Source organism: Streptomyces sp. NPDC045678, assembly GCF_056432085.1.
Window position 1 is genome coordinate 106,200 of the sequence record NZ_JBWKJS010000013.1, and the last position, 53,210, is coordinate 159,409.

At 69.3% G+C, this 53,210-nt stretch carries 69 protein-coding genes and 1 pseudogene (1 of these 70 only partly in view); 26 read left to right on the plus strand and 44 right to left on the minus strand.

Annotated features, from left to right (window positions below; all coding sequences use genetic code 11):
• The 38 genes from AC07DO_RS36380 to AC07DO_RS36565 form a co-directional block, all read right to left on the minus strand.
• Positions 1-262, minus strand: the 5' end (the start) of a protein-coding gene (locus AC07DO_RS36380; protein ID WP_479066170.1) for a hypothetical protein. Its footprint begins 1,568 nt before the window's first position; the window shows 262 of its 1,830 coding nt (coding positions 1-262); the start codon lies at positions 260-262; its stop codon lies beyond the left edge, outside the window.
• 2 nt (positions 263-264) lie between these two features.
• Entirely contained in the window at positions 265-1,362 is a 1,098-nt protein-coding gene (locus AC07DO_RS36385; protein ID WP_479066172.1) for a hypothetical protein, read from the minus strand.
• Complete coding sequence (locus tag AC07DO_RS36390; RefSeq protein ID WP_479066173.1) at positions 1,363-2,313, minus strand: hypothetical protein; 951 nt, start codon at positions 2,311-2,313, stop codon at positions 1,363-1,365. It abuts the gene before it with no gap.
• 9 nt (positions 2,314-2,322) lie between these two features.
• Positions 2,323-3,219 (minus strand): phage distal tail protein, encoded by an 897-nt coding sequence (locus AC07DO_RS36395; RefSeq protein WP_479066175.1) that lies wholly within the window; start codon positions 3,217-3,219, stop codon positions 2,323-2,325.
• Entirely contained in the window at positions 3,216-7,487 is a 4,272-nt protein-coding gene (locus tag AC07DO_RS36400; RefSeq protein WP_479066177.1) for a hypothetical protein, read from the minus strand. Before AC07DO_RS36400 ends, AC07DO_RS36395 begins: the two co-directional genes overlap by 4 nt.
• A gap of 19 nt (positions 7,488-7,506) precedes the next feature.
• Positions 7,507-7,821, minus strand: a complete 315-nt coding sequence (locus tag AC07DO_RS36405; protein WP_471516228.1) for a hypothetical protein — start codon at positions 7,819-7,821, stop codon at positions 7,507-7,509.
• 50 nt (positions 7,822-7,871) lie between these two features.
• Positions 7,872-8,408 (minus strand): hypothetical protein, encoded by a 537-nt coding sequence (locus tag AC07DO_RS36410; RefSeq protein WP_479066178.1) that lies wholly within the window; start codon positions 8,406-8,408, stop codon positions 7,872-7,874.
• 93 nt (positions 8,409-8,501) lie between these two features.
• A complete protein-coding gene (locus AC07DO_RS36415; protein ID WP_479066180.1) occupies positions 8,502-8,972 on the minus strand; it encodes a phage tail tube protein in 471 nt (156 codons plus the stop codon).
• Positions 8,973-9,099: 127 nt separating this feature from the next.
• A complete protein-coding gene (locus AC07DO_RS36420; RefSeq protein WP_479066182.1) occupies positions 9,100-9,573 on the minus strand; it encodes a hypothetical protein in 474 nt (157 codons plus the stop codon).
• Positions 9,570-9,965, minus strand: coding sequence for an HK97 gp10 family phage protein (locus AC07DO_RS36425; RefSeq protein WP_479066184.1), 396 nt, complete (start codon positions 9,963-9,965; stop codon positions 9,570-9,572). Before AC07DO_RS36425 ends, AC07DO_RS36420 begins: the two co-directional genes overlap by 4 nt.
• Positions 9,965-10,435, minus strand: a complete 471-nt coding sequence (locus AC07DO_RS36430; RefSeq protein ID WP_479066186.1) for a DUF6093 family protein — start codon at positions 10,433-10,435, stop codon at positions 9,965-9,967. Before AC07DO_RS36430 ends, AC07DO_RS36425 begins: the two co-directional genes overlap by 1 nt.
• Positions 10,405-10,797: a hypothetical protein gene (locus AC07DO_RS36435; protein WP_479066188.1), complete on the minus strand. Its 393-nt coding sequence runs from the start codon at positions 10,795-10,797 to the stop codon at positions 10,405-10,407. The genes AC07DO_RS36430 and AC07DO_RS36435 overlap by 31 nt, the downstream gene beginning before the upstream one ends.
• A complete protein-coding gene (locus AC07DO_RS36440; protein WP_479066189.1) occupies positions 10,790-11,029 on the minus strand; it encodes a hypothetical protein in 240 nt (79 codons plus the stop codon). Before AC07DO_RS36440 ends, AC07DO_RS36435 begins: the two co-directional genes overlap by 8 nt.
• Entirely contained in the window at positions 11,026-11,856 is an 831-nt protein-coding gene (locus AC07DO_RS36445) for a hypothetical protein (protein WP_479066191.1), read from the minus strand. Before AC07DO_RS36445 ends, AC07DO_RS36440 begins: the two co-directional genes overlap by 4 nt.
• Positions 11,853-12,194, minus strand: coding sequence for a hypothetical protein (locus tag AC07DO_RS36450; RefSeq protein WP_479066193.1), 342 nt, complete (start codon positions 12,192-12,194; stop codon positions 11,853-11,855). The genes AC07DO_RS36445 and AC07DO_RS36450 overlap by 4 nt, the downstream gene beginning before the upstream one ends.
• Positions 12,195-12,272: 78 nt before the next feature.
• Positions 12,273-12,572, minus strand: a complete 300-nt coding sequence (locus AC07DO_RS36455) for a hypothetical protein (RefSeq protein WP_479066195.1) — start codon at positions 12,570-12,572, stop codon at positions 12,273-12,275.
• A gap of 5 nt (positions 12,573-12,577) precedes the next feature.
• Positions 12,578-13,651 carry a major capsid protein gene (locus tag AC07DO_RS36460; RefSeq protein ID WP_479066197.1) on the minus strand — a complete coding sequence of 358 codons (1,074 nt, stop codon included), beginning with the start codon at positions 13,649-13,651 and terminating at the stop codon, positions 12,578-12,580.
• A gap of 15 nt (positions 13,652-13,666) precedes the next feature.
• Positions 13,667-14,413 (minus strand): hypothetical protein, encoded by a 747-nt coding sequence (locus tag AC07DO_RS36465; RefSeq protein WP_479066199.1) that lies wholly within the window; start codon positions 14,411-14,413, stop codon positions 13,667-13,669.
• A 96-nt stretch (positions 14,414-14,509) separates the two neighbouring features.
• A complete protein-coding gene (locus AC07DO_RS36470) occupies positions 14,510-15,265 on the minus strand; it encodes a hypothetical protein (protein WP_479066201.1) in 756 nt (251 codons plus the stop codon).
• Between the two features lie 71 nt (positions 15,266-15,336).
• Positions 15,337-17,232: a hypothetical protein gene (locus AC07DO_RS36475; RefSeq protein WP_479066202.1), complete on the minus strand. Its 1,896-nt coding sequence runs from the start codon at positions 17,230-17,232 to the stop codon at positions 15,337-15,339.
• Positions 17,233-17,342: 110 nt separating this feature from the next.
• Positions 17,343-18,905: a terminase large subunit domain-containing protein gene (locus AC07DO_RS36480; protein ID WP_479066204.1), complete on the minus strand. Its 1,563-nt coding sequence runs from the start codon at positions 18,903-18,905 to the stop codon at positions 17,343-17,345.
• Positions 18,898-19,458, minus strand: coding sequence for a hypothetical protein (locus AC07DO_RS36485; RefSeq protein WP_479066206.1), 561 nt, complete (start codon positions 19,456-19,458; stop codon positions 18,898-18,900). Before AC07DO_RS36485 ends, AC07DO_RS36480 begins: the two co-directional genes overlap by 8 nt.
• A 303-nt stretch (positions 19,459-19,761) precedes the next feature.
• Entirely contained in the window at positions 19,762-20,442 is a 681-nt protein-coding gene (locus AC07DO_RS36490; RefSeq protein ID WP_479066208.1) for a restriction endonuclease, read from the minus strand.
• 15 nt (positions 20,443-20,457) lie between these two features.
• Complete coding sequence (locus tag AC07DO_RS36495; protein ID WP_479066210.1) at positions 20,458-21,006, minus strand: hypothetical protein; 549 nt, start codon at positions 21,004-21,006, stop codon at positions 20,458-20,460.
• A 23-nt stretch (positions 21,007-21,029) separates the two neighbouring features.
• Entirely contained in the window at positions 21,030-23,285 is a 2,256-nt protein-coding gene (locus AC07DO_RS36500; protein WP_479066212.1) for a hypothetical protein, read from the minus strand.
• 36 nt (positions 23,286-23,321) lie between these two features.
• Positions 23,322-23,798 carry a conjugal transfer protein TraB gene (locus AC07DO_RS36505; protein ID WP_479066214.1) on the minus strand — a complete coding sequence of 159 codons (477 nt, stop codon included), beginning with the start codon at positions 23,796-23,798 and terminating at the stop codon, positions 23,322-23,324.
• 14 nt (positions 23,799-23,812) lie between these two features.
• A complete protein-coding gene (locus AC07DO_RS36510) occupies positions 23,813-26,236 on the minus strand; it encodes a hypothetical protein (RefSeq protein WP_479066216.1) in 2,424 nt (807 codons plus the stop codon).
• A gap of 85 nt (positions 26,237-26,321) precedes the next feature.
• Positions 26,322-26,570 (minus strand): hypothetical protein, encoded by a 249-nt coding sequence (locus AC07DO_RS36515; RefSeq protein WP_479066218.1) that lies wholly within the window; start codon positions 26,568-26,570, stop codon positions 26,322-26,324.
• Positions 26,567-27,133 (minus strand): hypothetical protein, encoded by a 567-nt coding sequence (locus AC07DO_RS36520; RefSeq protein ID WP_479066220.1) that lies wholly within the window; start codon positions 27,131-27,133, stop codon positions 26,567-26,569. The genes AC07DO_RS36515 and AC07DO_RS36520 overlap by 4 nt, the downstream gene beginning before the upstream one ends.
• 45 nt (positions 27,134-27,178) lie before the next feature.
• Positions 27,179-27,367, minus strand: a complete 189-nt coding sequence (locus AC07DO_RS36525) for a hypothetical protein (RefSeq protein ID WP_479066222.1) — start codon at positions 27,365-27,367, stop codon at positions 27,179-27,181.
• Positions 27,368-27,409: 42 nt separating this feature from the next.
• Positions 27,410-28,606: a hypothetical protein gene (locus AC07DO_RS36530; protein WP_479066224.1), complete on the minus strand. Its 1,197-nt coding sequence runs from the start codon at positions 28,604-28,606 to the stop codon at positions 27,410-27,412.
• Between the two features lie 37 nt (positions 28,607-28,643).
• A complete protein-coding gene (locus AC07DO_RS36535; protein ID WP_479066226.1) occupies positions 28,644-28,886 on the minus strand; it encodes a hypothetical protein in 243 nt (80 codons plus the stop codon).
• Positions 28,887-28,939: 53 nt separating this feature from the next.
• Positions 28,940-29,413 (minus strand): NUDIX domain-containing protein, encoded by a 474-nt coding sequence (locus AC07DO_RS36540; protein WP_479066425.1) that lies wholly within the window; start codon positions 29,411-29,413, stop codon positions 28,940-28,942.
• A 226-nt stretch (positions 29,414-29,639) separates the two neighbouring features.
• Complete coding sequence (locus AC07DO_RS36545) at positions 29,640-29,834, minus strand: hypothetical protein (protein WP_479066228.1); 195 nt, start codon at positions 29,832-29,834, stop codon at positions 29,640-29,642.
• Positions 29,835-30,047: 213 nt separating this feature from the next.
• On the minus strand, positions 30,048-30,311 hold the full coding sequence (locus AC07DO_RS36550) for a hypothetical protein (protein WP_479066230.1): 264 nt from the start codon (positions 30,309-30,311) through the stop codon (positions 30,048-30,050).
• 19 nt (positions 30,312-30,330) lie between these two features.
• Positions 30,331-30,717, minus strand: coding sequence for a hypothetical protein (locus AC07DO_RS36555; RefSeq protein ID WP_479066231.1), 387 nt, complete (start codon positions 30,715-30,717; stop codon positions 30,331-30,333).
• Entirely contained in the window at positions 30,717-31,052 is a 336-nt protein-coding gene (locus tag AC07DO_RS36560; RefSeq protein WP_479066233.1) for a hypothetical protein, read from the minus strand. Before AC07DO_RS36560 ends, AC07DO_RS36555 begins: the two co-directional genes overlap by 1 nt.
• Positions 31,052-31,372 (minus strand): hypothetical protein, encoded by a 321-nt coding sequence (locus AC07DO_RS36565; RefSeq protein WP_479066235.1) that lies wholly within the window; start codon positions 31,370-31,372, stop codon positions 31,052-31,054. Before AC07DO_RS36565 ends, AC07DO_RS36560 begins: the two co-directional genes overlap by 1 nt.
• Before the next feature lie 152 nt (positions 31,373-31,524).
• On the opposite strand from AC07DO_RS36565, the gene AC07DO_RS36570 reads away from it, so the two are divergent.
• From AC07DO_RS36570 to AC07DO_RS36600, 7 genes are all read left to right on the plus strand, one after another.
• Positions 31,525-31,788, plus strand: coding sequence for a hypothetical protein (locus AC07DO_RS36570; RefSeq protein ID WP_479066236.1), 264 nt, complete (start codon positions 31,525-31,527; stop codon positions 31,786-31,788).
• 204 nt (positions 31,789-31,992) lie between these two features.
• Entirely contained in the window at positions 31,993-32,256 is a 264-nt protein-coding gene (locus AC07DO_RS36575) for a hypothetical protein (protein WP_479066237.1), read from the plus strand.
• Positions 32,257-32,466: 210 nt separating this feature from the next.
• Positions 32,467-33,441, plus strand: a complete 975-nt coding sequence (locus AC07DO_RS36580; RefSeq protein ID WP_479066238.1) for a hypothetical protein — start codon at positions 32,467-32,469, stop codon at positions 33,439-33,441.
• Between the two features lie 318 nt (positions 33,442-33,759).
• On the plus strand, positions 33,760-34,989 hold the full coding sequence (locus AC07DO_RS36585; RefSeq protein WP_479066239.1) for a helix-turn-helix domain-containing protein: 1,230 nt from the start codon (positions 33,760-33,762) through the stop codon (positions 34,987-34,989).
• Between the two features lie 277 nt (positions 34,990-35,266).
• Positions 35,267-35,440 (plus strand): hypothetical protein, encoded by a 174-nt coding sequence (locus AC07DO_RS36590; protein ID WP_479066241.1) that lies wholly within the window; start codon positions 35,267-35,269, stop codon positions 35,438-35,440.
• 114 nt (positions 35,441-35,554) lie between these two features.
• The gene (locus AC07DO_RS36595) at positions 35,555-35,722 is read left to right on the plus strand and encodes a hypothetical protein (RefSeq protein ID WP_479066243.1); all 168 of its coding nucleotides are present in this window, start codon (positions 35,555-35,557) and stop codon (positions 35,720-35,722) included.
• A gap of 23 nt (positions 35,723-35,745) precedes the next feature.
• Positions 35,746-36,039 (plus strand): hypothetical protein, encoded by a 294-nt coding sequence (locus tag AC07DO_RS36600; protein ID WP_479066245.1) that lies wholly within the window; start codon positions 35,746-35,748, stop codon positions 36,037-36,039.
• Between the two features lie 97 nt (positions 36,040-36,136).
• On the opposite strand, the gene AC07DO_RS36605 is transcribed toward AC07DO_RS36600, so the two are convergent.
• Entirely contained in the window at positions 36,137-36,373 is a 237-nt protein-coding gene (locus AC07DO_RS36605) for a hypothetical protein (RefSeq protein WP_479066247.1), read from the minus strand.
• Between the two features lie 250 nt (positions 36,374-36,623).
• Between AC07DO_RS36605 and AC07DO_RS36610 the strand changes: the two genes are divergently transcribed.
• From AC07DO_RS36610 to AC07DO_RS36625, 4 genes are all read left to right on the plus strand, one after another.
• Complete coding sequence (locus AC07DO_RS36610; protein WP_479066249.1) at positions 36,624-36,824, plus strand: hypothetical protein; 201 nt, start codon at positions 36,624-36,626, stop codon at positions 36,822-36,824.
• A 9-nt stretch (positions 36,825-36,833) separates the two neighbouring features.
• Positions 36,834-37,103: a hypothetical protein gene (locus tag AC07DO_RS36615; RefSeq protein ID WP_479066251.1), complete on the plus strand. Its 270-nt coding sequence runs from the start codon at positions 36,834-36,836 to the stop codon at positions 37,101-37,103.
• 313 nt (positions 37,104-37,416) lie between these two features.
• On the plus strand, positions 37,417-38,223 hold the full coding sequence (locus tag AC07DO_RS36620) for a hypothetical protein (RefSeq protein WP_479066253.1): 807 nt from the start codon (positions 37,417-37,419) through the stop codon (positions 38,221-38,223).
• Between the two features lie 117 nt (positions 38,224-38,340).
• Positions 38,341-38,763, plus strand: coding sequence for a hypothetical protein (locus tag AC07DO_RS36625; protein ID WP_479066254.1), 423 nt, complete (start codon positions 38,341-38,343; stop codon positions 38,761-38,763).
• A gap of 34 nt (positions 38,764-38,797) precedes the next feature.
• Here AC07DO_RS36625 and AC07DO_RS36630 read toward each other — a convergent pair whose 3' ends face one another.
• The gene (locus AC07DO_RS36630) at positions 38,798-39,832 is read right to left on the minus strand and encodes a hypothetical protein (RefSeq protein ID WP_479066256.1); all 1,035 of its coding nucleotides are present in this window, start codon (positions 39,830-39,832) and stop codon (positions 38,798-38,800) included.
• 197 nt (positions 39,833-40,029) lie between these two features.
• Complete coding sequence (locus tag AC07DO_RS36635) at positions 40,030-40,242, minus strand: DUF6207 family protein (RefSeq protein ID WP_479066258.1); 213 nt, start codon at positions 40,240-40,242, stop codon at positions 40,030-40,032.
• Positions 40,243-40,417: 175 nt separating this feature from the next.
• On the opposite strand from AC07DO_RS36635, the gene AC07DO_RS36640 reads away from it, so the two are divergent.
• Both AC07DO_RS36640 and AC07DO_RS36645 read left to right on the plus strand, forming a co-directional pair.
• Positions 40,418-40,957, plus strand: a complete 540-nt coding sequence (locus tag AC07DO_RS36640; RefSeq protein ID WP_479066260.1) for a hypothetical protein — start codon at positions 40,418-40,420, stop codon at positions 40,955-40,957.
• 103 nt (positions 40,958-41,060) lie between these two features.
• Positions 41,061-41,267 carry a hypothetical protein gene (locus tag AC07DO_RS36645; RefSeq protein WP_479066261.1) on the plus strand — a complete coding sequence of 69 codons (207 nt, stop codon included), beginning with the start codon at positions 41,061-41,063 and terminating at the stop codon, positions 41,265-41,267.
• Positions 41,268-41,307: 40 nt separating this feature from the next.
• Here the strand turns inward: AC07DO_RS36645 and AC07DO_RS36650 are convergent, their stop codons facing one another.
• On the minus strand, positions 41,308-42,534 hold the full coding sequence (locus tag AC07DO_RS36650; protein ID WP_479066263.1) for an IS110 family RNA-guided transposase: 1,227 nt from the start codon (positions 42,532-42,534) through the stop codon (positions 41,308-41,310).
• Positions 42,535-44,982: 2,448 nt separating this feature from the next.
• On the opposite strand from AC07DO_RS36650, the gene AC07DO_RS36655 reads away from it, so the two are divergent.
• From AC07DO_RS36655 to AC07DO_RS36685, 7 genes and pseudogenes are all read left to right on the plus strand, one after another.
• Positions 44,983-45,405: a hypothetical protein gene (locus tag AC07DO_RS36655; protein WP_479066265.1), complete on the plus strand. Its 423-nt coding sequence runs from the start codon at positions 44,983-44,985 to the stop codon at positions 45,403-45,405.
• Positions 45,406-45,591: 186 nt separating this feature from the next.
• The gene (locus AC07DO_RS36660; RefSeq protein ID WP_479066267.1) at positions 45,592-45,957 is read left to right on the plus strand and encodes a hypothetical protein; all 366 of its coding nucleotides are present in this window, start codon (positions 45,592-45,594) and stop codon (positions 45,955-45,957) included.
• A gap of 9 nt (positions 45,958-45,966) precedes the next feature.
• A complete protein-coding gene (locus AC07DO_RS36665; protein WP_479066269.1) occupies positions 45,967-46,686 on the plus strand; it encodes a hypothetical protein in 720 nt (239 codons plus the stop codon).
• Between the two features lie 94 nt (positions 46,687-46,780).
• A pseudogene (locus AC07DO_RS36670) lies at positions 46,781-46,960 on the plus strand (DUF7426 family protein); the annotation flags it as partial.
• Between the two features lie 140 nt (positions 46,961-47,100).
• Positions 47,101-47,253: a hypothetical protein gene (locus tag AC07DO_RS36675; RefSeq protein ID WP_479066437.1), complete on the plus strand. Its 153-nt coding sequence runs from the start codon at positions 47,101-47,103 to the stop codon at positions 47,251-47,253.
• Positions 47,254-48,018: 765 nt separating this feature from the next.
• A complete protein-coding gene (locus tag AC07DO_RS36680) occupies positions 48,019-48,300 on the plus strand; it encodes a hypothetical protein (RefSeq protein WP_479066270.1) in 282 nt (93 codons plus the stop codon).
• Between the two features lie 532 nt (positions 48,301-48,832).
• Entirely contained in the window at positions 48,833-49,252 is a 420-nt protein-coding gene (locus tag AC07DO_RS36685) for a hypothetical protein (RefSeq protein WP_479066272.1), read from the plus strand.
• 7 nt (positions 49,253-49,259) lie between these two features.
• Here AC07DO_RS36685 and AC07DO_RS36690 read toward each other — a convergent pair whose 3' ends face one another.
• Complete coding sequence (locus tag AC07DO_RS36690) at positions 49,260-49,463, minus strand: hypothetical protein (RefSeq protein WP_479066274.1); 204 nt, start codon at positions 49,461-49,463, stop codon at positions 49,260-49,262.
• A 92-nt stretch (positions 49,464-49,555) separates the two neighbouring features.
• Here AC07DO_RS36690 and AC07DO_RS36695 point away from each other — a divergent pair, with 92 nt between their 5' ends.
• From AC07DO_RS36695 to AC07DO_RS36710, 4 genes are all read left to right on the plus strand, one after another.
• Positions 49,556-49,861 carry a hypothetical protein gene (locus AC07DO_RS36695; protein ID WP_479066276.1) on the plus strand — a complete coding sequence of 102 codons (306 nt, stop codon included), beginning with the start codon at positions 49,556-49,558 and terminating at the stop codon, positions 49,859-49,861.
• On the plus strand, positions 49,858-50,118 hold the full coding sequence (locus AC07DO_RS36700) for a hypothetical protein (RefSeq protein WP_479066278.1): 261 nt from the start codon (positions 49,858-49,860) through the stop codon (positions 50,116-50,118). Before AC07DO_RS36695 ends, AC07DO_RS36700 begins: the two co-directional genes overlap by 4 nt.
• A 387-nt stretch (positions 50,119-50,505) precedes the next feature.
• Positions 50,506-50,688 (plus strand): hypothetical protein, encoded by a 183-nt coding sequence (locus AC07DO_RS36705; RefSeq protein WP_479066280.1) that lies wholly within the window; start codon positions 50,506-50,508, stop codon positions 50,686-50,688.
• Positions 50,689-50,734: 46 nt separating this feature from the next.
• The gene (locus tag AC07DO_RS36710; RefSeq protein ID WP_479066282.1) at positions 50,735-50,920 is read left to right on the plus strand and encodes a hypothetical protein; all 186 of its coding nucleotides are present in this window, start codon (positions 50,735-50,737) and stop codon (positions 50,918-50,920) included.
• 91 nt (positions 50,921-51,011) lie between these two features.
• Here the strand turns inward: AC07DO_RS36710 and AC07DO_RS36715 are convergent, their stop codons facing one another.
• Positions 51,012-51,239, minus strand: coding sequence for a hypothetical protein (locus AC07DO_RS36715; protein WP_479066284.1), 228 nt, complete (start codon positions 51,237-51,239; stop codon positions 51,012-51,014).
• A 187-nt stretch (positions 51,240-51,426) separates the two neighbouring features.
• Here AC07DO_RS36715 and AC07DO_RS36720 point away from each other — a divergent pair, with 187 nt between their 5' ends.
• Positions 51,427-52,275, plus strand: coding sequence for a hypothetical protein (locus AC07DO_RS36720; protein ID WP_479066286.1), 849 nt, complete (start codon positions 51,427-51,429; stop codon positions 52,273-52,275).
• Between the two features lie 459 nt (positions 52,276-52,734).
• Positions 52,735-53,022: a hypothetical protein gene (locus tag AC07DO_RS36725; protein ID WP_479066288.1), complete on the plus strand. Its 288-nt coding sequence runs from the start codon at positions 52,735-52,737 to the stop codon at positions 53,020-53,022.
• Positions 53,023-53,210 lie beyond the last annotated feature (188 nt).

Below are 53,210 nucleotides of genomic sequence, written 5' to 3' on the forward strand. Positions count from 1 at the left end.
CGTCCCACGACGCGGCGACCCCGCCGATGACGGACGCGAGGATCGCGGTGGACGGCGCAGGCGGCGGCGGCCCGTTGACGGCGGCCACGCCGACCGTTCCGTCCCCCAGCGGGCCCAGCACGATGCGCACCGACCCGACGTCATCGTTGACCTCCAGGGTGGCGTCCTCCAGGGACGCGCCGTGCGAGATGCGCTGCCCCTTCTTGATGTCCTTGATCTGCTTCTCGAGGGCCGCGACCTTACGAGGGAGGGAGCCGGTCATCGTCAGGCCTCCGGGCTGCCGTAGTGGAAGGAGTCCGCGCGGGCCAGGGTGAGGGTGGCCTGGTCGGGGCTGTCGGACGGCTTGTAGGAGTCCGCGGTGATCCGGCACCAGCCGGTCCACGAGGTCCACGCGTTGTGCACGGCGACGCGCACGTCGTCACCGATCTGCCAGGCGGCGAGCGGCGCGGAGGGGTGGTCGCGGACGGTGATCTGCGTGACCTCGCCCATGATCTGGCGGCGCCGCCGTTCGGCGGCCGCGCGCCGTCCGAGGACGTCGGTGCCGTTGACGGTGGGCAGCGCCAGGTGATGCTCCATGCGCAGCCGCCCGTCGCGCACCGGGTCGACGGCGCGGCGGGTGGCGGTGCCTTCACCGGAGCCGGTGGCGATGACAACATTGGCGTACTCGTCGCCGGAGAGATTGACGGGCGGCGCGGAGACGATGTTCACGCCGGACGTGAAGGAGATGTCGGTGCGACGCGCACCGAGGCGGGGGTAAGCGAGCACGAGGCGGCGACGGATGGTGCCGTTGGCCTGGTAGGAGCAGGCGTTGGTGTACTCGGGGCTGCCGGTCTCGGACACCAGGTCGTCCATCAGGTCGCCGAGCAGCGGCGTCTCGTACCAGTAGGAGTGCCACGGCTCGGCGAGGGTGCCCGCCTTCGCGCTGGAGGTGGTGGGGTCGACGACGACATCGAGGTCCCCGTCGGGCTGCTCCTGCGCGTACGCCCAGATGTCCCGGATGATCACGCACGGGTCCTGGAAGGTGTAGGGGCCGCGCCCGTTCAGCTCACCGTGGTTGTCGTGGCGCTTCGTCAGGTACGAGGACCATCCGGCGGCCTCGATGCGGACCTTGTCGTCCTCGGGACTGACGTCCCAGATGAGGCCGCCCCAGCGCAGGAAGCCGTCGGCCTCCGCATAGATGAGCGCGCGGCCGGGCTCCAGCACGTCGGTGTTCGCCTTCGCCCAGCGCGGCGTCAGTGTCGCGGAGAAGCTCCCGGGGCCGTTACGTTCGCTGCCGAACTCCACCTCGCTCAAGGGCAGCGCCGGGTGCAGGACGGCGCCGCTCAGGGCGTCCTGGGTGAAGTACCGCCAGCGGCTGCCCATCTACAGCGCGCCCTCGAGGAACTCGATGTCTACCTTGAAGGTCGTGGTCGCGTCGACGCCGATCTTCCCGGCGTTGCTGCTGCGGGTCCGCATGCGGGACTTGAAAGGCTGGTTGGTGCCGCGCATCGCCGCACCGGCCGTCGTGGTCAGGTCGATCGTCTCGACCATCTCGACGTAGGCGCGACGGGCGGGGGTGCCCTGGTTGTCGTCGATGGACACCCACTGAGCGGCTTCCTCGGTGCCGAGCATGAACCGGAAGCCGCCCCAGATGTTGCCGTCCGCGAGGCGCAGGTTCGACACGGAGAACACGACCTTCGCAGTAGCCGCCCATGCAGGGATGGCGATGGTCGCCATCGTCAGGTTCGGGTGCGTTTTCCACGTCTCGGACGTGCCGCTGATTTCCACCAGCGGGTCGGCGGCGTAGTACGGGTACAGGATCCGCTCGCGGCGCGGGTTGGCGACCTTCCGCAGATCTTTGATCATCGCGTTGGTGATGGTCGCGGTGGAGGCGGGGATGTCGATGCGGGCCAGCGGGATCGCCGAGTATCCGGACGGCACAGTCGTCGCGGAGCTGCCGACGTTGGGGACGACCTCCCAGTACACGATCGGATCGGCCTCCGGGTCGAGGGTGCCCTCGAAGTCGGGGTCCTCCACCCGCATCACAATCATGTCGGAGCGGGGTGAGCCGCCGGTCGCAGCGATGGACACCGTGTCGGTGCCGATGTTGTAGGCGGAGTAGGAGCCCTGGACCGCCGACATCTTCCCGGCGATGACGGCGGACCCGTCGGAGATCTGCACCCCGGCGCCCGGCGTGGACAGCGCCGACACCTTCAGGTCCAGGCCGGTGGTGACGCCTTCGTTATCCCGCGCCAAATCTTTGATCATCATCCTGAACTGCTGCGCGGTGTGTTCCCCGCCGGTCGTGGCGATCGGGATCGGGACGAGTGCCATCGCGGCCTCCTACAGGGCCTTGTAGGCGGGCCACCAGGTGACGGCCAGCGTGGAAGTGAGGGTGTTGTCCGTCGCGGCCCACCGGATCTCGTTGAGGCCGGGGTTGAGGACGAACAAGTCGATGCGGGAGGCCGGAGCCAGGGGGGCGGCGCCGCCGTTCTCGCGCAGCACGGTCCGCCAGCCCGGCCGGGTGTCGATCTCCACCCATTCCCCCGCGGCGAGCGTCGTCAGGACGGTCAGCGAGCGGCCGGTAGTGACGTGCGTGATGGTGGGGTTGGCGCAGGGCCCGGTCACGCGGATCACCGGCCACGTCTCCCGGGTCCCGTCGACCTCGAGGTAGCCGGGCCGTCCGATCGCGGACGGGTCGCCGTGGATGGTGAAGGGGAACTGCAGCGGGAAGGTCATGCCGCCCTCGGTGAGGGAGCCGAGCGGCATGGACGTGGACTGCGCCTCGTCGTCGTAGAAGAGGTGGCTGGCGGTGTGGAACTCCAGGTCGAGCGGCACGTAGCCGTGGATGAGCTGTGTGAAGTCCGGCTCGCACTTCCGGAGTCGTCCGTAGGTTGTGCGTACGGGCCGGCCGGGGAGCTTGAGGCGCAGCGTCATGGTGGTGCCGCCCTGCCCGCGCACCGCCGCGGTGTCGGCCTCGTCCTGCAGCGCAGCCAGGGTGTCCAGGACGGCGCCCGCGTTCCCGGGATTCTTCACCGCGGCGTCGATACGGATGATGCGGCCGCCATAGTAGTCGGCACCCAGCCACAGCCCGTCTTCGCCCGGCGGCTCCACATCCCGGACGCGGGGCACGGGCTGGGCGAGGCCTTCGATGGCGCGGATGGTCACCGTGGTGCCGCGGCCGATGAGGACGGGCCCGAGCTGGTGCTGGTAGTCGACGAGCTCGACGGGGCTGCTCATTCGCGCGCTCCCACTCCTCCACGCGCCAGCCGGCGCAGCTGGTAGCTGTTGTCCGCGTCGATGCGGCGCGCGGTGTCGGCGGCATCCCCGCCGGAGGAGACGTTCCAGGTCTGGTTGCCGACGAGCGGGGAGGGCTGGCGGATGACGATGACGCGGCCCTCGGAGGCGTCGCGCAGGCCGAGCCCGAACCGTCCGGCGACGTCTGAGAGGACGGGCAGGGCGTGGCGCCGCTTGGAGGCGCCGAGCGGGATAAACGCTTCCCCACCGGTCTCGGGTTCAGCGAAGCTGACGGCGCCGTTCTTGGTGGCGTAGATCCCAGATCGGATGCCGCCCTCGGCGAATGCCACCCCCTTCTGCGCCTTGACCAGGTCGGCGAGGAAGCGGGTGGCGCGGCCGCCGAGCGCGCCCTTGATCTGGCTGGTGGCCTTGCCCGCGGTGGCGACGATGGCATCCTCACCGAGCCCGGTGGTGGCGGCGACGTCGTGGATGCCGGTCTTGGAGCTGGTGATCGCGGCGATGATGGCGACGAGCTGCTCGACCTGGTCACCGGTCAAAGCGTTGTTGGCGGTCTTGGCGGCCTTGTTCGCCGCGGAGGCCTTCCCCTTGTCCTTCACAGCGGCGGCGGCGAGCTCCATGGCTGCCTTGTCGTTCTGTGCGGCGAGCTGCTTGGCGAGGTCGCCGTACCCGCGGGCGGCGAGCGTCGCCAGGTCGTCGGAGAACTCCTTGTTCAGCTTGTTCGCCGTCCCGAGCTGGCGGGTGTAGTCCGTGAGGGACGCTTTGGCTTCCTTCTTGAGGTCGCGCAGCGCCTTGGCCATGTCGTTGATGTATTTGGTGCTGCCCCTCGCCATCTTGTCGGCGAGCTTTACGCCCTCCTTACCCATGGACGCGAGGGCCTCGGCGACATCCCCGCCGACCCGGTCGGCGACCTTTTCCAGGTCCGCGTTCCACGCGCGGGTCGCGGCGGCGGTGGACTTCAGCTTCTTCTCGACGGCGCCGAGGTCGAAGTAGTCGACGCTCTTGCCCTTCACCTTCCGCGTCTTGTTGCCTGCCGACCCGGCGTCCGAGGGCGAGTACAGAGAGCCGGTGCTGGGGTCGTAGCGCCAGTCGGTCACGTTGCCGTCGGCGTTCCACTGGATGCTCGCCGGGTCGCCGCCCAGCCGTCGCACGGTCTCCTCGGCGATCGCGCGGGAGCGGGGCCGCTTGGAGGCGGCGAAGGGGATGTAGGCCTCGCCGCCGGTCTCGGGTTCGGCCCACATGCGGAAGGTGGGCTGGGCGATCTGCGCGACGTGGTCTTCGCGCATGCCGCCCTCGGCGAAGCGCTGCAGTCTGGCGCCTGCGTAGATGTTGCCGTCCGCGGAGCGGCCTGCGGTGGACCCGTAGTAGGTGCCGCTCGGGGGGCCTCCCGGACGGCCCTTGATGACGTAGCTGGTGGTGTGGATGGTGTACGTCCGGGCGGTCTTGCCGTTCAGGGAGTTCAGCAGCGAACTGACCGCGCCGATGCTGCCGATGGCCTGACCGTTGGCCGTGTAGACCGCCGTGCGTCCGTCGGGCAGCGTCTTGGTCTTGTAGCCGACCCGCTCCAGCGCCTCGATGGCGGCCGCGCTCAGGGTGGAGACCTTCACCTGCTTCGCGTCGGGCGTCCGGCGGATCGCGCCCAGGACTTCCTCGATCCCGGCGATCGCCTGCTTCTGCTCGGCCCGGATGATGGTCTTGACCTCTTTGGGCGTGCCGAGCAGCGTGTTGACGTAGTCCGCGGCCTTCTTCCGGTTGCCGTCGAACGCCTCGGTGGCCAGCTTCATCATCTCGCCGCGCAGCGCGCTGGACCGGCCGATCATCGTCTCGAACGAGGACCCGACCGCGATTCCCGAGGCGATCATGTCGTCCTGGGCCTTGGCCGCCGAGGACATGGCGTCGCGGTTGGCGCGGCCGGCCTCGGTGTGCGCGTTCAGGGTGGCGCCATTCTTCTTGAACGCCTCGTTCAGGGCGTCCAGGCCCGCCTCGAACTTGGTCTCGGCGTCATGCGCGTTCCGGTTGGCCTCGTTCAGGGCCAGGATGCTGGCCCGCAGGCCGTCGACGGCGCCCTTCTGCGCCTCCAGCTTGGCCTGGGTGGCCTGTGCGGCCGCGCCGAAGGCTCCCATGCCGTCGGCGGTCCGGTCCGCCTCGAACTTCATGTCGGCCAGGGCCTCGTCGTAGCCGTCGAGCTCGGAGCGGAACTTTTTGGCGTTCTCCGGACTCAGGCCCTTCATCATGCTTTCCAGGGCGGCCTTGGCGAGCTTGGCGTTTCCGTTGCGGACCAGGTTGGACAGGGCTTCGTCGGCGGAGTCGGCGGTCTTGCTGAACTCCTCGGCCGCGTCACCGCCGTCGAGGAAGCCGCCGGTGATGTCCGCACCCCAGTTGTTGATCGACTCCACGACGGACGGGTTGGTGACCTTGCTGATGGAGTCGTTGAGCTTTCCGAAGTCCTTGCCGAACTGCTCGGCGACGTAGCCGGAGGCGCGTCCGGTGCGCCCCAGGTTGCCCAGCGACGTCGTGAGCTTGTCGACGTTCGGCGGCGCCTTCTCCCCGATGTCGCTGATCTTCTTGATGGCGAGGGCGGCCAGGCCGATCCCGGCGACCACGACGGAGGCCTTGGCCGCGACCCCGAGGGTGGCGAACGCTGCGGCCAGCCCCGCGAGCCCGCCCCCGGCGGCCGCGGAGGTCGCGGCGAGTCCGGTGATGGCGGTCCGCACGCGCGTGATGCCAGCGGCGGCGACAGCTGCTCCCGCACCGGCCAGCTGCAGCAGCTTCAGCGCGGTCACGGTCTGCAAGATGATGGAGACCAGTTCGGGCGGCAGCGCGGCCACCAGTCGGGCGGCGGCGGTCACCAGGGTCAGCATGGACGGCCCGGCCTGCGCGGCGCCCTGGGCCAGGGTGACGACCGCATCCCCGATGGCCTCGCATGCTGCGCGGGCTTCGGGCCCGTTCTCCCGGAAGTAGTCCATGATCTGTCCGATGGCGCCGGCGTCCGCGTCGCCCTCGGACACCACCCGCAACAGGTGGATGACCTGGTCGGTGAACGCATCGAGCTGCTGGTCGGTCAGCTCGGCGACCTTGTCGGAGAACGCGTCGAAGCCCGGGGTGGAGATCGTGCCGCCGACCACCGTCATCAGCCGGTCCATCTCCCCGGAGAACGACTTCACCTCCGGGGACAGGTGCGGCAGCAGCTGTCCCATCACCGCGAAGGACTTCTCGACCGGCGCCATCGTGAACTGGGCCATGTCGTTGGACCAGTCCTTGAACTCCGTCTTCAGGCCGGACATGGCGACCGCGGCCCTCTGCGTTGCGGGCGGCATCGTGGCGAGCTGCTGCTGGTAGGCGAGCTGAGCCTGAGCAGCTTCGGCCGACCCCCGCCCGTGCTGAGCCACGGCCTGCTGGTACGCCTTCTCGGCGTCGGCGAGCTCGCTGAGCGGCCCGATCTGCCCGGCCAGGGCGATCCCGTATGCGGTCGCCGCTCCCCCGGCCGCGGCGAACATGCCCGCCACCGGCGCCATGTTGGCCGCGATGCCCGCGATAAGCGGGATGGCGGCCGTGGCGATGGGCAGCAGACCCTTCAGGCCCAGGTCGAACCCGCCCCCGCTCCCGCCTCCGGGGTTCAGGGCCCGCGTCAGGTCGCCGAGTCCGCTCGTGTCGGGCCGGACTCGCACGTTGATGACCTGGTTCATGGACGCCCAGCGCACCGCGTCGGACACGTCGCGGCGCAGGCTCATGCGGTCGGCGAGGACCAGGGGGATCTCGATGCGCTGCCCCCAGGCCGCCCACCGTACGGCGTTCTCCACGTCGCGCCGCAGCTGCATCGCATTGCCGAGGCGGAGGTCGACGCTCAGGCCCTGTCCGGCGCCCGCCGCGGTGAGAGCGTCGTTGACGTCGTCCCGAAGATGGTCGGCGTCCAGGTCCAGCCGGACGCTCAGGCCCTGGCCCGCGCCCGCGGTGGACAGCGCCGCACTGACCTCGTCGCGCAGGTGGTCGGCGTCCAGGTCCAGGCGCGCGGTGAGGCCTTGCCCGCCTGCCCCTTGCAGGGCGGCGTCGACGTCGGCGCGCAGGTGCCCGGCGTCCAGGTCGAGGCGGATGGTGATGTCTCCGGCTGCGGCCGCGCGGAGTTCGGTCAGTGCCCGCTTGGCGTCGTCGATGGCGTCGGTGAGTTTGCGGGCTTCGGAGGCGCTGTTGCGGAGGGTGGAGGTCAGGTCCGAGCCCTGCCCGGTCAGGCGTACCGAGAGGTTCCACTGGGACACGGGCGGGCTCCTTCCTGTTCTAGTGCGGGTGGGTGCGGGCGACTTCGAGGGCGGCGTGGACGCTGGTGGGGATCAGGCCGACCTTCATGCCGTGGGCCTCGTCGCCTTCGGGGAGCGTCTTTTGCCGGTCGGCGATGATCTGGCAGCCCACGCAGCGGTGGGTGATGGCCCGGTAGGCGTCTTCGTCGCCGCCGGCGCTCTCGTCCCACTCGGCGGGCCGGGTGCCGCAGTTGGCGCACACCTGGCGGCGGAAGTCGGCGTAGGCGATGGCCTTGCGCCGGTCCAGGTCAGACCAGGTGCCGTCACCGTGCCCGCGGAAGAAGCTGTGAGGCATGCCCCACTGGTGGCAGAGCTCCATCTCGGCACGGAAGTTCGGGTCATCGATCAGCCTTTTCCCAGGTCGGTCCGGCGGCGCTGCTGCACTCCCCAGGCGGCGGCCCACAGGGCCTTGAAGTCGGCCAGCGGCCAGGCCCTGACGGCCTGCGTGGCGTACTCCAGGGGCATGCCGTCGGTGGAGGCGGAGGCGATCAGGGCGGGGGCGAAGGTGTCGAAGTGGAACTCGCCGCCGCTCTCTTCGTCTTCTTCCAGCGGCGGGTGTGCGGCGATGAGGTCTTCGAGCTGGCCGCGTTCCAGTGCCCGGAAGGAGAGCGTGACGGTGTGTGCGTCGTAGGCGGCCTTGGCTTCCTTCAGGGCGTCCTGGGCGTCCTTGTTGTGCTTGCGCAGCACGGCCAGGACGTCCTTGGCCGTGTCCTTGGCTGCCGACGTGAGTTGCTCCTCGGCGTGGTCGGCGTTCCGCTTGGCCGCCTGGTAGCGGTCGTGGACGTCGGGGTCCGAGCACAGCCGGAGGGACTGCGTCGGCTTGGGCATGCTGTCCAGCTGCTGCTGGATGGCATCCCACGGGCTGGGGGTGGTGCTCGTCATCGGGTCTCTCCGTTGGGAAGGCCCGGCCGGGCGCGCAGCGCCCTTCCCAGATACACCGGGCCCGGCCGGGGGCATGAGGGGCGGCCGGGCGGGTCAGGACGAGGGGACGGTCGCGTTCTGCAGCGGCCGGTCCGTGATGGAGAACTTGACCATGAGCTTGGCGGCCTCGTTGTCGGCCGTGACCGCGGCGCTGTTGGAGGCGACGCGCACCGGGTAGACGTCCATGCCCTTGGTGGAGGCGGCCTTGCCCTTGCGGCAGATGATGATGAACCCGGTGGTGCCCTTGGCGAGGTCGGTCTCGATGTCGTCGGTGACGTCGTCCTCGTAGAAGGTCAGCGAACTGTCGGCGGCGCTGTCGTCGCCGGGGATCTTCGAGACGAACGTGGAGTCCATGTCCGGCGTGTCGATCTCTTGGTTCTCGATGGAGAAGCCGTCGACGGCGGCGATTGCCTTGGTGTAGTCGGTGGCGCCGGTCATCTCGGCGGCGGTCGGCAGGTAGGAGGTGGAGGCGATGGTCGTGGCGAACAGGATCTTCGTTACGCCCTTGCGGTTGAACCGTGCCATGAGTGGCCCCTCAAACGGACGGGGCCAAGGGGCCCCTGCTACACGTGTCGGTGTGTGGCGGCCACCAGATGGTGGTGGCGTCCGCGTGGGGTCCCGCCGCGGTGCGGTGATACCGCCTGACCCGAGGTCAGGCGCCGGTCTCCTCGAGGAAGAACCGGTAACGGATCACTGTGGTCATGATGGCATCGGACGGGTCCGATGTTCCCCCGGCCTCTACCGCCTCGCGTCGGTCGCAGTGCACACCGGGGATGGTCAGCGGGTGCTGGTAGCCCGGGGCACCGTCGGTGCGGCGTTCGACGACTTTCCAGCCGCGGTCGGCCATCCACTGTGCCTGTTCGTCGCCTCCGCGGCTGTCGGGCTGGCCAGGCACGGGCCCGGACACGAACGTGGCCTGGTAGTCGCAGATGGCGGTGGTGTGCAGGTCGGCCAGGGTGCGGTCGTCACTGCGCCGGTCCAGGGGGTCGAGGAGTGTGTAGGGGGGCGGATAGGGACGTCCGGTGGTTGGGTCGGTGGGGACGGTGCGCACTCCGACCGGTTTCCCGGTGACGAGAGCCAGGAGCTGTTTCACTCCCTGGGTGACGGGACCACGCTGGATCATCATGCGCTCCCGAAGATACGGTCGCAGGCAGCCTTGAAGGCATCTGCATAGTCCGGCTCCAGCTCGTTGACCGATGGTCCGACGTGCGGGAACGGGGGCTGCCGGTAGAAGCGGCCCAGGCTGTCGTACATCTCGAAGAACCCGAACTCCAGGCGTCTGCCCTGCGGTTCCCGAGTGCCGACCTCGACACCGCCGCCGTCGGGCACACCGAACGGTTCAGGCTTCCACGACCCGCGGTAGTCGCCGCTGATGACGTTGGGGCCGGGCCGGCCGGATGCCCGCTCCATGATGAGCGCCCGCAGGAGGCGCCCCTGCTGCTGCACGGTTCGGTTCACCTCGGGCCCGACGCGGTCTGCGGAAGCATCGAGGCGTGCGGCCAGTTCGCTCAGGTCCATCAGGTTGCCTCCCGGGTCTGCTGCACCTGGTCAATGGCGGTGACGCGGACCACGGTCATGGTGGCGGCGCCGCCCGGGTCCTGGGTGCGCCACTGCCGTCCCAGAAGCGCCAGGTCGCCGCCCGGGTGGATGGCGATGACGGTGACGAGCTGGTCCTTCTCCGCGACGGGCGCGACGAGAGGGGTGAGCAGACGGTACTTGGAGCGGGTCTCGGGGATCCACGGCAAGTTCGTGCCGGGGATGGAGACGACCTCGGCAGCCGTTCCCGCGGGCTGTACGGCGCCCCGCCCCTCGTAGAGAACCTCTCTCTCGGGCCACACGTACAGGCCGGTCTCCGGGTCGAACACGGGCGGCCCGGAGGCCGGGGAGGCGATCCGGATCGTGTCCCAGGGGATGAGGTTCTCGACGGTCTCCGTGATGCCGGACAGGTCCAGGGCCATCAGCTGCCTGCCTGTCCGCCGTGCGCCCACTCCATGAGGGTGGCGAGCATCGCGCGGGCCGTCGCGCCCTTCCCGCCCCCGTAGTCGGCACGGTTCAGGGCCTCCTGGTCCAGGATCTCCGGGTCGACCTCGGCGAGGAACGCCGTGACGATGTCGCCGGGGCTCTGCTGGATGCCGACGGCGACACGGGCAAGGCCTTCGAAGACGACGCCGTCGGGCTGGCGGGTGTGCAGCAGCAGCGAGGGCAGCGCGCCGTGGACGTCGTGCTGCAAGGTGTAGCCAGCGATCTGGTTGGCGGGCAGGGTCGCCCCGTTGAGGGTGATGGTGGCGTGACCGGGCTGGGCGTCAATACGGATGCCGTGAGCCTGCGGCTCGAGGGGTTGGTCAATCATCGTCGTCTTTCCTTGCGACGTTGGCCTGGTTGACGACCATCTGAGCGGAGGCGAGCAGCCCGTTCTGTTCGATCCACGTCAGACCATCACTGTGCGCGAGAGCGAGGGAAACTTCCCCTTCGCTGTCTATGACCTTGGCGATGACGAGGGCGGACGCGACCAAGTCCCCGTCGTCGAGGTCGAGAGCGGTTCCGAGTCCGTCGAGGATCGGACCGATGGGTTGCTCGGTCACAGGGCGGCTCCGGAGGCGATGTCGGTGCGGCCGATGAGGTCCATGCGTGGCAGGAGCTCGCGTTGGCAATGCGGGTGGGCAGAAGAGTGCGCGAGGGCGTCTTGCACGGTGCGCAGCGTCCGATCCGCCTTGTCGGGGTCGTCGTGTTTGATCCAGCCGCACTCGGGCCCGTCCCGGACCTCGAGGTAGTGAATGCCGAGGTCGTCCAAGGCGGTGCGGCAGGCGCCGGTGTTGGCGGTGGTGACGGCCTGCCAGGTGATCGCGGCGTGGGCCCACGCTCCGGCGGGGTGGCGGTGGTTACGCCGGTACAGCACGGTGTCCAGGGGGTGTTCGCGGCGCAGCCGGGCGGTGTCGAAGCTCGCGGCGCGGGCGGTCGCAGCAGTCTGGGCGGCGCGCAGGAAGGCGCGGGCGCGGCGTACGGCTTCGGCGAGGCGGGCGGTCAGGTCGGCGTAGTACTGCGCGGACAGGGCGGTGATCTGGCTCTGGTGGCCGGGTGTCCAGGTGAAGGCGCTGTCGGGTCGGCCTGCGTTGTCGAGCATGGTCCAGGCGCCTTCGCGGTAGATGAGGGGGAGGTCGGTGGCGGCCCAGCGTTCGATGAAGGCGCGGGTGGCCCGCTCGAACGCGCCGATGGCGGTGTTGAAGGCGGCGACGGCGGCGCGGATGCGGGTTCCGGCGCCGCGGCCGGGCCTGATGAGGGCCAGGGCGTTCAGGAGACTGGTCTGGGCGCTGGCCAGGAGCTGCCAGGCGGTTCGGAGCCGTGCGGTGGCGTCGGTGATGTAGCCCAGGAGCCGGGACCGGAGGGCGCGGCCGCGGACGGGGGTGGTCATCGCCGGTCCATGCCGACGTAGTAGATGGTGCCGAACATGTCCGGCGCCTCTTCGGCGGGGGTCTCCTCGGCTGGTTCGTCGGGAGAGGGGGAGCCACCTGCTTCAAGGAGTGCGATCTGCCGCTCGTAGGCCTTGATGTTCTCGGCGGTGCTGACGTTGACGACGCCGGAGACGCCGACGGTCGCGGTCTGGGCGCGGAGGTCGGCGAGCCGCTGGTTGAGGATCTCCAGGGCGACCGCGCGGGCTTTGCCGAGGCGGGTGTAGCGGGCCTGAAGATCGGTCAGGTCGGTGGCGGTGCCGAGCTGGGAGACGAGCCAGGCCTGGGTGGCGGTGTCCACGAGGTCTCCTGAGGGGTCGGGGGTGGTGCGGATGCGGGCCCGCCGGTGGCGCCCCCACCAGGGGCGGGCCCGCATCTGCTAGGCGCCGCTGGTGCCCTCGTCGGCGGCGTCCCGGCCCCGGGCCGGCTTCTTGGCCGCGGGCTTGTGTGCCGCGGGTTTGGTGGCCGTAGGGGCGGCCTTGGATGCGTCGTCCTGCTGGTCGGCGTTGTCGTCCTGGCCGCTGGGGGTGGCCTGGTCAGGCAGTTCGCCGTTCTCCCAGCAGGCCGGGTTGCGGATGAGGGCCGCGTACTTGGGGGCGGGTTCCTCGCCGGCGCGCAGCAGGATGTCGCGGTGCTTGTCGGGGTCGCGTACGAACACGGACCGTGCGAGCGTCGCCATGGTGATCAGTCCTCTTCATCCAGGACGGTCGCGGCGATGTGGAAGTCCGGCACGTACAGCACCGGCATCGCGATCGCGTTGGCCGTGGTGGAGAACTGCACCGGGTTGGACTTCTTCTCGTAGGAGACGTACATGCCCGGCTCGCGGGCGGCCTCCAGGCCGGGGTTCTCGCTGGAGTCGAGGTTGTCCTGTTCGGCGGTGACGCCGTACTGGGTCTGCGCCCACTGCTCCGGGTTGGGCGGGACCATGGCCCACAGGCCCTCGGGGGTGACGCGGCGGTAGGTGTCGTCGACCCAGACCTGCTCGTCGTAGATCTCCACGGGCGGCAGGTTCCAGCGGGCGCGGACGCTGTTGACGTCCGGCGGCGACAGGGTGGTGGAGGGGGTCGTCTCCGGGCTGGAGGAGTTCCAGAACGCGGTGCGGTACTCGAGGTTGGAGGCCAGGACGGACACGGCGCGTTCGCTGGTGATGACGCGGGCGGGCTTGGGTGCGCCCTTGCTCTTGAGGTAGCGCATCCACGCCATCTCGTCGGTGAGCGGGGTGGCGCCTTCCTGGTCCCAGGGGGTCGCGGCGACGGGCTTGTTCTCGGTGGGGACGTTCCAGTTGACCTCGAGGTAGTCGCCGCTGTCACCGATGCCGGGCAGGTTGACGACGCCGGTGGTCAGCAGCTCTCCGGCCGCGATCTCCATGGCGATTTTGATGGAGGTGAAGTGGCGCTCGAGGTCGTCGTAGAGCTGGTCGAGGAATTCCTGGTCGTCCGCGCCGCGGCGGGCGTTGAACAGGATCAGGGAGAGCTCGCCCATCTCCAGGGTCTGGCCCACGGCGGGCAGCATGCCCTCGTTGACGACCCGCTCGGCCTGCCGCTTGGCCAGCCGGTGCGGGGTGTCGAAGGCGCGGAACTTCGCGGCGTTGATGCGCCGCTTGTTCGACTCGATGCGGAACTTCGGCCCGTAGATCTTCCGTTCCGGGATCACGCTCTGGGTGAGCGCGAACGTGTTCGGGGTGGGCAGGCCGTTGATGTAGGCGTTGATGTCTTCCGGCGTGACGTTCTGCAGGAGCCGGTCCAGGGTGGTGCTCATCGCGATCGGTCTCCTTTACCGGTAGTGGATGTTGACGCCGGGTGCGGTGGAGGCGACGTCGGTGGGGTCGAAGGGGATGGGGCACTTGTCGGCGTAGACCTCGCCGTACCAGAGCAGCGCGCCGGAGGTCTTGGTCGACCCGGGCGCGAACATCGACTCGGTGGCGAGGAACCCGGCGAGGACCTGGGTGCCGTCGGAGGCGGAGGCGCCGCCGCCCGCGGTGGAGGTGGCGATGTTGACGGCGGGGCTGGTGCCGCCGGTCAGCCCGGTGGCGGAGGCCGTCATCTGGGAGACGTCATCACCCAGGTACTGGCCGGTGAAGGTGACCGCGATGACGGTGCCGGGGTGGGGGCCGCCGGTGACGGAGACGTCACCGGCCTCCACGTTGGACAGCGCCTCGAGGGCGGCCTTCACCTGCGCGGCGGTCGCGTTGTAGGGGATGCCGGCGGTGGTCTGCCCGGAGAAGGTCAGGGTGTAGGTGCCGCCGGTGGGGGTGCCGGTGACGGTGACGGTCTGCACCTCGCTGGAGGGCCCCGAGTAGGGCGCGTACAGGCCGGAGGCGGTGACCATGCCCAGCGGGATCCCGGACTTCAGGACGTTGCGGGGCTGCAGGAAGGTGCCCTTCTCCCAGTGGACGCCCTCGGTGAACTTGGTCGTGTCGAGCAGGATGCTGTTGCAGTCGTTGGTGCCGACCAGGGAGGCGAGCCACGGCCGGTCGGCGGTGGCTTCCTCGCTGACGCGCACGGGCTGGAAGTCGTTCACGTCCCTCTCCTGAGGTGGGGTGACAGCGGTGGATCAGGCGGCGCCGGTGGCGCGTCCACGAAGGAGAGGCGTGGTCCCAGGTCTGTGGTAGTGCGCTCAGGCGTCGGCGGGGATCTTCCCGCGTCGCTTGAGCATTTCCAGGCCGCGTTCGCCCGGCTTGGGCTGGCTGCTGTTAGGGCGGGGCATGCCGGGGGCGGGCATCCCGGAGGGTGCGGGGGGCGCGGCGGTGGGGTCGGCGGGCTTGGCGGCGCCGAACAGTTCGGGTCGGCGGTTCTTCAGCTTCTGTGCCGCTTCGGCGACGGCGTCGGGGTCCGCGTCGGGGGTGTCGCGCAGGTCGCGGTCGAGCACCGCCAGGGCGTCCTGCAGGTTGGGGCTGTCCTCGCTGTCGAAGGCGCCGAGGCGGGTCAGGGCCTGCTCGCGGCGCAGGGTCCGCCGCTCGCTGGCGGCTTCGAGGCGTTCCTGCTCAACCTTCTTGCGGTCCTCGGCGAGCTGCTGCTGGGCGCGTTCCTGCTCGGACAGGGCATCTTCCTGCGCCTTGCGGGCGGCAGCGATGAACGTCTTGGCGTCGTCGACGGTGGAGAAGCCGTGCTCGGCGGCGAATTCCTCCAGCGCCTGGCGGGCTCCGGCGCGCTGCCCCTGCGCCTTCTCCTTGGCGGCGATGCGGTCCAGGTCGTCCTGTGTGAAGGACGGTGTGGGCGCGTTGGCAGGCGGGGCGGGCTTGGGCGCGGCGGGCGCCGGAGCGGGCTCCGGGTCACCGTCGGCGTAGAACACCGGGGAGAACAGACTGCGCGGATAGGGGTGGGCCCATCCGGTGCGGTCGGCGGGGGCGGGGTGCTGCGCGGGGCGACGCATCGCTACAAGTCCTCCCAGACTCGTTGTTCTTCCAGGCCCCGCGCCTAGATCCAAGTGGAGCACACGATCGGTCATGTGTTGCCCCCGCTCTCCCCCGGTACCGCCTGGGTGGCGCCCGGCGAAGACGGCTGGGCGTCTTCAGGGAGGTTCGGCGGTGGCGGTGCGGCGGGCGGTTCGGGCTCTTCGATGGTGACGCCGAGGAAGTTCCCGACAAGGTCCATGTCGTTGGTCGCGTCGGCGAGGGTGCGGGCCTTGTCGAACTGGCGGGCCTGGATGCGTTCGATCTCTTCGCTGATGTCGTCGACGGGGAAGCCGACGTCGACGAGCATCTGCAGGCCGGTCTCCAGGGACATCACGCCGCCGTCGACGGCTTCCCTGACCATGGTGAGGGTGGCGGCCTTGTCGGTGGGCTTGTAGGTGCCCCACGCCAGGCGGGCGGGCACGACGGGCCCGGACCAGTCGGGGTGCTGCCCAGCCAGGTACTGGCGCTGCACCATCTTCAGCAGCAGTTCGTACTTGTGGTCGCGGGCCAGGTGCATGGAGTCGATGAGGGGGTCCATGGGCCCATAGGAGAGGTCGATGGCGAAGCCGGACGGCGCCTTGGTGGGGTCCAGGGTGCCCAGCGCGACGGCGGGCATCCGCGCGTTCAAAGAGAGCCGGTCTTGCAGTTCGGCGGTCTTGTTGCGCAGTTCGGCGAGCTGCGGGGAGGTGTCGACGGTGATGAGGTTGCCGCCCTGGCTGAGCTCGATGGCCATGCCGGGCTTCATCTTGCGCTGGGTGGGCTCGCCGCGGCGGGAGGAGTTCCTGTCGCCGCCGTTGACGATGCCGATGATCGGGTTGCCGGTGGAGGCGGACGCCAGAGCGGAGTCCCGGTCGGTGCCGGCGAGTTCGTCGAAGACCTGCATGAGCAGCGCCAGCGACGACTCGCCCCAGTGCCCGTCCTCGGGGATGGTGTTGGGCAGGTGGACGACGGGAATGTAGTCCTGCCACAGGTCGAGGTGGTCGAGGACTTCCCCGTCGGGCCGGGTGAGGTAGGTGGCGTACCGCTCGTCGAGGGTGTGGACGTCCTGGTCGGCCTTGATGTCGTCCAGGTCCCACTCGGCGTCGGTGAGGTAGCAGGTCAGGTGGGTGGGGTCGTCGTTCCACGGGTACTGGCGCAAGATCTGCCCGCTGGCCGGGTCCCAGGTGTCTCCGGCGGTCATCAGCGGGGTGGAGCCATCGTCGGCGAGCGCCGGGATGCGGGCGGGTCGGTCGCGGTCGGCGGCGGACAGGGTGCGGGTGCCGATCGGCGCGAGTTCGTAGGTGATGCGCCGCAGGCGCCGCTTCTGCCCGCGGATGGCGGGGTCGGGTTCGACTTCCCACGCGAAGTGGACGCGGGTGGGGTAGTCGGCGGAGTCCCCGGCGTTGTCGGGCAGGTCGGGGAAGTAGAAGCCGGGGTCGACCACGGACAGGCGGGGCCGTTTCTTCTGCGCGTCCCAGGCCAGGGTGTACACGCCGTCGCCCTCGCGGACCGCTTTGCGTTCGTTCTGCTGCAGGCGGAGGCTGAACAGCTCCTTCTTCGCCCAGGCCCGCAGCTTGTCCTGCACGTCGGCGGCGTGGGCGGCTTCGGGGGGCGGGCTGTTCCCGTCGGTGGTCTCGGCGTCCTCGGCGCCATCGACGAGGATGGTCTGCTCACGGCCCAGCAGGTGGCTGGTGAGAGAGGCGACGAGCATGGCCGGGTCGCCGAACTCGCGGCGGGAGCGGGCCTCCTCGCCCTGGTGCAGGGCGTCGATCTCCCAGGCCTGGTTGTGGCCGTAGGCGGCGGTGACGGTGTAGGAGGCCAGGCGGCGGCGGTCCTCTTCGGGCACCCAGGTGCGCATCGCGGCGGGGAACGCGCCGCGGTCGGGACGCTGGTAGACGGGGTCGGCGAAGGCCCGCTTGTAGTTCAGCGGCCCCCATCGGTCCACGATGAAACGGAGCTTGCCCACTGTTCGTCGTCCCCTTCGTGGACTTCGCCTTCCAGGCCCCGCGCCTGTGATCAGGGTAGGGGTGTGCGGCCGGAGGGTTGCCCGTGCCCACCGGGGGGTGGGCATCGTGGTCAGCGGCCGCGCGGGTCGGGGCGTTCGTAGTCGCTGTAGAGGGGGCCGCTGCCCTCGAGCTCGGCGAGTTCGGTGATGGCGTGTACGGCGGCGTCCATGCGGTCCGGTGAGTCTAGGCCGGGCATCCAGGTGACCATCTGGGTTTCCAGACGGTCGAACGTGCCGACGTGGTGGACGCGGTCTTGCTGGTAGAGCTGCGCGATGGGTTCGGCGCGCAGCCGCTTGCCCTTCTTCGCGGTCACTGGGATCAGCCGCGGCATGAGCTGGCCTTGGGTGAGGCGGCGGCGGTCGAGTTCGTGCCAGGCCTGGGTGATGACCTGCCGGGTCATGTCGCCGCCGAAGTTCGCCTCACACACGATCGCATCGGCCTGCCAGTCGATGGCGAGCCGGCAGGCGACGGTCCCCCATTCGTCGGCGCCCAGGGACGCCGACTTGTCGTCGAGGACGTAGAACTCGTCGCGCTCCTCGGCGCGGTCGTGCCGGTCGGAGGGGGCCGGGGTGAGGGCGGATCCGGCGGCGACGATGCCGACCTCGTCGTTCACCGAGGTGTTTCCGCCGGCCGGGTCGACGGCGACGACGATGCGGTCCAGGTCGATGCCGCGCAGCGCGGCCGCGGACACCCGGTTCCCGTCGATCCAGGCCTGCTGCCACACGCCGCCGGACTGGGGGCGGGGCTGCTGCTGGTACAGCGCCCACCACACGCGTTCCCCGACACTCTTGCGGATGCGGGCGTAGTCCTCTTCGTTGTACCGCTCGGGCCACAGCGCCTGACCGGGCTGGCGGCCCAGCGGGTCATCGGCGGTCAGGGCGAGGGCGGGCAGGTCGATGACGATCCAGTCCTCGGCTTCCTCTTTCAGGAGCCGCCCGGACAGGTCGTCCTCGTCCCAGCGGGTGTTCACCAGCACGACGGAGCCCTGGGGTTCGAGGCGGGTCAGCAGCACGGACTGCCACCAGTCCCACACACGGTCGCGCTGGGTGCGGCTACCGGCGTCCTCGGATCCTTTGAACGGGTCGTCAACGCAGGCGGTATCGGCGCCGCGGCCGGTCAGGGGGCCGCCGACACCGGCGGTGACCATGCCGCCTTCGTGGCCGTCGATGTCGAAACGGTTCGCGGCCTGCGACCCGTACCTGAGGTTGATGCCCAGGGTCGGGGCGTGCTCGGTGATGGTGTTGCGGATCCACCGGCCGTGGTCGTCGGCCAGGTGCGCGGCGTAGGAAGCGAGCATGAAGCGGTGGTCAGGCTGACGGCGCAGGTACCAGGTCGGCCCCCAGCGGGAGGTGCGCCGCGACTTCCCGGCCCGCGGCGGCATCGTCACCATGGCGCGGATGCGTTCGCCTGCGGCGATGCGCTGGTAGATCCGGTCGATGATGTCCAGGTGGGGGGCCTGCATCTCCTTGCCGTGGGTGAGGACGGCGGCCAGTCCGCCCGGGGAGCGGTCCATGGCCATGTCGCGTTCGACGGTGGCAAGCTGGCCGCGCAGGTCGTTGGAGGCGGCCCGCAGGATGTCCAGGCGCTGAGGGTGGGGCAGGGAGCGGTAGCGGGCCAGGAGGTCCTTATGCACGGGCGTCGTCGTCCTGCCCGTCCGTCTCGGGCTCGCCGCTCTGGTCGTCTTCGTTGTCGGTGGCAACTTCGGTGGGGGCCGGTCCGGCGCCCATGATGGCCTCGAGTTCCGCGTTGCTCGCGGATCCGAGTTGCAGGGGCCCGCCGTCGGCGCCGGTGACTTCCGCCTTGATGGGCATGTCGAGGCCGTTGAGTTTCGCGCGGCGGTCCATGAGGCGCAGCACGGTGTCGACGGCCCGCATGTCGAGCTCGTCGCTGATGTGTTCGCCGTCCCGGTTGAAGACCGGACTGGGGGTGGTGGCGCGCGGCCAGACAGCCTCGAGGAGTGCGTCGAGACGCTCGTTCTCCTGCTGCCGGTAGGTCGCGACCTGGGCGGCCTCTTCCTCGCGGTGCTGCTCGAGGGCGCGGACGAAATCCTTGGAGGCGTCACCGCGGGAGTTGTAGCCGAGGTCGAGGATGCGCTGGTCGCCGAAGCGGACGCCGGCCAGGCGCAGCTTGATGAGCTTGGCGCGGCGGTCGGCGGTTGCGGCTTGCTTGGCTCGTGATGCCGTCATGGCGGTGGGGCTCCCGCGATCTGTGGTCTTCCAGGCCCCGCGCCTACACCGATGATCGCCGATTTCCGGCCGGGTGTTCCCCCTGCCCGCCTGGACGTGAGGCGGCCCGGACAGCCGGGGTGGGGAGGGCTGTCCGGGCCGGGGCTCGGGCGCAGGGCCTGGGGGTGGGTACCCGCCCCGAGCGGTCGGTGTGCACGGCCCGGTGCCTTCGGGCGGGAACCTGGAAGGTGTCCCGGGCCGTGCACTTCTGATGGTGGCGTACGCGGCCGGGGTTGTCCGGGCTGCCTTCCCCCGGGGGGCGGGTCATGGGTCGAGGGGTGAGGGTCCGCCGGCGGCCCAGGCCTCGAGGTCGGCGCCGTTGACGAGGCGGATGCCTTGTCCGGTGGCGTGGAGGCGGGCGTTGGTGTCGAGGGCGTCGCGGGTGAAGCCGGCGGTGGTGACGATGACGGCGCGGTGGCAGTGGTGGAGGGAGCGGTAGGCGCCGTTGGCGTCGCGGATGTCGCGGGCGCCGACGTTCTTGCCCTGCTTGTAGCGCTTGCACTGGATGAAGACGTGGGTGCCGTCGGCGCGTTTGACGCGGATGTCGATGCCTCCGTCTCCGGTGCCGCCGACGACGGTGGCGCGGACGGTGGCGGGGTCGCGGCGGGCGAGTTCGGCGACGGCTTCTTCGAAGCGTGCCGGGGAGAGGCGGTGGAAGGCGGCGGCGGTCGTCTGGCGCGGGAGGGCGCTGCGTGCGGGCAGGGCTGCGGAGATGCGTTGCAGGCGGGCGAGGACGCGGGCCAGGCGGGCGGGACGGACGGCTTTGAGGATGAGGAGCGCGGCGGCCAGCGTCGTGGCGGCGATGGTGAGCAGCGGCCATGCCAGGGCCGCGCTATAGAGGGCGGTGGCGATGGTGAGGTACCAGCCCCAGTGGATGCGCGGTAAGCGCTGGCGGCGGCGCCTGTTCGTGCGGGTGCGGCGGCGGACGGGCTGGTAGGTGGCCATGGTGGGGTCCTCGGGTCAGCGGGGCCGGTTGTTGGTGGTGGCGACGAAGCCTGTGTTCTTGCTGGTGTGGGTGCGGTTGTCCTGGTGGACGGTGCTGTGGAAGTTCTGGGTGATCTGCGGGGGTGCGGCTTCGACGACTTCTTTGCCGGAGCGGAGCAGGCGGGTGGCGGCGAGGAGGATCGCGGTGAGGCTGATGCCGCCGACGCCGAGGACGGTGGGGTCGGCGTAGTCCGACAGGACCATGACGCCGCCGATTCCCGCTCCGGTGAGGATCGTCATCACGCCGAAGCTGATCATTCGGACGCTGTCGTCGGTGGCTTTCTGGCTCATGGCGGGCCGTCCGGGCTGCGGGACGGGCGGGGCGTCCCCGATGGTGGGCGTCGGCTCGGGGTTCTTGTAGAAGGTCGGGGTTCTCGGGGTCTGTTCGGCGGCGATCTGGGCGTTGGCGTTCCGCATGGTCTGTTCGATGTCGGCGAGGAAGGCTGTGGCGGCCTGTTGTGCGGCGGTGGGCTGCCCGGCCGTGGTGGCGTGGGGCTGCTGGAAGGGGCCGGTCTGGGGGCTCACGGGGCGGGTGCTCCTTGGAGGGGTTAGTTGGGGACGATCTCGTAGACGCCGCGGCTGACGGGCCGGACCAGGCCGTCGTCGCGGTGCAGTTCGGCCATGGCGTTGTTGACGCTGCCGGGCGCGTACTCGGCAAGCCGCTTACGGACGTCCCTGAGCGGCATGGGGCCGGCGGCAAGGGTGTCGAGGATGCGCTGTTTGATGTCGCCTGCGGCCGGGGTGTCGTCCTCGTCGGCGTCGAGGATGTCGAGGGCTTCGGCCCGCTCGTCGCTGTTCGGCTCGTCCTCACCGGCGAGGAGTTGTTCGGCGAAGGGCAGCCACTTGGCGTAGCCGCGCACGAAGGCCTCGTTTTCGGGGGCGGTGAGGACGGGGATGGCGGCGCTCTCGTACAGGCCGATCAGCCCGGGATAGGTCTTCTTCTCCTTGCGGGCGTAGAAGGTGCGGCCCATGAAGACGACGCCGCCCTGGATGAAGTTGGCCATGCCCGCGGTGCGCGGTCCCTTGGTGGCTTCCTTGCCGTCGAAGGCGTCGTCGATGCTGCTGCCGTTCTTGAAGTGCTGGGCGATCGGTTCAAGGGTCATGCCGGGCGGGATGACGCCGTCGCTGGCCATGTGCTGGGTGGTGGAGGAGTTGGTGCGGCCCAGCCACACGGTGCCGTTCTTCGCGTTGGCGCGGATCTTGTCTTTGTGGCCGAGGTCGGCGAGGTGGATGGACTGGGCGGCGAAGCGGATGCCCATGCCGAACTTGCGGCCGGTGGACTGGAAGTCCCCGACGAGGCCGACGACCCACTTCTTGAACTCGCGGGGAACGAGGGCGTCCTCGGACAGGATCCGGTTGAGCTCGTCGAGGGTGACGTTGGCCAGCGGCCACGGATCGTTCAGTTCAAATCCGGCCCACCCGTTGGCGGAGGAGATCTTTTCCCGGTACTGCGCGACGTCGTAGGCGGCGGCGAGGGTCGCGGCGACAGCGGCGATGCCCTTGCCGAAGTGGTACACGCGCCCGTCGGCCTCGGGCAGGCTCATGCCGTTCTGGGCGTCGGCGACGATGGAGACGACGCCGGAGATGCGTTCGGCGGCCAGAACGGTGTTCAGGGTGACGGACTTGCCCGCGCCCATGGCGCCGACGAACAGGTCGGTGAGCGCGCCGAGGTCGGGGTCGTGCAGCTGCATGCGGGCGGCGCGTCCGTCGGGGCGCAGGCCGATCTGGATGCTGCCGTCCTCGCGCATGGTGAGGTCATCGACGGTGGCCTCGCGGACGGCGGTCAGCGGGTGGTCCTTGTAGACGGAGATGAGGCCGTCGCCGAGGCCGTCGGTTTCGACCATGACCAGGGAGGCGTCCTTGTAACCGAGGGAGCGGGCGATCTGCTTCTGGTTGAGCTGGATCATTTCGCCGTCGGGGGCGGTGACGCGCAGCGCGACCCGGTTGGGTTCTTGCCGGTAGCCGAGGAGGAGCATGCCGGTGGCGCCGCCGTTGGGCCGGGCGAGCTTCTCGGTGAAGATGCGGTGGATCGGGTCGGTGGCGGCCTTTTCGAGCGCATCCAGGGTGGGGCGGGCGGTCAGGAGTTTCCGGCCAGGCCCGGAGCCCTGGATGAGCTGCAGTTGCACGGTGCCCGGGGGAAGGTCGAAGACGGCTGCGAGGGCTGCCTCGTTGAGGTCAGGGACCTCTTCGCCGGCCTCGGCGATGACGATGCCCCAGAAGTCGGGCACCGGCCGGCCGTCGGGGCCGGTGTACTGGGTGACGCCGGTGAGGCGGCTGGTGCCGGTCTTCTTCGCCGCATCCCACTGGGAGGCCCGGTGGTCGCCGTAGCTGACCGGTGCAGGCTGCACGCGCGCCGGGACAGCTGCGGGGATCTCGAGGAGGAACTGCTCGGGGGTGAGGCGCGCGGCGTGGGTGAGGGGCGTCGTGGCGGTCATAGCGGCGCCCCAGGCGGGCCCGAGGAGCCACTCCCACCAGGCGGCGCCGGGGGTGCACAGCGCGGTGAGGTAGGCGCCGGCGCCGAGGAGGGCGGGGGTACAGAGATGGGCGGAGCGCAGCAGATTCCAGCCCAGCGGCTCGCGGTCGAAGCGCCGCCACAGCCAGGCGATCGCGCCGGCGCCGATGGCGGTGGCGCCGAGGTGGGCGGGCCACCAGTCCGCGGGCTGCTGCGGGGCGATGGTCACACCGAGGGCGGCGGCGCCGTAGACGAGGCGCTCCAGGCGCTTGCGGCGGCGGATGCTGGTTGCGGGCACGATCCGCGGCGGCGTCGCGGGGGTGAGGTCGGGCAGTCTGTCGGTCAGGGCCACGGCAGTGTCCTTCCGTGTCGAGGGGCGGGGGCGGGGTCAGCCGACCTTGTTGAAGCCGGGCTTGGGCTGCTCGTAGCGGGAGGACTTGGACAGCTCGTAGAAGCCGCCGTACTCGGTCTTGTGGGCGCTGTCGACGGCCTGCGCGCGGGCCTGCATGCTGTCGGCGGCCGCGGTGACGCCGCGGGCCGCTCCGGCGGCCTGGTCGAAGGCCTTCGACGCTTCCAGGGCGAGGCCCTGGTGGTAGGGGTCGACGCCGGCCTGGGCGAAGTACTCCGACAGGCGCCGGGCGGTGGCCGCGTTGCGGGTCATGCGCCGCTCAAGGCGGTGCATGCCCTCCTTCAGCATGATCGCGGCAGTCGTCAGGGCGACGATCCGGGCGCCGAGGGTGACGAAGTTGATGATTCCGTGGATCAGTCCCGACCAGCGGGCCGGTGCCGCGGGCGGCGGACTAGCGGTGGCGACTTCCGCGCCGGTCTGTACCGCGCTGGGCTCCAGGGCTTGCGCATCGCTCATGGCGGGACGTCCTCTCAGGTCTGGTTGTGGATGGGCGCGGACGGGGCGGCCAGCCCGCGGTCGGCGGCTTCCTGCGTGTAGGGCCGGTAGGCGTCGTTCAGTTCGTTGTCAGCCGTCTCGCACTTCTCGGCCGCGTTGAGAGCGGAACCGTTCAGGTCCTCGGCGCTGGCGGCCAGGACGTCCATGGACTCGGCGAGGAAGGCCATGGCGCGGCTGAACATCGGCCCGGTCAGGTTGTGCTTGGTCGCCAGGTAGACGGCGAGCTGGTCCAGGGCGCTGCGCAGGGTGCGGGCGCGCTCGGCCATGCGGATGCTCTGGTCGTGGGTTTTAAAGCCGTCGTCGGTGAGGTCGCTGAGCTGGTCCAGCGCCTCATCGAGGGTGATCTCGGTTTCGTGTTCGGCGGCCATCTGCTGTCCGCCGGCCTGCGGGTGAGGGGCCGTCATGCGGTGACGCTCCTTGCTGGTGCGGGGCTCTGCCGGGGCGGGCGGCATCGGGTGTACAGGCCGCGGGCGGGCGGTGCCAGGCCGTTGGGTGTGCGGTTCGGGCGCTGCGGGCAGGCCCGGAAGCCCCTGGTCGATCGCGGCCGCGGGTGCGGACGGGTTCTTCGGGTTGGGCTGGTCGGCGCGGCCCTCACACCAGACCGTGGTCCGCTGGGAGGCCTGTCCGGCGTTCTGGTTGGGGCTACGCCGCTGCTGTGAGCGGCCGCCGCCCGCCGTGCCCGCGCCGGGGGTGGAGGACGGTCCGGTTCCGCCGGGGTGGGATCCGGTGCCGCTGTCTTCGTCGTCAAGGGGCGCGCCGAAGCAGTCGTCCTTCAGCCAGCGCGAGCCGCCCTGGTTCTTCCGCGCCCGGGAACGGGCCCGCGTCCACCAGTCCTTCGGCCCCTGCGGCCCACCCGAGCCGTCCGGGGCGCCGGACGGCCCCTTGGGGGCAGGACCCTTGGGCGTACCGTGCGGGCCCTTCGAGGCGCCGGGGCCTAGCGTCTTGGGCTTATTGGTGTTGGCCTGCCGCGGGCCCTGTGGCGCCTGCTTCTGCTGGCCGGTGTTGCTGCTGCGCGGCCCGTTCGGGGTCTGCTTCTGCTGCTTCTTCTGCCGCTGTTTGTCCGTCTTCCACAGCGGCGGTGTCCCGCCGGGCTGGCCGCCCCTCCTCTTCCAGCGGTCGTTCGCGGTCGCCTTGGAGTCCTTCTTCAGCGCGTCCCACAGCTTCGTGGCGTTGGGGTCGGCTGCACCGCCGTTGGTGTTCTTGCTGTTCGGTTTGGTCTTGTCGTGGGTCTTGAACTTGTCGGCCTTCGGGCCGGTGCCGTTGTGGGGTTTCGTCGGGCCCGCCGGGCCGTTCTTCACAGGGCCGGTGCTGCTCTGGGGGGTCTTGCCCGGGTCCTTCTTGGTCTTCTTGTCGTCGTGCTTCCACACGGCGGGCTTGTCGGGTCCTTGCCGGCGGTTGTGCAGCCGTTTCTCGGCGGCCCGGTTCGCCTGGTCCTTCAGGGCGCGCGGCAGCCGGGTGCGGCTCGCGGGCGGCTCGCCCGACTTGCCGCCGCCCTTGCCCTTATCGTCCTTGCCGGGCTGGTGCTTCTTCAGGCCCGGCCCGGCGCCCTGCGATCCCTGCACCGGGGACTTGGGCTTGACCGGCGGCTGGTTCTGCTTCTTCGCCGGGTCGGGCTTCTTCGGGTCGGTCCGCTTGGGCGGGTCCACCGGCTTCCTGGGCGGGGCCGGCTTCTTCGTCTCGGGCTTCTTCGTCTCGGGCTTCTTGGGGGCGGTATCCGCGCCGCGGCCGCCCGCCTGCTTACGGCCGAACTCCTGGCTGGAGGGCACCTTCTTGCCCGCGGCCTTGCCGTCGGCCTTGGCGCGCTGCTGGGCAGCCTTGTCCTGCGCACTGCGCATCGCGAGGCGGTGCTTGTCCGCCGCCTGCCCGGCGGCCGCCGAGTCTTTCGCGGCGGCTTCCCGGCTGGCGTGCCCGGCCTGCGCCATCGCCAGCTTGTGCTTGGCGCGGGCCTCGCGCAGCGGCTTGGCCTCCTCGGCTTTCTCCAGGCGGCGCTGGCGCCAGTCCTCCAGCGCGATGCACGCCCCACGCAGCGCCGCCACGGTGATCGCGATGATGCCCGCCACCGACAGGGCGCCCATACTCGGGCCCGCCGGCGGGGGCGGGGTGTTCGGGCCGCGGAAGGTGTCCGGCAGGCCGCCCTCGGGGCTGCCCGTCACGGTGACCGGCGGGCGGGCCAGGCCGGGGCTGGGCAGCGCATCCAGGGTCTGCAGCGGACTGCGCCGCGTTCGCGTGGTGCCGGTTCCGTTTCCGGGCGGGCCCGCCGGTGGGGGCGGGATGACTACGCCCAGCGGGTCACCGGCGGGCGGCGGACCGGCGGGGCTCAGGTTGAACCCGGTCTGGCCCGTGCGGCGCCCGAAGTCGATGACGTTGCCGGGGGTGTTGTCGTCGTCGCTGGTGCTCATCACAGCCCCCTTTCAGGGTTGACAGTGGGTAGTGGGTGCGGGCACTCTCACGCGCGCGCGTCGCGCGCGCTCATAGGGACGGTCATCACCCGGTTTTCGCGGCAGGTGATGATGACGATTCGTCACCCCGCGTGATCTGGAAGAAGCTGTGGAGGTGGCTGGCGAACGCGTCCCACAGGCGCCCCTGCTCCGCCGGGTCTGCGTTGCGGATCCGCATGCGGCACGCGTCGTACCAGACGGCCGCCCGCTGTTCGGGCGTCTTCGCCTTCGCCTGCTTCTCGTTCCAGAACTCGGCCTGGTTGCGGCGCCGGGCATCTTCCGCTTTCTGCCTCATCCGACGTCCTTGAACAGGCCCTCGATGTTCGGCAGCGGGTCGGCGGATGCGGGCAGCTGGGTGGTGTAGGCGTGCGGGTGCACGTACTGGATGGGCGGTTCGGCCGGGTTGGGCACGTTCGGCTGGGGGGTGTTGGTGCGCGGGTCCGCAGCGAGGCCAGCGGCGGACTCAGCGAGGGTCCGTCCGGTCAGTTCCTGCGCCTTCCGCCGCGTTACGGCCTTGGCGTGGAGGCGCTGCTGGCGCCGCTTGTCCTTGGCCTCCAAGGCCTTGGTGCGCCGTTCGGGCAGCTCGAGGACTTCCCGGCTGTAGATGGCGTCGAGGGCTTCCACCTTGGCGCCGGCCTTCTCCAGGAGCCGGGCGATGTCGTCCCAGGCGCGCCCGACTTTGCGGGCACGGCGCTTCGCTGACCAGGGCTTATCCCCGTTGATCTCGGTTTGCGCGATACGGGCCCTGAAGATCAGGCCGAACTGCCGGAGCTCGGTGGCGTCCTGCACGAAGACGTCGCGCTGGCCGCTGGTGAACTTGCCCAGTCCGTCCTTGGTCATCATCTCGTTGATGTCCATCCGGGGTGTCCTCCTGTTCTGTGGTGCGGCGGGTGTTGTGCCTGGTCAGGACGGGTTGTCGGGGTTCAGGTCGAGGGTGATGCGGAGGTGGATGGGGCCGGTGTAGTCGGGGTTGGCCTTGCGGAAGTTGCGGAGCAGGGTCTGGGTTTCGGTGAGGGCGTTTTCGCTGCCGGCGGCGGTGATGGCGTCGAAGTCGAAAGCGGTACGGCTGTCGGGGTAGCGGGGCTGGGTCACGGGGTTCCTTCGGGTTCAGGGTTGGTCGGGCCGGGGGCGGGGTCAGTCGTTGTTGCCCTTGCGGGCCTTCTCGAAGGCGGCGTGCATCTCGTCGTAGAGCTCGCGGACGGTCTGGTCGGTCTCGCCGAACTTGCGTGCGCGCCAGTGCTTGATGAAGGTGCGCTGCGAGGGCTGTCCGAGGTCGGCGTAGAGGTGAAAGGCGCGGTTCTTGCGCTCGGCGTCGGCCGTGGCGGGGTTCGAACGTGGCTGCGGCTTGTCGTCGTGCGGCTGGGGTGTGTCTGCGGCGCGGCTGGAGGGTGCGGCTCCGGTAGCCGCGCTGGTCAGCGACCCAAGACCGAGCGGAGGAGCCGCGTCCAGTTCGGTGGGTCCGATGTTCGACCGCACGCCCCGCATGACGGCCGTCTCAAAGTGGTCGCCGCCGAGCTGCATGCCCTTCTCGAAGGCGATGCGGTCGACGAGGTTGGCCTCGGCCATCTGCCGTTCGAAGCCTTCGAGTCCGTGGAGAGCGGCACGGCCGGCCTTGACGAGGGCGTGCTTGTACATGCGCTTGGTCATGAGCTTGGGCTGGCCGACGGAGTTGAGGTGGACGAACTTGTCGGCGGCGTTGCCGCGGGAGATCGCTGCGGCGTCGGCGCCGCGCGCTCCGATCCCGAGACGGCTCTCGAGGCGGTTCTTCTGGTCGGTCCACAGCCGGGCGAGGATCCCGTCGGATCGGATCTCGATCTTTCCGAGTTTCGCTTCGAGGCCGAGGAGCTTGTGGAGGCCGTAGGCGAGCATGACGGGGCCGACGATGCGGACCAGCGCGGTGCCGAGGTCCTCGTGCTCCTGGCGGACGACTTCGACGGCGCCGATGGCCTGGGCGAGGACGAGGAGGTAGGCGGCGCGGGTGGCGCCCTTGTCGGTGAATGCCCACGCGTACAGGGACAGGCCGATGACGATCGCTTCGAGGACGAGGCCGACGGTCACGTGCCAGGGCGATGCGAGGTTGAGGCGGACCAGGGCGAACCGCGCGGAGGTGTTGGTGGAGAGGGCGAGGCCGGCGATGACGACGAGGCCCATGCCGAGGAACCCGGTGAGGGTGCGGCGCTTCTGCTTGTCGCGGGGCTTGCGGCGGTCGGTGGCGCGGGCGCGGGTCTTGGGGGCGATGACGTAGCCGAACGCGAGGGTGACCAGGGCGAGGAGGGCGGCCCATGCCTGCACGGGCACCTGCTCGACCGCGTTCTGCAGCTGGGGAAGCACGGGCGGGTTCCTTCCTGTGGGGGTTCGCGGGGTGTGGTCAGTGGTGGGTGTCGTCGCCGTGGATCTGGTTGTCGAAGGTGCTGCGTTCGTCTGCGACGCGGTCGAGTTCGCTGGCGTCGAAGGTGATCTGCAGGTGGAAGGGGGTGGTCCGGGCGGGCTCCATCCGCTCGATGGCGTCGCGGCCGGGATAGGCGGCGCGCATGCTGGATTCGATGCGGTCCTGGACTGCGCGAAGAAGGTCCTTGGCTTCGGCGACGGTGCGGGCGCTCCAGGTGGTCACGGGGATCGGTGTCCTTTCGGGTCAGGCGCGGGTGACGGTGTCCGAGAGGCTGCTCAGGAGGTGAAGGCGGCGCGTCCGAGGGCAGCGCGGAGGATGTCGGCGTGGTCGAACGCCAGCTCGGGGAGGGTGTCCAGCGGCCACCAGCGGGCGGTGCGGGCGTCGTCTCCGGCGGTCAGGGTGGTGTCGGCCGGGACGTGGGCGAGGTAGGCGACGGTGACGTAGCGGCCGCGGGGGTCGCGGTCGGGCTGGTCGAAGGCGCCGATCTGGTGCAGGTCGTCGGCGGCCACGTGGACGCCGGTTTCCTCGAGGAGTTCCCGGGCGGCGGCCGTGCGGCTGGTCTCGCCGAGGTCGACGTGTCCACCGGGCAGGGCCCAGGCGCCGGCGTAGGGCGGCCATCCGCGTTCGATGAGCAGGACGCGGTTGTCGGGGGTGAGGGCTACGACGTCAGCGGTGTAGCGGATGGCCTGGATGGTCTCGGTCGTGTCGTTGGAGGGCGGGGTGTCCGTGCCGGCGTAGGTGGTGGTGATGTCGGTGAGGGCGGCGAGGATCCGGTCAGCGTTGCCGCGGACCCAGGTGCTGAAGCGTTCGGCAGTGACGCCGTCGTAGTGGGCGGCTTCATCGGCGGGCGTGGCGGCTCGGATGGTGCTGTTCTCGAGGTGGTGCATGGCGGCGGCGAGGTCGGTGATGAGGGGGGATTCCCCGGTGGTTGCCAGGGGGCAACGGGGGTCAGTCACAGCAGGTGGTCCTTTCGGGTCAGGCGGCGGCCGCGGGCTGCGGCTGCTCGGCGTCGGGCGGGGTGGAGTAGCGGGTGGACACGGCGCGGACGGTCTGGTGCCAGTCGCCGTGCCACACGCTGGTGTTGAGGTCGGAGCCGACGATCTGGCCGAGCTGGGCGCGGGCGTCGTCGTCGTTGGTCGGCTGGTAGGGGGCGGGGGTCGGGGTGGTCATGGCGGTCTCGTTTCGCTGGGGCGGTCTGGGTGGGTGGGGGCTACCAGGGCCTGCCGCAGCCGCGGCACTTGCTGACGGTGGGTGGGTTGGGGCGGGTCGCGGTGCATTTGTCGCGGGTGCAGGTCCACGGCTCCATCGGGTGCTCCTTCGCGGGTTGGGTCGGCTGGTCGTGCTCGGCGCCGTCCCGCCGGGGCGGGGCGGCACTGGGCGCGGTCAGACGGTGGGCTTGCTGCCGAACCGGCGCTCAAGCGCGTTGACGGGCTTGTGGAGCAGCCGGACGAAGGTGTGGCGCAGAACGAAACCGGCGAGGAAGGCGAACGCGACGGTCTGACCGGTGGTGTAGTCGCGCCATTCGACGGCCATGGTCAGCAGGGCCAGTACGCCCTCCATCAGGCCGAAGAGGACACCGATCACGATCAGGGCGATCAGGGCGGAGCGCTTGTTGAGGGTGCGCAGTCGGGTCTTCAAGTTCTTCATGGCGGTGGGCCCTTCCTGGTCAGGTGCGGTCGATGGCGGCGGCGGTTTCGGAGGCGTGCTGGTGCAGGTCGGGGTCGGTGAGCGCGTACGCGGTCTGCTCGCCTGCGAGGCGGGCGTCCTTCTGCTGTTCGAGGGGCAAGGTCCTCAGCGCCGGGTTCGAATCGGCGTCGGCGAGACGCGCCACCGTGTGGGCGATGGCGGCGACCAGGTCGCAGTCGGCGCTTCCGGCGAGGGCGGCGCACAGGGTCTGGGTGGTGTCGATGGTGTGCCGGTCGTGGGCGATGTGGCGGAGGCCGTCGAGGATGAGGTCGAGGCCTGCGTGGATGCCGTGGAGGTCTTCGAGGAGGTCGCCGAGGTCGGTGTCGTCGATGCTGGGGACGGCGTTGGCGGGGGTGTGAAGGTCCATCACTTGCCGCCGTTCGCCAGGTTCTCCAGCGCCTCGACCATGCCGTTCAGGTCGGTGGCGTCGACGTCGGGAAGCTCGTCGGCGGCCACGGCGGGCGCGGTCTCGGCTTCCAGGTCGGCGCGGTAGGCGTTCAGGCTGACCAGGGCGTCGTTGACGGCTGCGACGTCGCGGGTGGAGAGGAGGACGTCGCCGACGTAGCGGCCGTCGGCCAGGCGGACGGTGACGCGTAGCGCGGTGTCGCCGCCTTCGGGGCTGAGGGCGCACAGCTGCGCGTGGAATTCGAGTGCGGCGAGCTGCTCGCTGCTGGGGGTTGCGGGGTCCTGGTGGTGGTCCATCACGCCACCGCCTTGAGGACGCGGTCCGATCCGCACCACACGGTGCAGGTCGCGTACTCGTGGCCGGAGTGGACGTCGCGGAGGAGGATCGCGAACTGGGCGGCGCGGCGCTTGAGGATGCGGCGGGCCTCGGTGCGGTCGGTGATGACGGTGTCGACCTGCACGAGGCGGGGGCCGTCGTAGTAGACGACGCCAGCCTCACGCGGGCCGATGTCTGCGGCCACCGAGCGGGTCAGGGCCTCGTCGGACTGAGCGGTGATGGGGTCGAAGTCGATAGCCGTGATGGTGCTCACGTGCACCATGTCTGTACGATCCGTCATTGGGATCGCGCCTCCTGTGTAGGCAGGGTGGCTGGTCTCAGGCCCTGTCCCGCGCGCTGCAATCGCTTGGGATGGGGCCGTTTTGCTGTCGTGCTGAACACACTAGCCATGATGTTGCACTTGTGCAATATGATTGGGGAAGAAGGCTGCCCGTGCCGGAAGACAGACAGGGAGGTATCCCGGAGTTGGTGACGTTCGTGGAGATCGGCAAGCGCGTCGGCTTGAGCCGCCAGCGGGTGCGCAAGATCGCCGATACGGACCCGGAATGGCCCGTCCCCAAGGACCGATGGGTCAAGGTCGGGCCGGCCTGGGCTGTTCCGTGGGAGCCGGTGGCGGAGTACTTCCGTTCCCGAGAGCCGCAGCACGGCGTTCACCATGAGACGCGTCTGCGACGGAAGGGGGAGGGCGACGAGTAGCCGCGAACCGCGAGGGCCTCCAGTGGAGTCCTGAGCGTACGAACGGCCGACCGGTGTAGTGACCGGCCGACCGTCCTGGGGTCGCTGACCTGCGAAGACAAGCGACCGGTGAACCGTCCCAGCGATGAGACCTGATTCAGGAGTGAGACTACTAGTGAGACAGACAAGCGGAAAGCCCGGTCCCGATCGCGGACGGCCGCCCTGGTGAGCGCGAAGAAGGAGCCCCTGCCCCCGGCCGTGACGTTCAAGAGCGGAGCCGAGCTGCTGGTCAAGCTCGGCATCGTCGACACGATCACGCACCAGGGCGTCCGCCACATCGCCCAGTCCGACGAGGACTGGCCGTTCGGCGAGGGACGCGAGCACCCGTACTGGACCGTTGCCAACGCGCAGCAGGTCATGGCCACCGAACCATTCCTCGAGTACTTCCGTACGCGGGAACGACGGCGGCGCACAGACACGAGCAAGTGATCGGTTTACGGCACTCGGGATCGCAGCCCTGGGTGTCCGGAAAGCACGAACGGCCGGAGCGTTCGCAGCGCCACCCGGCCGTCCAAGCGCAACAGCGGATTGCGGCCCGCTGATGAGAGCAACTCCCTGCTGAAGAAAGGCGCTCGTCTTGAGCGTATCGCGTGTCTCACCACTAGTCAGCGTCAGCCTCGTCACTGTAAGGACGGCGTGATGGGCATCGCGCTGGTCGAGGAGGTCATGGACTACGCCCCGGCCAGTCTCAAGCCGATGGAGTGGAAGGGCCTGGTCGTCCTCGCGCGCGACGCCAACGACAGGACCCGGCTGGTCTTCCACAAGGTGAACGACCCCGAGATCCTCCACCGCATAGGCGTCTCCAAGTCCCGCTGGGACAACATCCGCGGCGGCCTGCTGGCGGCCGGAGTGCTGGAGTACGCGCGCAGGGCCGACGGCACCCAGATCCGCGGCAACGCGGGTGGAGCCGCCAGGTTCCGCATCCCAGACCTGAAGGGGCACCCGGACGCCCGGAAGCCTGCCGGAATTCAGCAACCATCCGAGATGGATGCCGGAAACCAGCAGGCTTCGACAGGCGGAAGCATGCCGGATTCCGCTAGCCATTCGGACACAATGGGTGCCGGAAACCAGCAAGAAAGGGTGCCGGAAACCAGCACCCCTACTCCTCCTTCTCCCCCGGGGGGTCCCTCCTCCCTCCCCCAGCAGCGCACGGGCGCACCCGAAGCAGGGAGGGAGGGCGGAGAGCAGGCTCTGCCGACAGACCACAGCGACGCGTTCCGCGCGCTGGCTGCGATCGTCGCCAGAGATCCGCGGCTGACTATGGGGGCCGCCGAGATCCAGGCATGCGAGGAGGTGGTGGAGCTGTGGTTGGAGCGCAGCACCGCCCAACACATGGAGATCGCCCTGACCCGGGGTCTGCCTGCCGAGGTCTCCCACCCCCTGGGATTGGTCCGGAAGCGGCTGCTGGCGAAGTTGCCCCCGGCAGTCGCTGCGAAGCCGCGGCAGAACCTGAGGCAGTGCTGCGGGTGCAACCTGCAGCGGCCGGTAGCCGGTGAGCACGAAGGCCGTTCCTACTGTGAGACCTGCCTGGTCTCGTGCTCCAAGTGCGACATCCGGCTGCCGGACGCGCTGATGCTGGATGGCCTGTGCCGGGGATGCAGGGACGGCGGGTGAGCTGAAGACGGCAGGGCGCCTGTCCTCCCGGCAAATGAGGGCAGGCGCCCTGCCTCGAGTCGACGGTGGCGGGACCCGCGCTGCGATACGGGTCCCGCCACCGGCAGCCGGACAGTGCCCGATGTGCGTCCACGTGGATAAGCGCATGGGAGCAGTCCCCCGAGATCAGCGGTGATCGTCCGGCCTGCCACTGATGCTCCGCCGCCACCCGCACTCGGACTTTCACAGGCAGTGAAAGACCCACCCCCACAAACCGTGATCAACTCCCGTGAACGGGCCAACAGTCCCACCGGGCACACTCGCCCGCCCCGACCGGGCGTGCGTACGCTGAAGACCGCCGACAACGACGAGGGGGCCCTTCCCATGCACCCGGCCGACGAGCACGCAGGACGGCGCATCGCCGACCTCCGCAAGATCAACGGGATGACGCAGGTCGCCCTCGCCGAGCACACCAGCTTCAGCGTCTCCCTCATCGCGCAGGTCGAGACCGGTAAGAAACCCGCCTCCGCGGCGTTCGTCGCCGCGTGCGCGCGGGCCCTGCACGTCGACATCGGCACCATCAGCGGGCAGCCCTACCAGGCCGAGCTGCGCGCCGACCACCTCGAGCAGCTCATCGACCCGATCCGGGAAGGCCTCGACTGGTACGACATCGGGCCCGCCGACCCGCAGCTGCGGCCCCGCGAGACCGCGGTGCTGGCGCAGGTCGCCGACGACATGTGCGCCAAGGTGCGTGCCGGCCAGCTCCGTGCGGTCGCCGAACTCCTGCCGTCCGTCATGCAGGAAGCCACCGCCGCCGCCTACACGGAGGACACCAGCGAAGCCTGGGGCGTCCTGGGAACCGTGTACCGCAACGCCTACGACGTCTCCACGAAGCTCGGCTACCAGGACCTCGCAGCGATCTCTCTGGACCGCATGGACTGGGCCGGGCAGCGCGCCTCCGACCCCGTCCTATCCGCGCTCCGGCAGTACATGCGCAGCCTCGTACACCTCCGCAGCGGCAAGTACTCCATGGGGCAACGTCTCATCGCGGCCGGGCAGCGGATCCTCGAACAGGCCCCCGAAGGCACGGAACGCACCGCCATTTCCGGGCAGCTTCATCTGGGATCCTCTGTGATCGCGGCCCGCAGCGGTGACCGTGACACCGCCCTCAGCCACCTCGACCAGGCGCACCTGGCCGCCGCTCGCACCGGAGAGGTCCCGAAGGTGCGCTGGGTGTCGTTCGGGCCGACCAACGTCTCCGCGCACCGTGTCGCCGCGCTCTCCGAGCTGAAGGACTACAACGGCGCCGTCGAGGCCTCCAAGGAGATGCGTATCCCCGCGGGCTGGCCGCCCTCGCGCACCGGCCGGCACCTGGTGGAGGTCGCGAACGCCGAGCTGTGGACGGGCCGCAACGAAGCGGCGTTCAAGAGCCTCCTCGGCGCGCGGAAGGTCGCGCCGCAGCAGACCCGATACGACTTCACCGTCCGCGAGACGGTTGCTGCGTTGGTCCGCGCACAGCGCTCCACGCCGGACACCGTGGCCAACCTCGCGCAGTGGGTAGGCATCTGACCCAGCGCTGACCTGCAAATACCTATAGCGGCCCCCGGCCTTCGCGATCGGGGGCCGCTTTCATGTCGCGCCAGCAGCCTCGAAGCCATTGCCGACACAATGACTTATGAGTTAGAGTCGACATCGCGGCCAGCCCCCTTCCCCCGGCCCCTGGTAGAGCAACAGAGGGAGGGGGCTGGCTACCCTTCCGAACTTCACCACGAACAAGCACATGGGTCTTCAGGGTGCCGTCAACCCTGTCCGACATTCTTCGCCGACGCCCCCGAAGAGGCCCGTGATGACCGAGAACAGCCAGCGCAACGGCCAGATTCCAATCGACCCGATGAGCATCCTTCTCGCGCTGCTCATCAGCCTGTGCATCACCAGCATCCTGCCAGCCGAGAAGATCGACACGGCGGCAAGTCTTGCCCCCTTACTAGCTCCATACATCACACGAGGAAGGAGGAGGTAGCGCATACGGCCCAGCCACTCCCCTCGGGGCGGCTGGGTCTCCGCATGAGGTCCGTTTCCAAAGGATCTGCTCGCCCTGCTGACGGCAGGCCCCTCAAGCGGCCATGCTGGAAGGGTGTCCGGTGACGAGCAGCAGCCGAAGACGTGTCAGGCCTGCAATGGCGACTGCGTCACCGAGCACGAGGAGCACACCGTCGAAACCGACAAGGACGGCAACCAGATCCCCGTCGTCCGCCGGTGGACAGGACCCTGCAACACCTGCCACGGCTCCGGCCTCGGCTGAACCGCACCACCCCAGGGAGAGCGATGCGCCAGATCTGTATCTGCCTCGGCTGCGCTGGCCAGTACCTGCCGCCCGAGTCGATGACCTACCCCAGCCTCAACCTGGACGCCTCCCCCGTGCACTGCGCCAACCCCGTCTGCAAGACCACCGTCACCGCCTCCCTGCAGTACATCCGCGTGCCCGAGGAGACCGTCGCGAAGTGGGCGCGCCGCGCAGCGGGCCTGGACGGGCCCGTACGGCGCCCGAGGCCCGGCCGGGCAGCCCGCGGTCGCCGCGCGAAGGCCTCGCCCGGGACGGGGCGCACCAAGCTGCTGTAGTGGAGCGGCCCGCTGCAGGCTTCCGGGCCGTCGACGCGGTAGGCGCGGAGAACCGCAGCCGCCGCAGCCCCCTGGCCATCTCGAACGGCCGGGCGGTTCAGTCGGCCAGAACGCCGAATGTTCCGGCAATCATCGATTCCAGCACCTCCCTCACCCAAGGCGCCCCATTAATCGCATGCTCGATCAAGCTCTGGGGGAAGGCGTCTCGCCAATCGTCGCCGTGCTGCTCTCGCAGCTCATCGATCGAGTTGAACACGGCTTCTGCGGCCTCCGATGAGATCCCCATCGCTCTGGCGGTCTCATCGATGATGGTTTGCTGCGTCGCGGTCGTCACGTGGGGTGGAACGAGTCTTGCGGAGTCTGGTCACGCTGGCCGCGCAGCAGTTCACGGTGGCTTGCAGCGGCGCGCCTCTCCCGCCCCACCGCACCCCGGCAACGGGCCGGATCTGGCCGCCCGGCTGACGGCGGGCCCCTGCGGTGCTGCGCGTCGCCTGCGAATGCCGTGTTTCCCGGGCGGCCGCCCGCCCGGCCGGGCAAGCGCTACCGTGGTGGCCTAGGCCATGACGGACGCCAGGGAGCCCGCGATGAGCAGCGATCAGTGGACCGACGAGGAACTCGCCGACCTCGACGAGACCATCACCGCCGCCCGCGACGCCGGCAACGAAGACCTCGCCGAGTACTGGGAAGGCATCCGTGACGGCTCCACCCCCACCGTCGACTGGGAAGATCTGCGCGTCACCCTGTATGCCAAACACGGCATCGACGTCAGCGGATCAGCGGCATAATCAGCGCCCATGGCGCCCCAGCACCGCAGGCCCGGAGCCCGCATCGTCCTCGGCCCCACAGCTGAGCGGCAGGCCGACGGCTTCACCCCCGCTGAAGAGATCGCCGTCGACCGCGCCCTGTCCGCCGTCGCCGCCGACCCCACCATCGGCGTGATGCGCATCAAGACCGAGCACGGCGGGATCATGTGGGAGTACCGCGCCCCCGGCACAGAGGTCCGCATCGTCTACACCATGACCATCCGGCGCACCATCATCACCGTCGCCTACTTCGAGGCGTGACGCTGCACGGCCGGTTCACGCCCTTGCCGCGCTCCCCCCGCTGCTTCGACGCTGAATATCCGGCGTACCGGCAGGGGGGCTCATATGGCGAAGCGCAGGCGGCCACAACCACGCGACAGCCGGGGCCGGTTCACCACGACGAAGACGCCGATCTGGTTCATCATCCTGATCGTCGCCGTCGTCCTGATCGCGCTGGCTCTCTGAGGAGGGGCGCGATCGCTCCGGGCGAGGGTTCGGCGAATCCCTCTCCTGGCCCCGACCCGGTTCTCGCGTTTGTCAGGTAGCACCTGACAGTCGGGCGTAGCGTAGGAACATGCCCGCTACGAAGCCGAGGAAGCCCCACCTGTCCCCTCGTGACGAGGCGGTGGTGGCCGTCGCCGAGTCCGCCCGGGTCGTCGCCGAGCTCGCACGCGGCCTGGTGCCCGCCGTGTACGAGGAGCGCCGCTCGGATCCGGCGTGCTACCTGCGTGACGTCCTCGTCCTCCGCGACAGGTTCCTTCCCGCCCTCCTCGCGCGCGCGGTAATCGCGAGCCGGGAGTGCGGAGCGACCTGGGAACAGCTCGGCGAGGCCGCCGGCATGACGCGCCAGTCGGCGCACGAGAAGTGGGCGCCGCATCAGGCGGCGTGGGAGGCAAACGGCCGGCGGGGGCACAGCCGGGGCGAACCCGTGGACGCGCTGCGGAGCGCGGCCCGGCTGGACGACTGGTACGCCCGCGGCCGCGACGGCAGCGACGGCATCGTCACCGGCCCGCGCGGGGTGCGCGCGGTCACCGACGGCCTGGACGCCACCGACCGGCCGGAGCAGTCGGAGTTGGAGTATGGAGGGCACCGTCCCGAGCGTCCGGCAACCGTGGCCGCGATGCGTACCGCGCTCGCCCACTACAGCGACCACGAGTGGGGCGACCGCCCACTGCAGTACCTGCTCGCGTTCCCGCCGGTGGACCTGCTGGCCGACGCGATGGAGTGGGGATGGTCGGACCCGCGCGTACGCGAACACCTCGTCGACGCCCTCGCCCGGCTCCTGACCTACGGCCAGCACGGGTGGCCCGCCGACGGAGACGACACCTCACGCGACCTGGTGCTTGCGGAGATGATCGCGGGCGACCGCCGGTACCCCTGAACCGCGCGGCACTCCGACGCTCCCTCCCCGGGATCACGGTTCGGCGAAGGACCGCCCGTCCCGCGCGCGCACGGCGCATCATGCGGCTCACGAGCCGCCGTCCCCGGGGAGAACCGCATGCGCCGCACCGCCACCACCGTCCTGCTCGCCGCCACCGCGCTGCTTGCCCTCACCTCCTGCGGCACCGACGACAGCAGCAGCGACAAGGCCGAGCCGAAGGCCAGCAAGAGCACCGAGTACAAGCTGCGCCCCGAGGACCAGTGGCGGCAGTCCGTCAACGCCGCCGGCATCACCTCCTGGGTCGACACCGGGCCCTCCGTCGACGAGGTGATGGCGATGCCGAAGGACTGGTGCAAGGCCCTGAAGGAGGGCCACTCCGTCAAGTGGCTGTTCGGCGACGGTGGCCTGTACCCCATCGGCAAGGACTGGGGGACGAAGAAGAGCGAGGCGCAGAAGCTGGTGGTGCTCGGTGCGGAGGCGTACTGCCCGAAGGAGGCCGGCCGGGTGAAGGCCGAGCTGCGGAAGTCCGGCGGGTACTGATCTCAAAGGCACGCCCTCGGCACGCCCGGCCTGACTAGCCGGACTGCGCCACGTCGTTCAGTACTCCCGCGATCTGGTCATGGGAGATGAGTTCGTCGCTGGTGAGCGACGGCACGAGTTTCCCGATGTTGCCGTGACGGCCAGGTTCGAGTTCGCGGATGCGGTAGGCAACGGGTGCCCCGGCCTCGCTCCACTCCGCCGCGTACACGATGGCGGGGCGGCCGTCGGCGAGACGGACCCGGGCGCCGTCGCCATGGCCACCGTGCTGCTCGACCAGGAGATCGTCCAGCCAGCCCTTCGGGGCGAGCCACAGCACGCCGGGCGCATCCATGTAGCCGTTGTGGTTCCGGACCGGCGTCCACGCCCGGCGCCACTGGTCGACCAGGCGGCCGACGTGGTGCCGGTCGTCGATCTCCTGCCACGTGCGGAGTTCCCGGTCGTCGGTGTCAACGAAGTCGGCGTACGCGTCCAGGCGCGGCTTCACCTCGCCCCACCACTGCTCCGGCACCTTCGTCAGCAGCCGGGCCGCGGCGCGGTCCAGCGGCTCCATCACCGCGTCGACGGCGGCCTGGTCGTCCGTCTCGACGGCCGCCCACAGCTCTGCCCGGCCGGGACGGAGCTCGGGGTGCTGGTCGGTGAGCATCGCGTAAACCAGGGCGAGCAGCCACGTGGCCTCCCGCGCGAAGAAGGACCCGTTCGCGTAGCCGGAAGTCGGCGGTTCGAACCGGTGGCAGAGCTCCCCGGCCCGGCCCTTCGGCAGCTGCGCCGCTCGCCGCACCTCGTGCCGGACGTCCTTGCAGTCCTTTGGGCGCCACAGCCAGCACACCGCGTTCGGGTGCGCGGTGCCGTCGCAGTCGACCGGGCACGGGGCGCCGGCGGTCGGGTAGATGCGCGGGGGAGTCGGCTCCTGGTCGTCCTCGGCGGCCGCCGAAGCGGTCGTCAGCGGAGCGCTGACACCGGCCTCCGGGGCGGCGGCGAGGCGGCGACGGGCTGCGGTGTACGACATTCCCTCGCGCTCGGCGAGCTCCCGCGCGGCGCGCTTGAACTGCTTGTCGGTGGTCACAGTCATCTCCAGATCGGCGGGAGATCCCACGCATTCCCGCCGTGGAAGACCACGGACAGCGGGACGATGCGGCACGTGAAGCGGAGCCCCTTGTCCTCGTTGCTGCTCCCGGCGTGGGCGGGCTGCGGCTCGGAGTCAGGCCGACGCGCGACGGCCACCTCACAGACTAGCGGCGGCCCTATCGCCACGATTCGCTCATCCGGTCAGCCTGCCGTACGGGGCCCGCCGGTGGAGTGCGTGTACGCGTGCAGGGTCACCGCGACACCCTCCTCCCCCGACACCGGATGCGGTTCGGAGGGGCCGGTCGCGTTCAGGTTCGCGGTGATGGCGTAGGCGAGCGTGGTGGCGGTGTCCGCGTCGGCGGCGTGAACGGTGATGCGGGCCAGGCCCGGCCCGCTCAGGTGGCGTGACGTCATGCCCGCACGGACCGCTGCGGGGTGGCCAACGGTTCGGCGGCGGGGGCGGGTTCACCTGGACCAGTGACCACCCACGTCGGGTGCATCCCTCTCTTTCCACACCCACCCATAAGTCATTGTGAAGACAATGACTTAGCGGTATCGTGGGAGGAGTCGAAGCCACCAGGGGGACCCCATGGCCACCGCAACCGAGCCCACCGTCACCGTCTACGACGTCGAAACCCACACCACCCTCTACCAACTCCCCGCCGTCGAAGCGCAAGACGACCTCGTCATGCACCACCGCCGCGGCGCCACCATCACCGAGTACGACACCACCGACCGCGACGGCACCCCCCTCCACATCGTGCTCGTCGTCGACGCCCCGCAGCCGCACCTGAGCCCCGACCAGGGCGCCGTCTACGAGCTCACCGAACCCAGCCTCCCCACCACGCCCCCCACGGCCACACGGCCACCCGAGCCCGTCATCAACGCCCCCGCCCCCACCGGCGCCTACGCCGACGCCCTCGCCATCGAACGAAAGACAGGCGCCGCCCACGCACCCGACGACGCCCTCATGGCCGCCCTCTGCCAAGACGTCATCCAGACCCTCGTCGGCGCCGTCCACCCCCAGTACGTGTGGGAGGGCGCCATGAAGCAGGGCCTGACCGCGAAGGACCTCCTGCACCTGTGCAACACCGACGTGATGGCCGTCGACGCCCTCCAGTGGATCTGACCCACGCCAAATGCCCCGGCCGTCCCGGAGATAGCCGGGGCAACACACGCCCGCAACCAGGCCACCCTGAACACGGACACGCCTCCCCGCCCCAGGAGCGCCCATGACCGCCCACTCCCTCGGCGTCGAAATCGCCTGCGACGGCCCCGACCTGATCAGCGACTGCCCGGACTCCGCCGCGGTTGCCCGGCGCTTCGGCTCCCTCACCGCCGTACAGGTTCGTGCCGACGGCCGCACGGACGGCTGGACCCGGCGCCGCCGTGGCGGCCGGTCCGTCGACCTCTGTCCCACCTGCAAGCCCGCCCCGTGATCCCCAACCCGGCCCGAAGACATCTCAGGCCCCTAACACGTCAAGCCGCATCACGCAGAGAGGAGGGGAAGGCCACGTGCTCTTCGAACAGGTTGCCCGTCTGAAGACAGTGGTAGAGCTGGCCGATCATGCGGTTGAAGAGATGCCGCAGAGCAGCTGCGTGCCAATCTCCGCGCTCCCGCCGCTTGCGGTAATGGGCATTCGCCCCCTCCGACTTGGTGAGGGCGGCGAAAGCCCACAAGTAGCCCGCGTTGTTGAGACGGTCGTTCTTGATCATGCGCCGACCGACATGGTGCTTCTTCCCGGATGCCCGGGTGATGGGGGCGGAGCCAGCGTAGGCCTTCAGGGATCGTGCGTCGGCGAAGCGGGCGCGGTCGTCGCCGAGCTCAGCGAGGATGCGCGCCCCGAGCTGTGGCCCAATGCCTGGGAAGGACAGCAGCACCTTCGAATCTTGATGCTCCCGAAATGCTTCTTCGGCTTGTGCGGCGAGTTCATCGGCAGCAACGCAGGCCGCGTCGAGTTGCCGCAGCAGGCCCAGGAGTTGAGCGCCCATAGCGACCTCGATCTCCGGGGGCTGGTGGGCGTAGTCACCCCTCAGACAGCCCTTGATGCGATCAGCTTCAGCTTCGACGCTCCGAACGCGACCAGCTCGGCGCAAGGCCGCGCACAACTGGGTTCGGGTCAGCTTGGCGGCCTTGGCGGGGGTTGGGGCCACTTGCAGGATTGCGCGTGCCTCAGGCCTGCACAGCGGGTTCTGCCACGTGGCGAAGGCGTCGAGGGCCGCGGGATAGAACTCGCGCATCAAGGAGCGGATCTGGTTGGACATCTGCTGCCGGTTCCACAACGCGTCCTGCTGAGCGCGGGCCAGGACTGCGACCGCGCGAGCCTGAGGCGTGTCGGCGGGGATCGGCCGGTGCATGTGCCGGTCGGTGCGAAGGACGTTCGCCAGGACCAGGGCGTCACCAGGATCGGACTTCTTCCGGGAGACGCCGTGGCGGTCTCGGTAGCGGGATGCGGCCATGGGGTTGATCGCATACATCTGGCGCCCGTCCTGGTTGAGCAGTGCGACGAGCAAGCCGCGGCTGGTTTCGATGCACACCGGAATTCGCATGTCCGGACAGTCGCCGTGATCGGCGAGGAGATCCCCCAGGATCCGGTAGCCCTCAGAGTCGTCCATGATCCGGCGCTTGGCCAGCAGCTCGCCGGCGTCGTTGACCAGAGCTACGTCGTGATGGGTTTCCGCCCAGTCGACCCCGCAGTAAATCACCCTCTATTCCCCCCTCTACTGGTGCCCGTTTGCGCTGGTAGGAGCACAGGCGGAACCGCGCGTCGCCCTAATCACAGGCATCACGTGCCGACATCTCAGAAGACCTCTCGCGGAACCAGCGCACCGCACGGGCCCCGGTCTATTCCAAGGGCTCGCTGGCCCGGGATTTACGAGGAGTCACCGTGCGGCGGGCTCGTACCACGAGAGCCAACGACCGACCGGTGTGGTGGTCACATGAACGCCACCCGCCGCCGCTCTTCGGGAAGGCGTTGCACGCCCGGAGCAACAAAGGCATTCGGGCGGCGCACATGTGACCACCACCACCGATCACCAGGCCGCACACCGCTCTGTCTCAAGGCGTCAAGCGCCCGGAGCACCACAGGCATTACGGCCTGGCCATCGAACAGCGCGACCGGGACGTCCTCCGGACCTGCGCCACTAACCACTGATTAGGAGCACCACCATGCCACTGCCCAAGAGCATGCCCATCCGCGCCCCCGAGGGCATCTCCGAGTCGGGCCGGCACGCCACCGACTATCGCGGCTCGCAGGGTGGTTGGGTCAGGGACGCGGCGAAGCCGGTTCCCGATAAGCCGAAGTGGAAGACGCTGGGTCCGTGGCCGACCGCACCCCCGTCGCGGCCGGGCCCCAGACTCAGTCAGTCAGCCGTTTCTGGCACCGCTACGGCGATTGTGGGAATGACTCTTTGGGATCGCCAGAACCCTGACTGGCGATCCGCGGAACAGGTCGATAGGGACCCAATTGAGGTCGCTGCTTTTTCCAAAGATGCCGGTGCCAACGTTTGACGCACCAGATAGCGAATGAAATCGGCACGAAGGACAAGAGTGTAGGGCCAGCTGGCGGTAGCCACGGCCAGACGGACTTTGGCCACATCACAGCGAGGGCGATGGGAAGTATGAAACTTTGGCCCAGCAGGAGGCCTCCCCAGCAGTAGTCAACCCGAGAGCGAGACCACCATGAAAGCCCTTCAAGGTACGGCTCGAATCGCACCATGACGGAGACTATCGGCCACACGACCGGTGCCATTATCCAGGGTGAAGTGGGCAGCCCGCGGTTGCCGACGAATTCACCGATGAGGGTGCCGGGTACGTAAGCCACCAGAAGAAACATGGCCACATAGAGAGCACCTCCAGCTATGGCCCCAGGTTCGTCATCCGAGTCAGTATCCTGATTTTCTGCGTCGCCTTTCACGGCGCCCACTACCTCCCCTTCAGCCTGCAGGCATGCCTCTACCAGCGCTGCAGTGCAGCCGTACCCTTTGCGTCGCTGACGTGGGAAAGGTCGCCAGAGCGAACGAAGTTGGAGGCCGAATTCCCCGCTGACCCGCGCGCCTCGATACGGATTATGGCACCCCGCAAGTCCTGCATCGCATCTACGGATACGGTCACCCGTGATGTTTCTCTCGTGTCCGGTCGGCAGAGACCGCCGACCTAGACAACACAGTGCCAACCATTGTCGCGGCGACGATAGTGGCAACTCCCGCCCCAAAGCGGCGATGGCGATTCCTGTTCTGTGGACGGCACTCCTTTTATGCTCGATTAGGCATGACTCGGCGACATGTCGTTTCGGTGGGTACTTATCGCCGACCGCCGCACACCCCTGCTGCAATCAAAATCTATGCGAGGGCTCGACGTAAGTCGATTAGTAATTTCCGACATGGCGATAGGGATTCCCTCTCACTCCCCACCTCTCATGGGGTGGGCCGGTTTATGGTGAGCGTCGGAACTGGCCCGCTAAGCGTGCAGAACGGCTCGAATACCTGGCGGCGGACCTAGCCGGCATGGCAGTTGCGCGCACAGAGCGACTGAAGGACGGCGACAAACTGGTACCAGGCACCTGACACGGTGACCCTGCGACGAGGGGCCCCACCATGCCCCCGGCGTGGCGGGGCTGCGCCGTTCCCGCCCCGCCATCAGCCCGCGCCGCTACGATCCGGGCCCCACTCACGCCTGGGGGAACCATGCGCCGCATCACCACCACCATCGCCGCACTCGCCGCTGCTGCGCTCGCGCTGTCCGGCTGCTCCAGCTCCGACGACGGTGAAGCGCCGAAGGCCACCAAGGCGGTGACGGAGACGCCTGAGCTCTCGGCCACCGAACAGCGGGAGGCGGCGTCGAAGCGTGGGCTGATGTCCTCCTCGACGACGCGGACGCCGAGCTGGAGACGGAGCCCGAGGAGCGCGACGGCCTACCGGAAGACGACCAGTTGGACCGGTACCTGGAGGGCGTGCAGAAGCGCAACGCAATCAACCGCGGCGAGGCGCCTGCCCTGTAGGCCTCACTTCACTACACCCGTAGTTGCGTGGAGCGTGATCATGCTCCCCCCTGACCTGCAGATCCGGCATGCCCGGAAACGGTCAGGCACCGCCACCGGGTGAGCCTCACCACGGCATGATGGCCCCCTCCGGCTCAACATCCCTGGGGGGACCATGAACCACCGCACCACCACCGTCGGACTGCTCCTCACCGCAGCCCTCGCCCTCACCGCCTGCTCGTCGAGCGATGACAAGACCGACGACGAGCCGAAGGCCAAGCCGAGCGCCACCGTTCCTAAGCTGACGCAGAAGCAGAAGGACGACGCCGCACGATCGGCCGGCCTGCCGCCGAATCCCGACGCCGTCGAGCGAGCCAAGCTCATCCGCGCCTTGCAGGCCGCAGCACCAGACGTCGTGCGCTACGAAGACAAGGCCGTGGATGCCGCACGCAACCAGTGCGGCTCGATCAACGGCAAGGCCAAGCGTCTCAACTGGGGGGCGTCGCAGCGCTTCACGTACAAGGACGTGACGACGACGGAAGCGCAGGGCGCCAAGATCAACGACGCGCTGCGGGCGACGGGCTTCTGCAAGGTCTGACCCGTACGACGAGCCCGGCTGCAACGCGGCCGGGCTTTCGCATGCCCAAGGAGGTGACCCTCGTGGCCGTACGCCGGGACATGCGCAAGGTCACCGAGGCCGAACGCGCCGAGATCATCCGCCTGCACGGCGGGGGGCAAGGGGCGCAACGAGATCGCCCGTCTCAACGGCCGTGCCCCACGCACCGTGTCGATCATCTGCTGCGAAGAGGGTCTCGTCTTCGCCGTCACCATGACCGAGGAGGCCACCCGCCACCGCGTCGCCCAACTCGCCGACCGACGCGCGATGCTCGCCGAAGCGCTCCAGGACGACGCCGAGCGGCTCAGCGCCCAACTGTGGGAGCCCTCAACTGTCTTCCGCATCGGCGGCTCCTCGAACACGTACCCCGAGCGCCAGGTCGACGAGCCCCCGGCCGACACGAAGAAGGACCTCATGGCGTCGGCGGGCATCGCCATCGAAAAGAGCCTGAAGCTCGTTCCCCCGGAGCGCGAGGACACTGAGGGACTGGCGGCCGTCGACCAGTGGCTGAGGGGAATGATCGGCGGCGAGTAGGGGGCGGCGATGTTCAAGCCCCTGGCCGGGAAGTCGCTGCGAGCCGTCAACCTCGCATCCGCGCGCGGGAACCTGTGGCAGGGCACGGTCCGCTCGGGCAAGGCAATCGGCTCGATCGTGGTGTGGCTGCGGTACATGCGCACCAGACCGCCCGGTGCGCTGCTTATGGTCGGCAAGACCGAGCGCACGCTGGAGTGGAACATCATCGACGTCATCGAGCAGATGGTCGGCAAGCGGCGCTGCGTGTACCGGGCTGGAGCGGGCGAGGTTGTCATCTTCGGCCGCACGGTCTACGTGGCCGGGGCGAACGACGAGAAGGCCGTCGACAAGATCAAGGGGTTGCCCCTCGCGGGCACGTACTGCGACGAGGTGACCACATACCCCGAGGTGGCATTCTTCCAGATGCTGGAGACCCGCCTCAGCGTCGCCGGGGCGCAGTGGTTCGCCACGACCAACCCCGAGGGCCCGAACCACTGGCTGAACAAGCAGTACCTCGACCGCGCCCGCCTGCACCTGCGCCGCGACAGGACACTGCCTGGCCGAGGGCGTCATCTACGACAGCTTCGACGAGGCGAAGCACGTCGTCGACCTGGCCCCGGATATCTCCCGTTGGATGGCCGTCGGCATCGACTACGGCGCTGTGAACCCCTTCCGGGGCATTCAAGTTCCTGGAGGAGTTCCAGGGCGACGCGCTCACGCTGCCCGTACGTCTTCCCGACGGCGCCGTGAAGGAGTTCCGGATCCCATCGGCCATCCGCCGAGGACGGGCGGCGCGTGCAGAAGCCCATGGAGCAGGGCGCCAGCATGGCCGACTCCGGCCCCCATGGGCGCCGAAGTTCTCGATGAAGCCCAGGAGTTCGATCTCTTCCAGGCCGCGCTCGGCGCTTACGACGACCTGATGGACGCCGGACTGGACTGGTCCCGCGTTCGGCACGTCGCCATGACCGCCGTCATGTGGATCACCGCTGGGCTCGACGTCGCCAAGAAGTTCTGGAGGCGGACGGCGGCCTCCTCGGGTGGCGAATCGGGCGGCTCGACGGGCCTCATCGGCTGCGGCGAGTATGACGAAGCCTCGGGGCTCTACGAGTGGTACGAGCACCCGCAAGGCCACCGCCCGCGCCCGCAAGGCCGCGAAGACCTGACGTGGCCCTGCTCTTGGAGGCTTGGGCGCTCATCGAGGCCGACCTCCACGAGGTGTATGGCATCGACCTCGACGCCCCCGGCCTCATGCAGGCCCGCACGTGGCGGTGGCGCGCATCCGCATCCTCGGCCTGCTCTCCGCCGAGTCCCGGCTGAGCAGGCACCTCGCCCCGCCTGAGCCCAAGCAGCCACGGCGCCCCTCCCGCCCTTGATTTGCCCGAGGTGGTGCGCGACCCCATCGTCATGCCGGACCGCGATCACAAGTACGACCCCGCCGCATGGCGGCAGCGGCCGGAGGCGGCCTCGTGACGCGCCCCACCGAGCCGACGCCACCCGCCCGCCGCCCGCAGGCCCGCAAGTACGTCAACGCCGCAGCTGGGGAACTCCTCGCCCGCTGCTTCCCCGGGCTCGTTCCCGCCCGCGTCATCGAAGAAGCCCCTCCGCGAGAAAGCCGCACGCGAAGGCCGACTCCCCAGGAGGCGGACGTGAGCAAGTTGACCGCCCAGCAGCTTGAAGTGCTCCCCCTGATCGCCAACGGCTTCACCCTCACCAGCCAAGCCTTCAACGACACATCCCTGCGCGCCCGGCAGCACCTGGGAGCCCAACGACCCCGCACGCCGTCTTCCTCGCCGTTCAGCCGGGAAGCCCCCTCCAGCGGCGCCACGGAAGGCCGCCAGGGCCGCCACGGCGCCCCCTCACGCCCTGACAGGCCGAAGTCCTCTCCGCCGCAGCCGACGGCGCCAGCCTGGCCGTCGTCGCCACCTGGATCGGCAGACCCCGTGAACAAGTGTCCCCCCGCCTCGCCGAGGCCTACCTCCGCCTCGGCGTCACTCACCTACCCCGCGGTCAACGACGGACCGCAACCGTCCGCGTCGCCCGCGAACGCGGACTCATCTCCAACCAGCAACGAGAGTGAGCCACATGACCAGGCGCATCCCCCTCAAGAACCTCACCATCGAATCGCTCCATGATCTGTACGACCGGCTCGACGAAGCCGAATACCTCGTCCACCTCCGCCGCTGGTCACCCGAAGAGGTCGTCGAACTGCGGCTCCTGCCATATACGAGCGTCCGTGTCCTCAAACAGAAGTGCTACGCCCGCGAAATCCACCACCACAACGACGGTGGTCGCATCACCTTCACCGCAGCCGACATCCGCGCCGAAGACGACCGCACGCAGATCGTCCCCGGAGGTAAGCGGTGACCGAACTCGTCCGCCTGGAGATCGACCTCAACGCTCGTACCCATGACGGTCTCCTCCCCGTCCACCTGCCCGCTGGCGTCACCGTGGACGCTGGGCGGTAGGTCATCGCATTCGAATCCGAAGATGACGTCGCCGCACCCGCAACCGTCCGCACCGTCGCACTCGACCGGGCCCTTCTTGACGTCGACTGGAACGCCATACACGACGGCCGGCCTGCCCACGACGGGCCGTCGACCACCGAAGCGGCAGCGACAACCGACGCTGGGACCTGGAGAAGGCGGGCGAGTGATGACCAGCGACGACGAAGCCCAGCCCGCCACCCGTCACCTCAACATCCTCACTGCTCCGCGCCCCGGCCTCTTCGCACCCGCCAGTGAGAAGCGCGTCGTATAACCGACCCCTGTCGGGAAAGGAACGCCTTCGCCAGACTCCCACTATGGGGGATCCCGCCATATGGGTAGCTGTCCTGACCGCTGGCACCGCGATCGCGGCGAGCTGGGTCACTAGCCGTGGAAACGCCGACGCTGCGCGCGTGCAGGCGGAAGTCTCGGCCGCCGCGCAGCGATCCACCATGCACCAAGACAGGATGCGGGCAGCCCACCTCGCCTTCATCGATCAGATCAACGTGATGGGTGACCTCTACCGCAAGGTGCCGACGATCCTCGGCATGAAATCCCACACTGAGCGAGAGGCTGCGTTGGCCCAGCACCTGGAGGAGATGCGGACCGGATACGGCGAGTTTCATCGACAGCTCAACGTAGTCACACTCGACGGCAGAAGATCATCACAACCGGCAGCGGACGCCGTGCACGCCGTGTCAACGCACGTGTACAAGACACTCCAGGCCGTAGCCGATGGAACACGTCAAGCATCAGACTTCGGGCCCGCCGTGTCCGCGTACTGGAAAGCGGCGGCAGCATTCATCCACGCTGCCCGCGAGCCTGACCAGTAGCACCCGCCTACTTACGCGAAGGCACCCTGGCGGCGAGATTCGACAACACAACCGACATCCGGCCGGCCACCACCGTAGCCAGCACCGTCACCACATCCTGCGCCTCCGACAGCGTGAGCGTAGGCAGCAGCTCGTCGTGTGGCGCGGGACCGATCACATCATCATCCATACGGTGATCAATCAGCGGCGGGAAACGGTCACGGCCGCCCACCAGCCCATTCCCCCCGTCCACCCACCCACCCACCCACCCAGGCGGTACCGTGCTAATCAGGGATCGTGAATGCACCGCCCGGGAGGACGACGATGAGCGACCAGCCGTGGACCATCGACTCGATCGCCCACGCCATCCCCGCCGCCAACACCCGGCAGGAATTCCTCCGCGAGGTCAACCTCACCCCGCTGCCGCAGCTCCCGGACATCCTCGCCCGCTGGCAGCGGTTCGTCGAACACTGGCGCGACGACGTCGCCCCGAAGGCCGACGCGCTCCTCGAGTACGCCAAGCAGCACGGCGGGGAACTCCCGCCCGAATACGCCGACGACGGTGGCACCGGCGACTTCCTGAACGACCTGCGCCAGAACACGCCGAAGCGGCAAAATAGCGCAGCGTGACCTACCAGCTCGTCGTCCCACGCGACATCCGCCGCCAGATCAAGGCGCTGCCCGTGGGAGATCAAGCCGAGCTCATCGCCCTCTTCGACCGGCTCCCCACCGAGCACGAGCGAGTCACCGAACCCTACGGCCAGGACGTACCCGGCCCCGTCCGCATGCTCTTCGCCGGACTGAGCCGCCTCATCGTCCTAGTCCTCGTCAGCGACCTCACCGCCACGATCACCGTCGTCGACCTCGTCGACCCACTCGTCAACTGACGGACCGCCGAAGGAGCCGCCGTGGCCGACGGGCCACTGCCCCCGCCCGGTGGCACCCGCGAACAACTGCCCGACGACATCCTCCAGTTGACCCAGGTGCAGCCGTGCCTCTCCACCGCCTCCGAAACCGCACAGTCCCTCACCACGGCCACAGACGCCCACCCCGACCAAGCCGGCGAACTCACCGCGTGGGCCGGCCGCATGCACCAACGCTGCGGACGAAATCACAAATACACCGGCGTGCTCTGCACTGCCACTGACGCACAGGAAAGCGCCCGCCCGGAACACTCCGGCGCGGGGGCAGTCGGCCACTGTGCACCGGCAGGTTCACCTGCCAGCCTGGCGTGCCGCGACCAGCGAGACAGTCGGCCCGCACGACCATGAAGCATGATCAGTGACGACCATCTTGAACTGCAGAGCGAAATCAAGCTCGCCATGAAGCGCCAATACGGCCCGCGCCAACAATGGCCCCACAAGCTACGCGTCGCCCTCGCGCAACTCGACCAGCTCTACATCCACACCGGACACGAGTTCAACCCCATCGTCGACTGCGTATCAGCCGCACTGTAATGCCCCAGCCCCCGCCGGTCACAGCTCCCCATGGATGCCTTCCTTTATGCGGAGCCTCGCCAAGCACTATGGCGACGGAAACTACCCGGACGAATCCGACGCGGCATGGGCCCTCATCTACGGCCTGAGCATCCTCCTCGGAAACGACTTCAACGGCGTCATGCGCTGCCTCGTCGACGGCCGCGAAGCCTGGCTCGCCGACATCGACACGCCAGCTCCAGCGATGGCCTGACAGCCGTATCCATGCACCGTCGATGCCGACCGAAACGGCACACACACGACGACGTTCTGCCCGGACTGGGCGGGGCGTCGTTGTGTGCGGACTAGTTCTCGGGAAGCCGGCGGGAGATCCGGCCGGACAAAGTCAGGGCCTGCTCATGCCCCACGCCATCCCCGGCAGCCAGCACTCGAAGCAAAAGCACCGCCGCACGGAACTCCTCCACACTCAGCAGCGGCACCCGTTCACCCCCGCCCCTCTCCAGGAGATCCCACAGCTCAAAGTCCAACGAGTCCTCAGGCGGGGCCACGCTTGGCAGATCATCGATATCCATGACTCAACCAACGCGGAGCACGCCCCCCTCAGACACGACGACGCCCTCGACCGAGGGACAGGAACTTCTTGTAGCGGGTTCCGGTACGTGCGCCGGGAATGTGCCCCCGTTGGCCAGTTCACGCGCTTGTCGGCATGTCGACCGGGCTCCACTCTGGCCACGTCATCCGACGACCACAGGGGGGCCGATGGCGATCTTCGGTAACGACAATGCTGAACTGCTACGGCAGATGATCGACCAGCTCGGACGCATCGGCACCGACCTCGCCGCACTCAAACAGCAGGTCAGTGACCAGCAGCTCGCCATCGACCAGGTTCGACAGGACACCACCGCCGCCATCAACACCGGGCTCACCGAAAACAGGGCCGTGATCCGCGACGGACTCGACCGCACCCGTGACACGATTAGCGACCCGCTCGCCCGGATCAGCACCGAACTCGTCGCCATCCGCAGCAGCGTCAGCGGCCTCGACAGCCAGCTCAAAGCACGCGCCGAACAGGCTTCGCCCGCCCCGCGACCTGCTCCTGAGCCCGCCGTAGAGCCCACCCCGACACCGTTACCAGAACCCACCGAGAACGTCGACAGTGAGCGCGTCGTCGGATTCACCGAGCCCGTCGACTACGACCCCGACATTCCCGACGACGAGATCCTCACAGCTGCAGCCGGCATCGCTCACGCCACCCTCGAAGCCCACCGCGACACGTGGGCCTTCCTCGTCCAGACCGCGGGCAACGCCGAGCACTTCCACATCCCCGGCGCCGTCAACGACGAGGACGGCTTCGTCGAAGTCCGCCTCTCCGGTCCGAGCCTCGTCGCCGCGATCATCAGCCTCGCCCACGTCACCCGCGATACTCACAGCCCCGTCACCCGCGCAATCGCCGGCCATATTCAGAACAAGATCACGAGGGCGGTGCAGACAGTCATCGACAGGCCACGCACCAACGGCACCGGCACACCCGTCCGTATCGCCATCGACGACCAAGCCCAAGCCGACGAGCAGCTTGACGACGGAGAACGGCCGGTTGCTGAAGACTAGGCATCGCGACACCCCCGCCCAGAACCGGCGGGGGCGTCGCCGAGAGTCAGGGCAGCGCCGACCCGGTCAGGTACTCCCACACCGGCGGGTACACCCGCCCGGGCTCCGCTCCGCCAGCTCATCCACCGACACCCACGCGGTCTGCGCACCTCCCGCGGAGACGCCGCACGAGCCTCACCCGACAACCACCGGCAGGACACGTACACACAACCCGCCGCCTCCAACACCGACTCACCAGCGTCAACCTTCCCCGCCAGAACTGCCACACCAGCCCCCGCTCCGGGACGCGGCGCCGGACCAGCAAGACGCGCCCCTCGTGCTGCGCCACCGCACCCGCGATGACGGGTTCCATCGGCAGTGCGCACCCCCCTCGGCGACGCACGGTAGCGACGCTCAAATGTCCCTCTGATATCCGCGTAGCGCGCATGATCGTGCACCAGCCAGACCAAGATGCTCACCATGAACGGGTGGAAGAAGGCCGGCCTCGTGCTCGGCACCCTCATTGTGATCCTCGGCTACGCCCTCCTCCTGTGGAAGGGGCCGTGGTGGTTCGACGGCGAGCACCTGCGGAAAGACAACCTCCAGCCCGCCGATGGCGTCGTGATCACAGGTTTCCGCACGATGCTCGTAGCTGTAGGCGCGGGGGCCCTCGCCGCTCTGGGGCTGCTCTACACCCACCGCAGCCACAAGCTCGCCCAGGAACAATTCGCCCACACCCAGGAACAGTTCACCCTTGCCCAACAATAGTTTGCCCTAGCACAACAGCAGTTCCGACAAACCCAGAAGCAGCACTCTTACGACCGCCAGAAAGACAGGGAGGCGGCCGCACGCGACCGAGACGCACAAGCGACCGAACAGTACGTGACCGCGGTGAAACTCCTCGGAAGCGGCAGCCACGCCGAACGCATGGGCGCAATCTTCAGCCTTCAGGAGAT

Bases quoted from the DNA above. Each gene is read 5' to 3' on its own strand.
- AC07DO_RS36385 (WP_479066172.1), bottom strand. From the start codon at position 1,362: ATGGGCAGCCGCTGGCGGTACTTCACCCAGGACGCCCTGAGCGGCGCC.
- AC07DO_RS36390 (WP_479066173.1), bottom strand. From the start codon at position 2,313: ATGGCACTCGTCCCGATCCCGATCGCCACGACCGGCGGGGAACACACC.
- AC07DO_RS36395 (WP_479066175.1), bottom strand. From the start codon at position 3,219: ATGAGCAGCCCCGTCGAGCTCGTCGACTACCAGCACCAGCTCGGGCCC.
- AC07DO_RS36405 (WP_471516228.1), bottom strand. From the start codon at position 7,821: ATGCCTCACAGCTTCTTCCGCGGGCACGGTGACGGCACCTGGTCTGAC.
- AC07DO_RS36410 (WP_479066178.1), bottom strand. From the start codon at position 8,408: ATGACGAGCACCACCCCCAGCCCGTGGGATGCCATCCAGCAGCAGCTG.
- AC07DO_RS36415 (WP_479066180.1), bottom strand. From the start codon at position 8,972: ATGGCACGGTTCAACCGCAAGGGCGTAACGAAGATCCTGTTCGCCACG.
- AC07DO_RS36420 (WP_479066182.1), bottom strand. From the start codon at position 9,573: ATGATGATCCAGCGTGGTCCCGTCACCCAGGGAGTGAAACAGCTCCTG.
- AC07DO_RS36425 (WP_479066184.1), bottom strand. From the start codon at position 9,965: ATGGACCTGAGCGAACTGGCCGCACGCCTCGATGCTTCCGCAGACCGC.
- AC07DO_RS36435 (WP_479066188.1), bottom strand. From the start codon at position 10,797: ATGATTGACCAACCCCTCGAGCCGCAGGCTCACGGCATCCGTATTGAC.
- AC07DO_RS36445 (WP_479066191.1), bottom strand. From the start codon at position 11,856: ATGACCACCCCCGTCCGCGGCCGCGCCCTCCGGTCCCGGCTCCTGGGC.
- AC07DO_RS36455 (WP_479066195.1), bottom strand. From the start codon at position 12,572: ATGGCGACGCTCGCACGGTCCGTGTTCGTACGCGACCCCGACAAGCAC.
- AC07DO_RS36460 (WP_479066197.1), bottom strand. From the start codon at position 13,651: ATGAGCACCACCCTGGACCGGCTCCTGCAGAACGTCACGCCGGAAGAC.
- AC07DO_RS36470 (WP_479066201.1), bottom strand. From the start codon at position 15,265: ATGCGTCGCCCCGCGCAGCACCCCGCCCCCGCCGACCGCACCGGATGG.
- AC07DO_RS36485 (WP_479066206.1), bottom strand. From the start codon at position 19,458: ATGACGGCATCACGAGCCAAGCAAGCCGCAACCGCCGACCGCCGCGCC.
- AC07DO_RS36490 (WP_479066208.1), bottom strand. From the start codon at position 20,442: ATGGCCACCTACCAGCCCGTCCGCCGCCGCACCCGCACGAACAGGCGC.
- AC07DO_RS36505 (WP_479066214.1), bottom strand. From the start codon at position 23,798: ATGAGCGATGCGCAAGCCCTGGAGCCCAGCGCGGTACAGACCGGCGCG.
- AC07DO_RS36510 (WP_479066216.1), bottom strand. From the start codon at position 26,236: ATGAGCACCAGCGACGACGACAACACCCCCGGCAACGTCATCGACTTC.
- AC07DO_RS36515 (WP_479066218.1), bottom strand. From the start codon at position 26,570: ATGAGGCAGAAAGCGGAAGATGCCCGGCGCCGCAACCAGGCCGAGTTC.
- AC07DO_RS36520 (WP_479066220.1), bottom strand. From the start codon at position 27,133: ATGGACATCAACGAGATGATGACCAAGGACGGACTGGGCAAGTTCACC.
- AC07DO_RS36545 (WP_479066228.1), bottom strand. From the start codon at position 29,834: ATGACCACCCCGACCCCCGCCCCCTACCAGCCGACCAACGACGACGAC.
- AC07DO_RS36550 (WP_479066230.1), bottom strand. From the start codon at position 30,311: ATGAAGAACTTGAAGACCCGACTGCGCACCCTCAACAAGCGCTCCGCC.
- AC07DO_RS36555 (WP_479066231.1), bottom strand. From the start codon at position 30,717: ATGGACCTTCACACCCCCGCCAACGCCGTCCCCAGCATCGACGACACC.
- AC07DO_RS36560 (WP_479066233.1), bottom strand. From the start codon at position 31,052: ATGGACCACCACCAGGACCCCGCAACCCCCAGCAGCGAGCAGCTCGCC.
- AC07DO_RS36565 (WP_479066235.1), bottom strand. From the start codon at position 31,372: ATGACGGATCGTACAGACATGGTGCACGTGAGCACCATCACGGCTATC.
- AC07DO_RS36580 (WP_479066238.1), top strand. From the start codon at position 32,467: ATGGGCATCGCGCTGGTCGAGGAGGTCATGGACTACGCCCCGGCCAGT.
- AC07DO_RS36590 (WP_479066241.1), top strand. From the start codon at position 35,267: ATGACCGAGAACAGCCAGCGCAACGGCCAGATTCCAATCGACCCGATG.
- AC07DO_RS36600 (WP_479066245.1), top strand. From the start codon at position 35,746: ATGCGCCAGATCTGTATCTGCCTCGGCTGCGCTGGCCAGTACCTGCCG.
- AC07DO_RS36610 (WP_479066249.1), top strand. From the start codon at position 36,624: ATGAGCAGCGATCAGTGGACCGACGAGGAACTCGCCGACCTCGACGAG.
- AC07DO_RS36615 (WP_479066251.1), top strand. From the start codon at position 36,834: ATGGCGCCCCAGCACCGCAGGCCCGGAGCCCGCATCGTCCTCGGCCCC.
- AC07DO_RS36620 (WP_479066253.1), top strand. From the start codon at position 37,417: ATGCCCGCTACGAAGCCGAGGAAGCCCCACCTGTCCCCTCGTGACGAG.
- AC07DO_RS36625 (WP_479066254.1), top strand. From the start codon at position 38,341: ATGCGCCGCACCGCCACCACCGTCCTGCTCGCCGCCACCGCGCTGCTT.
- AC07DO_RS36630 (WP_479066256.1), bottom strand. From the start codon at position 39,832: ATGACTGTGACCACCGACAAGCAGTTCAAGCGCGCCGCGCGGGAGCTC.
- AC07DO_RS36635 (WP_479066258.1), bottom strand. From the start codon at position 40,242: ATGACGTCACGCCACCTGAGCGGGCCGGGCCTGGCCCGCATCACCGTT.
- AC07DO_RS36640 (WP_479066260.1), top strand. From the start codon at position 40,418: ATGGCCACCGCAACCGAGCCCACCGTCACCGTCTACGACGTCGAAACC.
- AC07DO_RS36645 (WP_479066261.1), top strand. From the start codon at position 41,061: ATGACCGCCCACTCCCTCGGCGTCGAAATCGCCTGCGACGGCCCCGAC.
- AC07DO_RS36655 (WP_479066265.1), top strand. From the start codon at position 44,983: ATGAACCACCGCACCACCACCGTCGGACTGCTCCTCACCGCAGCCCTC.
- AC07DO_RS36665 (WP_479066269.1), top strand. From the start codon at position 45,967: ATGTTCAAGCCCCTGGCCGGGAAGTCGCTGCGAGCCGTCAACCTCGCA.
- AC07DO_RS36680 (WP_479066270.1), top strand. From the start codon at position 48,019: ATGACCAGGCGCATCCCCCTCAAGAACCTCACCATCGAATCGCTCCAT.
- AC07DO_RS36695 (WP_479066276.1), top strand. From the start codon at position 49,556: ATGAGCGACCAGCCGTGGACCATCGACTCGATCGCCCACGCCATCCCC.
- AC07DO_RS36705 (WP_479066280.1), top strand. From the start codon at position 50,506: ATGATCAGTGACGACCATCTTGAACTGCAGAGCGAAATCAAGCTCGCC.
- AC07DO_RS36710 (WP_479066282.1), top strand. From the start codon at position 50,735: ATGCGGAGCCTCGCCAAGCACTATGGCGACGGAAACTACCCGGACGAA.
- AC07DO_RS36715 (WP_479066284.1), bottom strand. From the start codon at position 51,239: ATGGATATCGATGATCTGCCAAGCGTGGCCCCGCCTGAGGACTCGTTG.
- AC07DO_RS36720 (WP_479066286.1), top strand. From the start codon at position 51,427: ATGGCGATCTTCGGTAACGACAATGCTGAACTGCTACGGCAGATGATC.
- AC07DO_RS36725 (WP_479066288.1), top strand. From the start codon at position 52,735: ATGAACGGGTGGAAGAAGGCCGGCCTCGTGCTCGGCACCCTCATTGTG.